54 protein-coding genes, 2 tRNA genes and 3 pseudogenes (2 of these 59 running past the window's edge) are annotated in these 57,175 nt (G+C 58.1%); 31 read left to right on the top strand and 28 right to left on the bottom strand.

The features are described from left to right. Together aguA and CD175_RS27550 are read left to right on the top strand one after the other, a co-directional pair. Positions 1-620, top strand: the 3' portion of a protein-coding gene (gene aguA, locus CD175_RS27555; protein WP_104451194.1) for an agmatine deiminase. Its footprint begins 487 nt before the window's first position; 620 of the gene's 1,107 nt are visible here — the last part of the coding sequence; its start codon lies beyond the left edge, outside the window; the stop codon is at positions 618-620. A gap of 235 nt (positions 621-855) precedes the next feature. Then, on the top strand, positions 856-1,068 hold the full coding sequence (locus CD175_RS27550; protein WP_007972820.1) for a hypothetical protein: 213 nt from the start codon (positions 856-858) through the stop codon (positions 1,066-1,068). 198 nt (positions 1,069-1,266) lie between these two features. Here the strand turns inward: CD175_RS27550 and CD175_RS27545 are convergent, their stop codons facing one another. Next, positions 1,267-3,360, bottom strand: a complete 2,094-nt coding sequence (locus tag CD175_RS27545; RefSeq protein ID WP_104451193.1) for a TonB-dependent receptor — start codon at positions 3,358-3,360, stop codon at positions 1,267-1,269. Between the two features lie 263 nt (positions 3,361-3,623). On the opposite strand from CD175_RS27545, the gene CD175_RS27540 reads away from it, so the two are divergent. Then, entirely contained in the window at positions 3,624-4,295 is a 672-nt protein-coding gene (locus tag CD175_RS27540; protein ID WP_104451192.1) for a DsbA family protein, read from the top strand. A gap of 259 nt (positions 4,296-4,554) precedes the next feature. Next, complete coding sequence (locus tag CD175_RS27535; protein WP_104451191.1) at positions 4,555-5,841, top strand: OprD family porin; 1,287 nt, start codon at positions 4,555-4,557, stop codon at positions 5,839-5,841. A gap of 578 nt (positions 5,842-6,419) precedes the next feature. On the opposite strand, the gene CD175_RS27530 is transcribed toward CD175_RS27535, so the two are convergent. Further along, positions 6,420-6,713 carry a DUF3077 domain-containing protein gene (locus tag CD175_RS27530; protein WP_104451190.1) on the bottom strand — a complete coding sequence of 98 codons (294 nt, stop codon included), beginning with the start codon at positions 6,711-6,713 and terminating at the stop codon, positions 6,420-6,422. A gap of 541 nt (positions 6,714-7,254) precedes the next feature. On the opposite strand from CD175_RS27530, the gene CD175_RS27520 reads away from it, so the two are divergent. From CD175_RS27520 to CD175_RS27435, 17 genes and pseudogenes are all read left to right on the top strand, one after another. Further along, entirely contained in the window at positions 7,255-7,476 is a 222-nt protein-coding gene (locus CD175_RS27520) for a tautomerase family protein (protein ID WP_104451189.1), read from the top strand. After that, entirely contained in the window at positions 7,473-8,129 is a 657-nt protein-coding gene (locus CD175_RS27515; protein WP_104451188.1) for a DsbA family oxidoreductase, read from the top strand. The genes CD175_RS27520 and CD175_RS27515 overlap by 4 nt, the downstream gene beginning before the upstream one ends. A gap of 44 nt (positions 8,130-8,173) precedes the next feature. After that, a complete protein-coding gene (locus CD175_RS27510; RefSeq protein WP_104451187.1) occupies positions 8,174-8,884 on the top strand; it encodes an SDR family NAD(P)-dependent oxidoreductase in 711 nt (236 codons plus the stop codon). Between the two features lie 397 nt (positions 8,885-9,281). Further along, positions 9,282-10,505, top strand: coding sequence for a hypothetical protein (locus tag CD175_RS27500; protein WP_146094610.1), 1,224 nt, complete (start codon positions 9,282-9,284; stop codon positions 10,503-10,505). Then, positions 10,502-11,194, top strand: coding sequence for a WbqC family protein (locus CD175_RS27495; RefSeq protein ID WP_104451184.1), 693 nt, complete (start codon positions 10,502-10,504; stop codon positions 11,192-11,194). Before CD175_RS27500 ends, CD175_RS27495 begins: the two co-directional genes overlap by 4 nt. Continuing rightward, a complete protein-coding gene (locus CD175_RS27490; protein ID WP_104451183.1) occupies positions 11,191-12,132 on the top strand; it encodes a glycosyltransferase family 2 protein in 942 nt (313 codons plus the stop codon). The genes CD175_RS27495 and CD175_RS27490 overlap by 4 nt, the downstream gene beginning before the upstream one ends. Beyond that, positions 12,129-12,791, top strand: a complete 663-nt coding sequence (locus tag CD175_RS27485; RefSeq protein WP_104451182.1) for an acetyltransferase — start codon at positions 12,129-12,131, stop codon at positions 12,789-12,791. Before CD175_RS27490 ends, CD175_RS27485 begins: the two co-directional genes overlap by 4 nt. Positions 12,792-12,821: 30 nt before the next feature. Continuing rightward, positions 12,822-13,742, top strand: coding sequence for a glycoside hydrolase family protein (locus tag CD175_RS27480; RefSeq protein WP_104451181.1), 921 nt, complete (start codon positions 12,822-12,824; stop codon positions 13,740-13,742). Between the two features lie 23 nt (positions 13,743-13,765). Further along, the gene (locus CD175_RS27475) at positions 13,766-14,158 is read left to right on the top strand and encodes a GtrA family protein (protein WP_240629032.1); all 393 of its coding nucleotides are present in this window, start codon (positions 13,766-13,768) and stop codon (positions 14,156-14,158) included. Between the two features lie 68 nt (positions 14,159-14,226). Continuing rightward, positions 14,227-15,021 (top strand): class I SAM-dependent methyltransferase, encoded by a 795-nt coding sequence (locus CD175_RS27470; RefSeq protein WP_240629031.1) that lies wholly within the window; start codon positions 14,227-14,229, stop codon positions 15,019-15,021. Between the two features lie 75 nt (positions 15,022-15,096). Beyond that, positions 15,097-16,242, top strand: a complete 1,146-nt coding sequence (rffA, locus tag CD175_RS27465; RefSeq protein WP_104451178.1) for a dTDP-4-amino-4,6-dideoxygalactose transaminase — start codon at positions 15,097-15,099, stop codon at positions 16,240-16,242. 832 nt (positions 16,243-17,074) lie between these two features. Further along, positions 17,075-17,359: a His-Xaa-Ser repeat protein HxsA2 gene (hxsA2, locus tag CD175_RS27460; RefSeq protein WP_104451177.1), complete on the top strand. Its 285-nt coding sequence runs from the start codon at positions 17,075-17,077 to the stop codon at positions 17,357-17,359. Then, the gene (gene hxsD / locus CD175_RS27455) at positions 17,359-17,661 is read left to right on the top strand and encodes a His-Xaa-Ser system protein HxsD (protein WP_104451176.1); all 303 of its coding nucleotides are present in this window, start codon (positions 17,359-17,361) and stop codon (positions 17,659-17,661) included. The genes hxsA2 and hxsD overlap by 1 nt, the downstream gene beginning before the upstream one ends. Further along, a complete protein-coding gene (hxsB, locus tag CD175_RS27450) occupies positions 17,654-19,111 on the top strand; it encodes a His-Xaa-Ser system radical SAM maturase HxsB (RefSeq protein WP_104451175.1) in 1,458 nt (485 codons plus the stop codon). Before hxsD ends, hxsB begins: the two co-directional genes overlap by 8 nt. Next, positions 19,105-20,280: a His-Xaa-Ser system radical SAM maturase HxsC gene (hxsC, locus tag CD175_RS27445; protein WP_104451174.1), complete on the top strand. Its 1,176-nt coding sequence runs from the start codon at positions 19,105-19,107 to the stop codon at positions 20,278-20,280. The genes hxsB and hxsC overlap by 7 nt, the downstream gene beginning before the upstream one ends. A 27-nt stretch (positions 20,281-20,307) precedes the next feature. Further along, positions 20,308-20,868 (top strand): class I SAM-dependent methyltransferase, encoded by a 561-nt coding sequence (locus CD175_RS27440; protein WP_104451173.1) that lies wholly within the window; start codon positions 20,308-20,310, stop codon positions 20,866-20,868. A 112-nt stretch (positions 20,869-20,980) separates the two neighbouring features. Continuing rightward, a pseudogene (locus tag CD175_RS27435) lies at positions 20,981-21,143 on the top strand (IS5/IS1182 family transposase); the annotation flags it as partial. 83 nt (positions 21,144-21,226) lie between these two features. Here the strand turns inward: CD175_RS27435 and CD175_RS27430 are convergent. The 10 genes and pseudogenes from CD175_RS27430 to CD175_RS27380 form a co-directional block, all read right to left on the bottom strand. Beyond that, on the bottom strand, positions 21,227-21,502 hold the full coding sequence (locus CD175_RS27430; RefSeq protein ID WP_104451172.1) for a hypothetical protein: 276 nt from the start codon (positions 21,500-21,502) through the stop codon (positions 21,227-21,229). After that, positions 21,499-22,479: pseudogene (locus CD175_RS27425) on the bottom strand (integrase domain-containing protein). Before CD175_RS27425 ends, CD175_RS27430 begins: the two are co-directional and overlap by 4 nt. A gap of 907 nt (positions 22,480-23,386) precedes the next feature. Continuing rightward, positions 23,387-24,715, bottom strand: a complete 1,329-nt coding sequence (locus CD175_RS27415; protein WP_104451171.1) for a tyrosine-type recombinase/integrase — start codon at positions 24,713-24,715, stop codon at positions 23,387-23,389. Between the two features lie 164 nt (positions 24,716-24,879). Then, positions 24,880-24,955 (bottom strand) — tRNA-Thr (locus CD175_RS27410). Positions 24,956-25,033: 78 nt separating this feature from the next. After that, positions 25,034-25,858: an FkbM family methyltransferase gene (locus CD175_RS27405; protein ID WP_104451170.1), complete on the bottom strand. Its 825-nt coding sequence runs from the start codon at positions 25,856-25,858 to the stop codon at positions 25,034-25,036. A 342-nt stretch (positions 25,859-26,200) separates the two neighbouring features. Further along, positions 26,201-27,430 (bottom strand): methyltransferase, encoded by a 1,230-nt coding sequence (locus CD175_RS27400; protein ID WP_104451169.1) that lies wholly within the window; start codon positions 27,428-27,430, stop codon positions 26,201-26,203. Then, the gene (locus tag CD175_RS27395; RefSeq protein WP_104451168.1) at positions 27,411-28,100 is read right to left on the bottom strand and encodes an ABC transporter permease; all 690 of its coding nucleotides are present in this window, start codon (positions 28,098-28,100) and stop codon (positions 27,411-27,413) included. Before CD175_RS27395 ends, CD175_RS27400 begins: the two co-directional genes overlap by 20 nt. Continuing rightward, the gene (locus tag CD175_RS27390; RefSeq protein WP_056725834.1) at positions 28,097-28,792 is read right to left on the bottom strand and encodes an ABC transporter permease; all 696 of its coding nucleotides are present in this window, start codon (positions 28,790-28,792) and stop codon (positions 28,097-28,099) included. The genes CD175_RS27395 and CD175_RS27390 overlap by 4 nt, the downstream gene beginning before the upstream one ends. Positions 28,793-28,864: 72 nt before the next feature. Then, positions 28,865-29,614: an ABC transporter substrate-binding protein gene (locus tag CD175_RS27385; protein ID WP_102700258.1), complete on the bottom strand. Its 750-nt coding sequence runs from the start codon at positions 29,612-29,614 to the stop codon at positions 28,865-28,867. Between the two features lie 13 nt (positions 29,615-29,627). Further along, a complete protein-coding gene (locus tag CD175_RS27380; protein WP_007972784.1) occupies positions 29,628-30,401 on the bottom strand; it encodes an ABC transporter ATP-binding protein in 774 nt (257 codons plus the stop codon). 564 nt (positions 30,402-30,965) lie between these two features. Between CD175_RS27380 and gabP the strand changes: the two genes are divergently transcribed. Continuing rightward, positions 30,966-32,357 carry a GABA permease gene (gene gabP, locus CD175_RS27375; protein WP_015093062.1) on the top strand — a complete coding sequence of 464 codons (1,392 nt, stop codon included), beginning with the start codon at positions 30,966-30,968 and terminating at the stop codon, positions 32,355-32,357. Positions 32,358-32,428: 71 nt separating this feature from the next. Here gabP and CD175_RS27370 read toward each other — a convergent pair whose 3' ends face one another. From CD175_RS27370 to CD175_RS27355, 4 genes are all read right to left on the bottom strand, one after another. Continuing rightward, entirely contained in the window at positions 32,429-32,884 is a 456-nt protein-coding gene (locus CD175_RS27370) for a hypothetical protein (RefSeq protein ID WP_104451167.1), read from the bottom strand. A 6-nt stretch (positions 32,885-32,890) separates the two neighbouring features. Continuing rightward, positions 32,891-33,307: a hypothetical protein gene (locus tag CD175_RS27365; protein ID WP_007972780.1), complete on the bottom strand. Its 417-nt coding sequence runs from the start codon at positions 33,305-33,307 to the stop codon at positions 32,891-32,893. Between the two features lie 96 nt (positions 33,308-33,403). After that, a complete protein-coding gene (locus CD175_RS27360) occupies positions 33,404-34,378 on the bottom strand; it encodes an alpha/beta hydrolase family protein (RefSeq protein WP_104451166.1) in 975 nt (324 codons plus the stop codon). 68 nt (positions 34,379-34,446) lie between these two features. Continuing rightward, the gene (locus CD175_RS27355) at positions 34,447-35,505 is read right to left on the bottom strand and encodes a PDDEXK nuclease domain-containing protein (RefSeq protein ID WP_104451165.1); all 1,059 of its coding nucleotides are present in this window, start codon (positions 35,503-35,505) and stop codon (positions 34,447-34,449) included. 254 nt (positions 35,506-35,759) lie between these two features. On the opposite strand from CD175_RS27355, the gene CD175_RS27350 reads away from it, so the two are divergent. Then, a complete protein-coding gene (locus CD175_RS27350) occupies positions 35,760-36,209 on the top strand; it encodes a hypothetical protein (RefSeq protein WP_104451164.1) in 450 nt (149 codons plus the stop codon). Positions 36,210-36,239: 30 nt separating this feature from the next. On the opposite strand, the gene CD175_RS27345 is transcribed toward CD175_RS27350, so the two are convergent. From CD175_RS27345 to CD175_RS27310, 8 genes and pseudogenes are all read right to left on the bottom strand, one after another. Further along, a complete protein-coding gene (locus CD175_RS27345) occupies positions 36,240-37,046 on the bottom strand; it encodes a TSUP family transporter (RefSeq protein ID WP_104451163.1) in 807 nt (268 codons plus the stop codon). Positions 37,047-37,118: 72 nt separating this feature from the next. Continuing rightward, positions 37,119-38,197, bottom strand: a pseudogene (locus CD175_RS27340) (hypothetical protein). Positions 38,198-38,579: 382 nt separating this feature from the next. Beyond that, a complete protein-coding gene (locus tag CD175_RS32210; RefSeq protein WP_476748388.1) occupies positions 38,580-40,307 on the bottom strand; it encodes a type I secretion C-terminal target domain-containing protein in 1,728 nt (575 codons plus the stop codon). A 1,118-nt stretch (positions 40,308-41,425) separates the two neighbouring features. Continuing rightward, positions 41,426-41,501: transfer RNA gene (locus CD175_RS27330), tRNA-Phe, on the bottom strand. A gap of 103 nt (positions 41,502-41,604) precedes the next feature. Beyond that, the gene (locus tag CD175_RS27325) at positions 41,605-41,877 is read right to left on the bottom strand and encodes an oxidative damage protection protein (RefSeq protein ID WP_104451161.1); all 273 of its coding nucleotides are present in this window, start codon (positions 41,875-41,877) and stop codon (positions 41,605-41,607) included. Beyond that, entirely contained in the window at positions 41,874-42,941 is a 1,068-nt protein-coding gene (mutY, locus tag CD175_RS27320; RefSeq protein ID WP_104451160.1) for an A/G-specific adenine glycosylase, read from the bottom strand. Before mutY ends, CD175_RS27325 begins: the two co-directional genes overlap by 4 nt. Next, the gene (locus CD175_RS27315; RefSeq protein WP_104451159.1) at positions 42,938-45,169 is read right to left on the bottom strand and encodes an AsmA family protein; all 2,232 of its coding nucleotides are present in this window, start codon (positions 45,167-45,169) and stop codon (positions 42,938-42,940) included. The genes mutY and CD175_RS27315 overlap by 4 nt, the downstream gene beginning before the upstream one ends. Positions 45,170-45,247: 78 nt before the next feature. Further along, positions 45,248-45,652: an acetyl-CoA sensor PanZ family protein gene (locus tag CD175_RS27310; RefSeq protein ID WP_104451158.1), complete on the bottom strand. Its 405-nt coding sequence runs from the start codon at positions 45,650-45,652 to the stop codon at positions 45,248-45,250. A gap of 225 nt (positions 45,653-45,877) precedes the next feature. Here CD175_RS27310 and CD175_RS27305 point away from each other — a divergent pair, with 225 nt between their 5' ends. From CD175_RS27305 to CD175_RS27275, 7 genes are all read left to right on the top strand, one after another. Then, complete coding sequence (locus tag CD175_RS27305) at positions 45,878-47,542, top strand: OFA family MFS transporter (RefSeq protein ID WP_104451157.1); 1,665 nt, start codon at positions 45,878-45,880, stop codon at positions 47,540-47,542. Between the two features lie 219 nt (positions 47,543-47,761). Beyond that, on the top strand, positions 47,762-48,355 hold the full coding sequence (gene hisB, locus CD175_RS27300; protein WP_003186751.1) for an imidazoleglycerol-phosphate dehydratase HisB: 594 nt from the start codon (positions 47,762-47,764) through the stop codon (positions 48,353-48,355). After that, positions 48,355-48,993, top strand: coding sequence for an imidazole glycerol phosphate synthase subunit HisH (gene hisH / locus CD175_RS27295; RefSeq protein ID WP_007972757.1), 639 nt, complete (start codon positions 48,355-48,357; stop codon positions 48,991-48,993). Before hisB ends, hisH begins: the two co-directional genes overlap by 1 nt. Then, on the top strand, positions 48,994-49,251 hold the full coding sequence (locus tag CD175_RS27290) for a DUF2164 domain-containing protein (RefSeq protein WP_007989200.1): 258 nt from the start codon (positions 48,994-48,996) through the stop codon (positions 49,249-49,251). Positions 49,252-49,293: 42 nt separating this feature from the next. Beyond that, the gene (gene hisA / locus CD175_RS27285) at positions 49,294-50,031 is read left to right on the top strand and encodes a 1-(5-phosphoribosyl)-5-[(5-phosphoribosylamino)methylideneamino]imidazole-4-carboxamide isomerase (RefSeq protein WP_007972753.1); all 738 of its coding nucleotides are present in this window, start codon (positions 49,294-49,296) and stop codon (positions 50,029-50,031) included. 9 nt (positions 50,032-50,040) lie between these two features. After that, entirely contained in the window at positions 50,041-50,811 is a 771-nt protein-coding gene (gene hisF / locus CD175_RS27280; RefSeq protein ID WP_007972752.1) for an imidazole glycerol phosphate synthase subunit HisF, read from the top strand. Positions 50,812-50,889: 78 nt separating this feature from the next. Continuing rightward, complete coding sequence (locus CD175_RS27275; protein WP_015093077.1) at positions 50,890-51,645, top strand: substrate-binding periplasmic protein; 756 nt, start codon at positions 50,890-50,892, stop codon at positions 51,643-51,645. Positions 51,646-51,784: 139 nt separating this feature from the next. Here CD175_RS27275 and CD175_RS27270 read toward each other — a convergent pair whose 3' ends face one another. The 4 genes from CD175_RS27270 to gpmI all read right to left on the bottom strand — a co-directional run bounded on the left by CD175_RS27270 (position 51,785) and on the right by gpmI (position 56,991). After that, complete coding sequence (locus tag CD175_RS27270) at positions 51,785-52,561, bottom strand: divergent polysaccharide deacetylase family protein (RefSeq protein WP_104451156.1); 777 nt, start codon at positions 52,559-52,561, stop codon at positions 51,785-51,787. Positions 52,562-52,563: 2 nt separating this feature from the next. Beyond that, complete coding sequence (locus CD175_RS27265) at positions 52,564-53,880, bottom strand: S41 family peptidase (protein ID WP_007972748.1); 1,317 nt, start codon at positions 53,878-53,880, stop codon at positions 52,564-52,566. Between the two features lie 34 nt (positions 53,881-53,914). Continuing rightward, positions 53,915-55,210 (bottom strand): murein hydrolase activator EnvC family protein, encoded by a 1,296-nt coding sequence (locus CD175_RS27260; RefSeq protein ID WP_104451155.1) that lies wholly within the window; start codon positions 55,208-55,210, stop codon positions 53,915-53,917. Positions 55,211-55,461: 251 nt separating this feature from the next. After that, on the bottom strand, positions 55,462-56,991 hold the full coding sequence (gene gpmI, locus CD175_RS27255) for a 2,3-bisphosphoglycerate-independent phosphoglycerate mutase (protein WP_104451154.1): 1,530 nt from the start codon (positions 56,989-56,991) through the stop codon (positions 55,462-55,464). 152 nt (positions 56,992-57,143) lie between these two features. On the opposite strand from gpmI, the gene CD175_RS27250 reads away from it, so the two are divergent. Further along, positions 57,144-57,175, top strand: the 5' portion of a protein-coding gene (locus tag CD175_RS27250) for a rhodanese-like domain-containing protein (protein WP_007972742.1). It continues 382 nt past the right edge of the window; the window shows 32 of its 414 coding nt (coding positions 1-32); it begins with the start codon at positions 57,144-57,146; its stop codon lies off the right edge, out of view.

The raw sequence follows: 57,175 nt of genomic DNA, 5'->3' as shown, positions 1-57,175 counted from the left end.
ACGGCGAAGGCACGCTGATCACCACCGAAGAATGCCTGCTCAACCGCAATCGCAACCCGCACATGAACCGCGAAGAAATCGAAGCGGTCCTGAGTGCGAACCTGGCTGTGGATAAAATCATCTGGCTACCGGATGGCTTGTTCAACGACGAAACCGACGGCCATGTGGATAACTTCTGCTGCTACGTGCGTCCGGGTGAAGTGTTGCTGGCCTGGACCGATGATCCGCAGGACCCGAACTACCCGCGCTGCCAGGCGGCGATGAACGTGCTGCAAAGCAGCACCGATGCCAAGGGTCGCCCGTTCACGGTGCACAAAATGCCGATCCCGGGCCCGCTGTTTGCGACCGAGGAGGAATGTGCCGGAGTCGATCCGGTGGACGGTACCCAGGAACGTAACCCGACTGTGCGTCTGGCCGGTTCCTACGTGAACTTCCTGATCGTCAACGGCGGCATCATTGCGCCGTGCTTTGACGACCCGCAGGATGGCCCGGCAAAGGAAATCCTGCAGAACCTGTTCCCACAGCATGAAGTGGTGATGGTGCCTGGTCGCGAACTGTTACTGGGGGGCGGCAATATTCACTGCCTTACCCAGCAGCAACCCGCGCCGCACAAGGAGTGAGTGAGGTTGTAACATCTTGAGTTGATTGCGAAATTTCTCAAGCGGCTCCCGCCATGCACAGAGCCCGCAGCCCTTCAGGGTTGCGGGCTTTTTTGTATCTGCCAGGCCACACTTCAGACACCTTGGCACAGCTCTTGTATCTCTGCTGCTGTAACTCGGGGAGGGGGAGGACTTCGATGTTCTGTCATAAACCTTGGATAAGTTAGCCGCTCACAAACCGGGAGAGAGCGCTGAAATGAACGCCGAAGTGAACGTAGTGAGCGACAAGGCGTTGCATCCCCTGGCCGTAAACAGCGAATCGCTCCAGATTCTGGCGCACTGGTTCAAGTCCAATGGAATGCGTCAGATCAGTGAAACTGATCCGCGCCGGACAATGATCGAGCGTTACCCTGCTGGTTTATTCAGCGAGGCGGAACTGGATGCGTTGTGGGATGTAATGGAAGGATAAGAAGAACAACAACGGATTGATCAAGAAAAAGCGCTGCCGGGATGGCAGCGCTTTTTTTTGTGCTCAGATTCATGTAATCACCACGATCCCCTGTGGGAGCGAGCCTGCTCGCGATGGCGCCCGATCAGTCCGTATTTATATCGACTGACCCACCGCTATCGCGAGCAGGCTCGCTCCCACAGTGTAGTGACGTCGTACTCAGAAGCTGTAGGTGCACGTCACCACCAGGCTACGCGGTGCCCCCGGCTGGATCTGGAATGCACTGGTCGCCGACGAGTAATACGTCTTGTCGCTGATGTTGTTCAGCGCCGCGCGCAAATCCCAATCTTTCTGACGGAAGCCCGCCAAGGCGTCCCAACGGCCATAACCCGGCAACACGACGGTGTTGAGGTTGTCGGCATAGCGGTCGCCAACCAGGGTCAAACCGGTTTCGGCGTACCAGCCCATTTCCGGTTTCCAGGTCAGGAACAGGCTGCCGTTATGCTTGGCCACGTTGTTGATGCGCTTGCCTTCCAGGCCGTTGTTGTCCTTTTCGATGGTTGCGTCCTGCAGGCCCACGCCACCGCGTACGTACCAGTTGCCGGTAATCCTGCCGGCAGCGGTCAGCTCGATGCCGCGTGAACGTTGTAGCCCGGAGAGCAGGGTAATGGTCGGGTTGTTCGGATCGCTGGTGCGGCGGTTGTAGAGTTCCAGCTCGTAGATGGCCAGCGTGGTGCTCAGGCGGTCATCGAGCCAGTCACTCTTTACCCCGATTTCCTTCTGCCTGGTCAGCTCGGGACTCAGGTCATTGCTGTTGCCCGCCGCGCCCGGAGTGATACCGATCAAGCCACCACCGACCGGCGAGAACGTCTTGCTCCAGGACGCGTAGAAGGAGTGATTTTGCAGTGGCGTCCAGACCACGCCAACGCGAGGGCTGGTGCTATGGCTGTCACGGTCTTCGGAAATGTTGCGCACCTTGTTGGTCGACTCGATATCGAACGTGTCGTAACGCAGGCCGGCGAGCAACTGCCATTGATCGTTCAGGCGCAGTTGATCCTGTACATACACCGCGCGGCTCTCGACCTCGGTATGGGTGTTGCTCGACACCACCATGCGCCCGGTATGACGCAAATTGCGGTCCGGGGCGTACAGGTCCAGCGCCGGCACCGGGGAGCTGCCCGGCCCGGAAGTGGCGGCGGTGTAGAGCAGCGGGTCGCGGCGCTGGCTGCCGATCTCGATGCCGGTGAGCAAGCGGTGCTCCAGGCCGAAGGTATCGAAACCACCTTCCAGCTCGACGTTGTTGTAGACGTTGCGGGTATTCAGGTCCTGCTGCCAGTGCTGGCGCGTGACCTTGTTGGTGGCCGGGACATAGCCGCTCAAGTAAGTATTGTCGAAATCGCTGTCGAGCTTGAACACACCCAGGGTCTGGCGTAGCTGCCAGTTGTCGCTCAGTTCATAGGTGAGTTTCGAACGCAGGGATTGCGCCTTGTCGTCGATGAAATCGTTTTCACTGCCGTAGGTGGTATCGCGTCCTACGTCGGCCGGGCGACCGTCTACACCGGGAATGCCCCGATCCGGCGTGCGGTTGTAGCGGCTGTATTCGTACTGCACCAACCAGTTCAGGTCGGGTGTCAGCTGCCAGCTCATCGAGGGCGCGAACAGCTGGCGATTGCCACTCACGCCATCGCGGAAGCTGTTCTCGTCCATGTTGCCCATGTTCAGGCGCAGGCTGATGTTCTCGGAAGGATCGGCACTGAGGTCGGCATACAGGCTGCGCAAGTCCTCGCTACCGCCCTGGGCTTCAAGGGTCGAGCGGCGACCGAACTCGGGCAGTTTGCTCACCCGGTTGACGATGCCGCCCTGGCTGCCACGGCCATACAACACGGCGGCAGGGCCTTTCAGGACGTCGATGCGTTCGATGTTGTGCAAGTCGCGCACGTACTGACTGTCGTCGCGGATGCCATCGAGATAGAAATCGTTGCTGGCGTCGAAACCGCGGATGCGCAGGCTGTCGAAGCGTGTGTCGGCGCCGCTGCTGACGTTGGGGATGCCACTGAGCGCCGTGCCCAGATCGTTGGTGCCGTAATCCATCACGTTCGAGGTTTTGATCGAGTCGATGGCTTGTGGCACGTAGCGCACCGGGGTAGCAGTCCGGGTCGCCGTGTTGGTCTGGGTTACCCGTGGGTCGTCGGCTTCAGCTTCGGCGCTGATCGATGTGGCAGGCAAGGTGGTCGGTGCAGCATAGGAAAAACCGGCAGACAACAAGGCAGAGAGCCCAAGGCTGTAGGGCGCAAGGCGGAAAGGGGCAGGCATTGAAGAGCGCATCCGTAGGATTTTTAGGTTGAAGCATGTGGAGGGCGCGAATAGTAATGCTTGTCATTTGCTGCTGTTAGTCGTTATTGAGAGCTTATCTCATTTGATTGTTTCGAATTGTTTCTTGGTTGATGCAAAGGGTTTACGCAGTCATTCGACCGATTCAAGCAACAGACTGAAAGCTGATCCGGCGTTTTTCCGGGTCTGCGGTGGCGCTAATCTGCCGACATCGAATTTTCCTGAATTTCTGTCGGAGTTTTCCCATGATCCTGCATTACATCTATGACCCGTTGTGCGGTTGGTGCTACGGCGCCAAACCGCTGGTGCAAGCCGCCCAGGCTGTGCTGCCCGTGCTTGCCCACGGCGGCGGCATGATGACGGGGGCCAATCGGCAAAAGGTTTCGCCACAACTGCGCAGTTACGTCATGCCCCATGACCGGCGCATTGCCGAATACAGCGGGCAGCCGTTCGGTGAAGCTTATTTCGAAGGTTTGCTGCGAGATCACAGCGCCGTGTTCGACTCGGCTCCACCCATCGCTGCAGTGCTGGCTGCCGAGCAAATGGCGGGTCGCGGGCTGGAGTTGCTGGGGCGTTTGCAAAGTGCTCACTACGTGGAAGGGCGCCGCATCGCCGACGAGTCGGTGCTGTTTGAACTGGCCCACGGTATGGGGTTGGACCCTCAAGCCTTCGAAAGAGCCTTCAAGGCAGCCGACACCGAAGGCCATATCAAGGACAGCCGGGCTTTGCTGGCCAAGGTGGGCGGGCAGGGCTTTCCGACCCTGGTGCTTGAACACAATGGCCAATTCACCCTGATCGATATCGGGCCATGGCTGGGCAAACCCCAGGCATTTGCGCAGTGGCTGGGTCAGTCGCTGCCGGAGCAGCACTCATCCCAATCCGTAGCCGCCTGTGGTCTCGAAGGCTGCGTCGATTGAATATTCCTGCCGCGTAAAGCAGTTTCTTAGACGTTTTCCGCCTATTTCTAGAAGATTCATGAAATTGACACGTCGTTAAGGGCGCAGCTACGATTCGGCCCAACGCCTGTGGCCGACCGCCACGACTCAAAAACAATAAAAGGCCCGCCGCGAGAAATCGTGTGCGGGCCTTTTTGTTTTCGCCTCGAAATAAGAGCGCAATAGCGCCGTTTCGGCCGTTCGACACAGCGCGTATCAACCGTATCAAGGAAAAAACAAAATGTTGAACAAGCGAATCAGCCTGATCGCTCTGGGGATGTTGAGCGCTACACAGGCCATGGCGAACGACCAGGCCGAATCCAAGGGTTTCGTTGAAGACAGCAGCCTCAAAGTGCTGCTGCGCAACGCCTACATCAATCGTGACTTCAAAGACGGCAACCCGGATAAATCCGAGTGGGGCCAGGCAGCCATCGGTACGTTCTCGTCCGGCTTCACCCAAGGCACCGTGGGTGTGGGCGTCGACGCTTTTGGCCTGTACGCATTGAACCTGGAGCGCAGCGAAGACCGTAGCGGCGCGCAAGGCATCGATTTCTTCAAAAAGGGCGACAGCGGCCAGCCGGCTGACGACCTGTCCAAGGGCGGCGCAGCGATCAAGTTCCGCCTGTCCAGCACCACCCTGACCTACGGCGACCAGATGCCGGCCCTGCCGGTGCTGAACTACGACAATTCGCGCCTGCTGCCGGAAAGCTACACCGGCACCCTGATCACTTCCAAAGAGATCAAAGGCCTGCAACTGGACGCCGGTCGCTTCACCGCCGAATCGCGGAAAAGCGCTGAAGGCCGTGACAGCGGTGGCTTGAAGTCGATCAACGTATTGGGCGGTAGCTACCAGTTCACCGAACAATTCAAGGCCGCGCTGTACGCTTCCGACGTCGAAGACGTGCTGAAGAAACAATACGTGAACGCCAACTACGTGTTCCCGATCGACAAGGATCAGTCCCTGACCCTGGACTTCAACGGTTACCGCACCAAGCTGGACGATTCCTACGTCCGCGAAAATGGTATCACCGGCGACGACAACAAAATCTGGAGCCTGGCGGCCACCTTCATCACCGGCCCGCACTCGTTCACCCTCGCGCACCAGCGCAGCACCGGTGACAGCAACCTGGGCTACGCCTATGGCGGCTACCAGAAAGACCAGGGTCGCGTCGGCGACGGTGGCAACACCATCTACCTGGCAAACTCCTACTGGTCCGACTTCAACGCCGAAGACGAGCGCAGCTGGCAGCTGGGCTACGGCCTGGACTTCAGCACCTTCGGTGTACCGGGCCTGAGCTACAACTTCGCCTACGTACGCGGTGACAACATCACCACCTCCACCAGCGAAGGCGGCACCGAGCGCGAGATCTTCAACCAGATCAAATACGTCGTCCAAAGCGGCCCGGCCAAAGACCTCAGCGTGAAACTGCGCAGCTCGGTCCTGCGCGTGTCGCAGAAGTCCAGCGAGTACAACGTGAGCGGCAACGAAGTGCGTGTGTTTGTGGATTACCCGATCAACATTTTTTGATGAGTGGTTGCGATATCGAGGCCTGATCAGAGGCTGAGAAAGAAAAAGCCCCGACTGGTTCGGGGCTTTTTTGTGGGCATAAAAAAAAGCAACCAATAAGGCTGCTTTTTAAAAGAGGTCTCACCCGGGCGCTGATTTTCAGGTCATCAACGGAGTTCCTAACGCCGGCTATCGCCACCTGATGGCAGTCGGTTTCGCGCTCTTGGTTCGATTCTCTGACAGCAGTGGCGCTTACGTCAATCCGTATGGCAACCCACTTGTTATGTGTGGACTGCCAGCGTTTAGACTTTTTTCGCTTTGCGTTTGGAGTCCCTGAAGCTTGATCGAAAAACAAAAAGGCTCCGCTGATTCATAACGCTGTTCACTTAAGCGCGGTGCTTCAGGCACACCTACTTTTGTGGCGAGGGAGCTTGCTCCCGCTGGGCTGCGTAGCGGCCCCAGAAATGTGACAACAATGCCATTTTTTGTGAGTGCTACGCACTCAAGCGGGAGCAAGCTCCCTCGCCACGGGTTCAGTGTCGGCCGTAAGTGAACAGCATTACCGCTGATTCGGGGCTTTTTTAAACTTGCAGCTCAGATCATGGCGCGACATTGCTGACTCGGTTGTTGCATGGAGCATCAAGCACTTTCACAACATCATCGATGATCGCCTTACTCATATCCTGCAAAAAATGCGACGCCCAAGCGTGCCGATCAGTATCTCGAACCATGGCCGCGTCTGTTGCGAGCAGCTTGGCAACGTGGAGTAGATCGGAAGCATGGTAGAGAGCCTGGATAACCGGAACGCCTGCATTGACGCGAAACAGCGGTTCGTTGGCGTGGAAGGAGAAGTGGGTGAGGCCGATGGTTTTCAGATCTTGGGGATTGGTCATTGAACACCTCCGCTGGTTGGGAGGAGTTGAGTATTTGCATGCCTTCGAAGAAGGGCCAGCGTGGTTACAAAGAACGTGAAAATACAGATTTTGGACGAATCAATTTTATACATGGTCTAGCTCCTATCGTTGAGGAACTGCCACGAACCGTCGCCAAACGATTATGGGTGGCAGCTGTGCGCAGGTTGGCGAACCGGGACAATAGGAACCCGGCAGACCCGAAGGTCTCCCGCGCACAGCCGCCATAACGGAAAAATACGAGCGAAAAAAAACGCCAGCAATCGTTATGGTGGCGCCTGTGCGCCTATTGTTTGGGTCGGGTCGCCAAACCCGGTCGCTGATTTTGCAGCGATGTGGGCAGCCTAGCGTGGGGCAGGGCGATTCGCAACCTGCGATCCTGGTCAACGGGGCTTATTCATTCATTACACTGAGTAACGAATGAAGTTCCCGTCCCCACCTTTATCCCTTCCCGCCAACCCCATACATTCACCTCCAACGCCTCTCCCATCATCCCGACGGGAAGGTCACTGGAGTTGCCCTCATGCCTTTCGTAACCGTACGCATCACTCGCGATGGCGTTACCACTGAGCAGAAAGCTCAGGTGATCGCCGAAATCACTGAAACACTGGAACGTGTCCTCAACAAGCGCCCTGACCTGACCCACATCGTGATCGAGGAAGTCGACACCGATAACTGGGGTTACGCCGGTATCACCACCACCCAGTACCGCAAGCAACTGGCCGAGGCGGAGGAGCAGTCATGAGGTCCTCCGTCACCCTCGATTTCATCTCCGATGTGGTGTGCCCCTGGTGCGCGCTGGGGGCGACGGCGCTGGAGCAGGCGATCGAGAACGTGGCCGGGGAAGTCTCGGTCGAGCTGACCTACAAGCCGTTCGAGCTGAACCCGACCATGCCGGCCGAAGGTGAGCCAGCGGTCGAGCACTTGATGCGCAAATACGGGCGCACTGCTGAAGACGTCGCCGCCGGCAAGGCCATGCAGATCGCTCGCGGTGAGGCCATCGGCTTCAAGTTCGATCTGGAGAAGCGCACGCACTTCTACAACACCTTTGATGCACACCGTTTGTTGCTGTGGGCGTTGCAGGAAGGGCGGCAAGTCGAGCTGAAGAAGGTGCTGCTGCGGGGCTATTTCAGCGAAGGCCAGAACCCGAGCGATCACCAGGCACTGGTGAGTCTGGCGACTGAAGCGGGGCTGGACGGGGCCACTGCACAAGAGGTGCTGGCGTCCGGTGCGTTCGCCGCTGAGGTGCGGGAGCTTGAAGCGTACTACCAGCAGCGCGGCATCAACTCGGTGCCGGCCATGGTGCTGAACGGTCGTCACTTGGTATCCGGCTCGCAATCGGTCGAGTACTACGAACAGATGTTGAGAGAAATGGCCAAGGCATCGGCTGAAGCCTGATTACAGATTTTTACCCCCACTTTTAATTGTCAGAGGTCTTCATCATGAGCATTTCGAAAAAAGTCATCGTAATCACCGGCGCATCCCAAGGTCTCGGCGACGGTATGGTCAAAGCCTTTCGTGAACTCGGTTACCGGATCGTCGCCACTTCGCGCTCGATCAAGCCATCCACCGATCCGGACATTCTCACCGTGGCCGGTGACATCGGCGAACCGGAAACCGCCCGGCACGTCATCCGTGAAGCGATTTCCCGTTTCGGTCGCATCGATACCCTGGTCAACAACGCCGGGATCTTCATCGCCAAGCCGTTCACCGCGTACACCGCAGAAGACTACGCCAATGTGTTGTCGGTGAACGTCAATGGCTTCTTCTATATCACCCAACTCGCCATCGCCGAGATGGAAAAGCAAGGCAGCGGCCACGTCGTCAACATCACCACCAGCCTGGTGGACCACGCCATCGACGGCGTGCCATCGGTCTTGGCTTCGCTGACCAAGGGCGGCCTCAACGCGGCAACCAAATCCCTGGCCATCGAATACGCCAAGCGCGGGATTCGGGTGAACGCGGTCAGCCCGGGCATCATCAAGACCCCGATGCACGGCGCAGAAACCCATGAAGCACTGGGCAATCTGCACCCGGTCGGGCACATGGGCGAGATAGACGATATTGCGCAGGCGGTCGTGTATCTGGACAGCGCCAAGTTTGTTACTGGCGAAATTCTGCACGTGGATGGTGGGCAGAGTGCAGGTCACTGAGACCTGATTTCCTGGACGACAGAAACAACAAAGCCCTCGTATTTCTACGAGGGCTTTGTTTTGTAGGGTGCCGGCATCAGGAATCGAACCCTGGAACTACTGATTACAAGTGGCTTGTCCCGGCGTTTTTCCATGATTCACAACACGATGAATCAATTCGCCATTCTCCAGGAGGAGCGCTTCACCAGACCGTACATCTAGATTATGATCGCGCTGCCGCCTGACCGTAATCCTCTATAACTACGGGCCATTCCCCCGATCGCTACCCGATTCTACCTCGTTTGGCAGCAAATGCCGCGTTGGGCCTCCCGCACTGGCACCAATTATCCCAAGCGTATTGCGAATATTAGAAAAGATGATCTTTATAAAAAATAATAAGCTTTTCTCCTGTTTATACTTGTTGGCAATCGTCATAACCATCGGCGTGGTGTACTCACTGGGCTTCCGGGAAGCGGCAAGCCAGATTGCGATGGCGCCCGAGCGCCTGAGAAACTTCACGTTCCCCATCTGGGAGCAACACGCTTTTTCGCAGCACGGTTTCCTCGTCTTCTATTCGATGGAGGACTACGCAAAAAAGATCGCGTATTCCAACCACTCCACGGCTTATCTGTTCTACATGTACGCCCTTTATAAAGTGGAAATGTATGTGTCGGCATTACCGATGAGAGTGACAGGGGCTTTCCTGAACATTATTTCGCTGGCAGGCGTTACGTTCTTTTTTCTGTCCCGTCTGGTGGAAAAGCGCCTGACATTCGGTCAGGGGCTGCTGATTCTGTTATCGGTCGTATTCATGGTGTCGATGCCGGGATTCTGGATTTCTTCGGCCAGATTCAACGTCGACAATACGTTCCCGTTGATATTTGCGTTTCAGGCGCTGGCTGCGTTCTTGATCTGGAAAAACCCGGAACGGTCCGCAGCGGTCATGACAGTGATCGTATTGTTTGCAGTGTTTTCTCCGATCTCGGCAGCGTTGCTGGGCCTCGCCCTGATGGTTTGGGCATGCCGCAGCGACGGTCTCGACAGACGGATGTGTCGCCTGGCATTGGTGGCCCTCGTTGCGGCCGTTGCCTTCTATCTGCCGTCCCCACTGATATCGAAGGCACTGGGTTTCACCTCGTCCAACAGCGGCTGGCTGTTTCGCGCTGGCCTGGATGGCGACACCACTTATTTCACCAATATCCTGAAGTCGGTACTTGTTCCGCAGTTCCCGCGGCCATTTGCGACCATTGCCGTGCCGATCTTGTTCCTGGTAGCACAGTTGGCCTGTTTGCGCATGATCAAACGGCGTGAACCTGCCGGCGTTGCGGCACCGACGGGGACCTCCCCGTTGGCCGGCATCGGCATGTTCTACTTCCTGCTTTTTTCGCAATACGTGATGACCAGCCTGCTGTGGCCGCAGGCCGTTGCCATTCATCCGTACCTGTATGACTACCTGCTGATGGCACCGGTTTTCGTCGCGATTGTTCTGAATTTTGCGTTCAAACCTTCACCGGCTGCGTTGCGTTTCTGGGCGCTGGCGCTGTTGTTCTGCATTTCCTTCCATCTCCAGCAGGTCGCGCAGGCAAAATGCCAAGGGTGTTACTTCCCGGGCGCCTGGGACGCGAGCGTCAAGCAGCCATGAAGACCGTCGCCATTCTTCAGTCGAACTACATACCCTGGAAGGGCTATTTCGACATGATCGCTGCGGTCGATGAGTTCATCCTCTACGACGACATGCAGTTCACCAAGAACGACTGGCGCAATCGCAACCAGATCAAGACGCCGCAAGGCGTCCAGTGGCTCAGCGTGCCTGTCGGGCAAGGCATCAGCCGCCGCATTCGCGATGTCGAGCTGGCCCCTGCCTGGCAGGTCAAGCACTGGAAAACGCTGCAGAGCAACTATCGGCGCGCGCCTTTCTTCGATGAGGTCGCCCAGTGGCTCGAGCCGCTCTATCTGGCGGAGACCCACACGGGCCTGTCGTCGATGAACCGCAAGTTCATGGAAGCGATTTGCCGATACATCGGTATTGAAACCCGCATTACCAATTGCTGGGACTATATGTCTGCCGGCGACAAAACCCGGACCGCCCGCCTGGTGGACCTTTGTCAGCAGGCCGGTGCGACGCAATACCTGTCGGGGCCGGCGGCAAAGGACTACATCGAGGCGCCGCTGTTCGACGACGCCGGCATTGCGCTGCAATGGTTCGATTACGCCGGCTTCCCCGAGTATCCGCAACTCTGGGGGGAATTCACCCATGGCGTCACCGTCCTGGATCTGCTGTTCAATTGCGGCAAGGACGCGCGCCGTTACATGAGGCATGTCAAAGCATGAAGCTGTCCATCGTCGCCACGCTTTACCGCTCGGCCAAGTTCATCGAGGAGTTTCATCTCCGTGCAAGCCAGGCGGCACAACAACTGGTCGGAGACGATTACGAGATCGTACTGGTCAACGACGGCTCGCCCGATTCAAGCCTGGAACTGGCCGTCCAGTTGAGCGAAGCCGATCACCACGTGGTGGTCGTCGATCTCTCGCGCAACTTCGGCCATCACAAGGCCATGATGACGGGCTTGCGACATGCCCGCGGTGAACGTGTCTTCCTGCTCGATAGCGACCTGGAGGAAGATCCGGCATGGTTGCTCTCGTTCAGCGAGCAGATGGAGCGCGAAAAGGTCGATGTGGTCTACGGTGTCCAGCAGCAGCGAAAAGGCAGGCACTTCGAGCGCTGGACCGGGCAGGTGTTCTACAAACTCTTCCGTTTCCTCAGCGGGCTGGATATGCCCGACAATATCGTCGTCGCCAGGCTGATGTCGCGCCGCTATGTGGACGCGCTGATTCAGCACGACGAACGCGAGTTGTTCATGGCGGGTCTGTGGGTCATCACCGGCTTCGATCAGCGTGCGCAGACCATCGACAAGCGCAGTCGTGACGAGACGACCTACACGCTGGGCAAGAAAGTGGCGCAACTGGTCAATTCGATTACTGCCTTCAGCAGTGCACCGCTGGTGGGAATCTTCGTGGTGGGCTGCGCGATTTTCCTGCTGTCGGCCGCCTACACGAGCTTTCTCGTCGTCAATTGGCTGCTCCTGGCGAACCCACCCAGCGGCTATACGTCGCTGATGGCTTCGATCTGGCTGCTCGGCGGCCTGATCATCGCATTCGTCGGCGTGGTCGGGATATATCTCGCCAAGATCTATTCCGAAGTCAAACAGAGACCCTACACTATCGTCCGGAACGTCTACCGTCAGGCTGAGACGCGGAGCATCGAATGAAAAAACTCATTATTTTTGGTCTCACCGACGCCGCCGAGCTCGCACTCTATTATTTTTCCAACGACTCCGACTATCAGGTCGAGGCGTTTGCCGTCGATCCCGCCTACATGCCGGCCGACAAGAGCTTCATGGGATTTCCGGTGGTGGCATTCGATGAAGTCACCCAGATCTACCCGCCAGACCGGTATGTCTTTTTCGTCGCGCTCGGCTATTCCAAGCTCAACCAGATCCGCAAGGAAAAATATCTGGCAGTCAAGGCGCTGGGCTACGAAATGGTCAGCTACATCAGTTCGCGAGCCTCGGTGCTGACACAGGACATCGGCGAGAACTGCTTCATCCTGGAAGACAATACCGTTCAGCCCTTCGTGCGCATCGGCAACAACGTTACCCTGTGGAGCGGCAATCACGTCGGACATCATTCGCGTATTGAGGACCACTGTTTCCTGGCCTCGCACATCGTCGTATCTGGCCGTGTGACGATCGGGGAAAGCTGTTTTCTCGGCGTCAACGCAACCCTTCGCGATCACGTCACCATCGGCGAGAAATGCATCATCGGCGCCGGCGCCCTGATTCTTGGAGATGCCGCTGCCGAAGGCGTGTACGTTGGACAAGCCACCGAACGGTCGCGCGTGCCGAGTACCCGCGTCAGGAACATCTGAAGACCCTCATCATTGGCGTGAAGACATCCCATGTGGAAAAAACTAGGTAAGATATTCTGCGCAGAAGGGCAGAGCGATTGGTTGCATTCTCACGCGATGATTCCCATTGCTGAGCAAGTGGACGGCGACCTGTATCGCATCTATTTCTCATCGCGTGACAAGCATAATCGCGGACACGGCGGCTTCCTCGAGATCGACATGCAGGACCCGACCAAGGTCTTGCGCGTCCATTCGGATCCGGTTCTCGAACCGGGCGACCTCGGATGTTTCGACGACAGTGGCGCCCTGCCCAATTCGATCGTCAACGTCGGTGGCCGCAAGCTGCTGTACTACACCGGGATCAACCTGGGCGTAACGGTGAAGATCCGCAACTCCATCGGCCTGGCCGAATGGAACGAGGCCACCCAGCGCTTCGAGAGGCTGTTCCGCGGCCCCGTCATCGACCGCACCCGTGATCTTCCTCACTTCGTCGCCACCCCCGAGGTGCAGTTCGAGGCCGGACGATTCAGGGCCTGGTTCACCTCCTGTGTGCGATGGGAGCAAGGTCCTTCGGAAGCGAAGCACTTCTATCATCTCGAGTATGCCGAGTCCGCCGACGGGATCGAGTGGGAGCGCGACGGTACGGTTGCCATCGAGTTCCGTGACGAACACGAGTACGCCCTGGGTGTGCCGCGCGTGCTCAAGGATGCGGACATGTATCGGATGTGGTTCTGCTCCCGGGCCACGCAGGACTGCCCCACCTACCGGATCCGCTACGCGACCTCGTCCGATGGCGTGCAATGGACGCGACACGATGAGCAGGTGGGAATCGACGTATCGGAATCGGGTTGGGATTCGGAGATGATCTGTTACCCGTTCGTCTTCGATCATGCCGGTCGACGCTACATGCTTTATAACGGCAACGGCTATGGCAAGACGGGTTTCGGGATTGCCGTCTGGGGAGATGAGTGATTCTCATGCAGCGCTGGCGGCCCATGATCAGGCCCATTCTGCGTTACGCAGTCGTCGGCGTCGCCTGCAATGCCATCGGTTATGCGGCCTACCTGGCATTGACGTGGCTGGGCATCCCCTTCAAGCTGGCCATGAGCTTCCTGTACGTGCTTGGCATCTGCATCAGCTTCCTGGGCAACCGCAACTGGGCGTTCGAGCATCGCGGCAACGTCGTGGGGACGGCATGGCGCTTCGGCCTGGCGCACGCAGCCGGCTATGTGCTCAACCTGGCCTTGCTGACGGTGTTCGTCGACAAGCTGGGATATCCTCATCAGTGGGTCCAGGCCGCTGCCATTTTCGTTGTAGGAGGTTTCTTGTTCGTCCTCTTCAAGCTATTCGTCTTTCGTCATAACCAACCGGATGGGAACCAGGCGTGAAGATCTGTTCTGAATGCGAGACGCCGTACGCCTCGGAGCAATGGACATGCGTCCAGTGTGGACATCAGGTGGCTCGAAAGAACGGTTTTGCCGCGTTTGCGCCAGAACTCGAGGACAAGCAGGAGGGCTTCAAGGCCGACTTCTACGGGACCTACGCGCATCTTGAAAGCGACCATTTCTGGTTCCGGGCGCGTGGCAGGTTGATTACATGGGCGCTGACGAAATATGCGCCGCGCATGCGTTCATTTCTGGAAATCGGGTGCGGTACCGGCTTCATTCTGAGTCGGGTCGCCGTGGCGTTTCCGAAGGCCAGGTTGCTTGGCAGCGAGATGTTCTCGACCGGGCTGAAGTTTGCCTCCTCTCGCTTGCCCGGTGCGGAGTTCGTGCAGATGGATGCGCGCGATATCCCTTACATCGACGAGTTCGAAGCGATTGGCGCGTTCGATGTCATCGAGCACATCGAGGCGGATACCGTGGTGCTCCAGCAGATGTACCGTGCCCTGAAGCCCGGGGGAATCATGCTCTTGACCGTGCCCCAGCATCAGTGGCTGTGGAGCCAGGTAGATGAATATTCCTGCCACGTGCGGCGCTACGATGCCGCCGACCTGCATCGCAAGGTAGAGGCGGCGGGGTTTTCCGTCGTGCGCAGCACATCGTTCGTCTCGTTACTGCTGCCGGCAATGATGATTTCACGCGGTGCCAAGAAGCAACAGCGGGGCGATACGAGCGAGACCGCCGAATTAGCGGTACCCAAGGCGCTCAATGTGCTGTTTGGTTTTGTGATGTGGCTGGAGTGTTTGCTCATCAAGGTGGGAGTTAGTTTTCCGGTTGGTGCTTCCAGGCTGCTTGTCGTCCGGAAATAGAGTGGATGCCCCCCACTTTGCATAACGACGTGATGTCTAGTTCGACCCGACTAAAATCTGCGTGCGAAGGCCCAAATGGTGGAAGACAAAAAGATCCAGTTCAATCGCCCCTACATGACGGGGAAAGAACTTTATTACATCGCTGAAGCCAAGTTCGGCAATATCCTCGCCGGCGATGGCCCGTTTACCAAGCGGTGCCATGAGTGGTTGACCGAACGTACCGGTTCGAGCAAGGCCTTGCTGACCCACTCGTGCACGGCGGCGCTGGAAATGTCCGCGTTGTTGTTGGACATCGAGCCGGGCGACGAGGTCATCATGCCCTCGTTCACGTTCGTTTCCACGGCCAATGCCTTCGTTTTGCGCGGCGGCGTTCCCGTGTTCGTCGATATCCGTCCGGATACCCTGAACCTGGATGAGACGCTGATCGAGGCGGCCATCACGCCGCGCACCAAGGCAATCGTGCCGGTTCATTATGCGGGCGTGAGTTGCGAGATGGATACGATCATGGAGATCGCCCAGCGTCACAACCTGAAGGTGGTCGAGGATGCGGCGCAGGGGGTCATGGCCGCTTACAAGGGCCGGCCTCTGGGCAGTATCGGGGACTTCGGCGCCTTCAGCTTCCATGAGACCAAGAACGTCATTTCGGGCGAGGGCGGCGCATTGCTCGTCAATGATCCTGCGTATGTGTTGCGCGCAGAAATCATCCGCGAAAAAGGCACTGACCGCAGTCGTTTCTTCCGCGGCGAGGTCGACAAATACACTTGGCAGGAAGTCGGGTCGTCATTCCTTCCAGGGGACGTGACTGCCGCGTTTCTCTGGGCGCAGCTGGAAGAGGCCGAACACATCACGCAGTCGCGGCTTGCCATCTGGCAGCGGTATCACGACTTGCTGGCGCCGCTGGAAACCAGCGGGGCACTGCGCCGCCCTATCGTGCCGGCCGACTGTCAGCACAACGCACACATGTACTACGTGCTGCTGCCCGCAGACGTGGCGCGACAACCGGTGCTCGATGGCCTCAAGCGAGAGGGAATCAATTCGGTCTTCCATTACGTGCCCCTGCACTCCTCGCCGGCTGGCCAGCGTTACGGCCGTGTCCATGGCGCCATGGACAACACGGTAAGCCTCTCGGAACGCTTGCTGCGACTGCCGCTGTGGGTAGGCATGTCGGACGAGCAGCAGGAACGTGTGGTGGACGTCTTGCGGGACCAACTGTGTCGCTGATTCGACAAGCACTCTTGCCGGAGCTCGGAACGATCCCGAGCTCGAGTTTTATACAAGTCGCTTTCGGCTCGGCGCGTTCTTTGTAGCCCAGGAAGGCCAAGTACTCCGCCAGTGTGCGTGGTCTGAAGCGAGTTTCGGCTTCATTGCGCTATATGTGGAGTCCTTTCGGCGTAAAACCAGCACGGGAGCCCAACCGGCAGTGCAGCGAGGTGTCAGTCAAAAAGGCTGCCTCCAGCTCCAATCAACTGAGAAGCTGTGACCCAATCGGGTATGAAACCCCAGAAACGAAAAAGGCCCACCGTAAGGTGAGCCTAAGTCGTTGTTCTGTACGGTGCGGCACCAGACAAACGGTATGTTTCGGGGAGGCCAGGTTTTCCGGGCGTCTGGATTTCGGTGGAAAATTCGGCGTACCCCAACTAGTAACTATAAATAAATCAGCTAGTTATGGCGTTCGGTGGAATCGAATCCGGGATTTTTGAGATGTCAGCACATTGTCGGATGGCAAGTAAACCATTCAGAGCCGCATACGGAATGGTAAACCTCCCCCGAAAATAAGTGGTCTGTCCCAATTCCTTGTTTCCAATTCCTCGCCCAATGTCGCGTGTCCCCAATGTCGCCTGGAATTTATGGCTCTGCATTACCTGTCGGGAAGTTCGCTGAAGAACTCAAGGAGGTGCTTAAGGCATAAATCCAGCGGGAGAAGCCATACGCTGCTAGTCTTCGAGAATGCCCGCCATCGGGAAAAGGCGCCAAAAATCGATTGCATATTGACATCACAGAGGCGCGCGCCGAAACTTAAAAATAACCCCAACAGTGATAGGGACATCTCATCATGAAAAAGCGTTCTTTTCTGGTACCTCTGGCTACTCTGGCCGCAGCCATGGTCACGGAACAAGCTTCAGCGATAGCTACCCACGAGGGTGTCGAGCCCAGTACCGACGCCACGAACACGCTCCAGGCCGATGCCCAAGGTGAAAACCTTTCGGTACGCAGTGGCAATGATCAATTCGCCTTTGTTCTCAAACGCGGGGACCAAGGTCAGATGATGGCTTACCACAGTTCTCACAGCTCTCACGCCTCTCACGTTTCTCATGCCTCCCATACCTCGGGCTCCTAATGGCACTCTCGGATACGCTGATCTTTGACGAGCGGCTTTATGACGCGCAGGTTCTGCAAAAAGCCGCTTATCGCTCAATCAATTCGCTGACGGTTGATATCACCTCAACAGGGGGGCAATTTTTCTGTGCCTTATCCTCGAACATTGGTGTTGACGAGACTTCCTTTCTGACTGCCGTTCAAGAGTTCAAGAAGGACGTACTTGACTACCAGTTGCGCCACCGGCTGAACGCTGAGACGCAGCCGATCAAGAACCTGATCCTTGGGCTGGCTTTTTCAAAAACCGGGCTGACTAGTGAGTAAATTCCAGAAGCTGGAGTTCTACGCGCAGCAAAACACCTACGAATTGCTGCCCTTCAAGTTTGACCGCCTGAATGACGACGAGTACGTCATCACCAACATGGCTGGCGAATTTCACGTCATACCGGCGTCGATGCTTGAGCCGATCATAAGCAAGACGCTTGCGCTCTCATCAGAACTGATCGCTACGCTACGGTCCAAACAGTTCATTCGCTTTACCAACGAGCAGGCGCCACTTCAACTTCTGGCACTCAAAATTCGCACGCGGTTGTCCAGGCTGGCCCAGTTCACCAGTCTGCATATCTTTGTGGTGACCCTTCGCTGCGACCATAGCTGCCCATATTGTCAAGTATCGAGACAGTCGGAGAACAAAGGCGAATTCGACATGACCACGGAGATGGCAGACAAGTCGTTAGATTTCGTTTTCAGATCTCCGAATCCGGCCATCAAAATTGAATTTCAGGGGGGCGAACCGCTGCTGAACTTCGAGATGGTGAAGTACGTCGTTCTTGAGGCAAAAAAACGTAACCTCAAGGAAGGACGTGACCTGCGGTTCGTCATTGCGACTACGCTATCGTTACTGACGGATGACATGCTCGATTTCTGTAAGCAACACAACATTGTGCTTTCATCTTCTCTCGATGGGCCAATGGATCTGCATAATGCAAATCGCCCACGGCCAGGTCGAGATAGTCACCAGCGTTTCGAGGAAGGCTTGAAGAAAGCCCGTGCGGCCCTCGGCTATGACCAAGTGTCAGCCCTGATGACAACCACAGATAAGAGCCTGCCACGAGCACGTGAGATCATTGATGAATACTTGCGCCTGGGCTTTGATGGCATCTTCCTGCGCACGCTTTCCCCTTACGGCTTTGCTATCAAGACCAAGAAATTCATGTCGTATGACACGGAGCGCTGGCTGGAATTTTACAAGGAAGGTCTTGAGTACATCATTGAGCTAAACAAGTCGGGCATACGATTTGTTGAGCAGTATTCCGCGATTGTGCTGACAAAAATGCTGACATCAGGGGACCCCGGGTTTGTTGATTTAATGAACCCCGCCGGTGCTGGTATCGCAGCCATTGTGTTCAACTACGACGGATCGGTCTACGCCTCAGATGAAAGCCGTATGCTTGCCGAAATGGGTGATCATACGTTCCGGTTGGGGAGCATTCTTGAGCATTCATATGAGGAGATCATCCTCTCGGATCAGCTTCTGGATGCACTGGAAAACTCCTTCACTTTAAGTGCCCCCATGTGTTCTGACTGTGCATTCGAACCTTACTGTGGCGCTGAACCTGTCTACCATCACGCAATACATAAGGATGTGATGGCAAGAAAGCCTGAGTCCGCTTTCTGCAAGCGGAATATGTCGATCTTCAAGCACCTCATAGAACTGATGGGAAGCGATGAGCAAACGAAACGGATTTTTATGGGGTGGGCCAACCGATGCTGAAACTCGGCGGAAAGATTATCCGAATACATGCGGTTGATGTTGATAAGACCATCACATTGGCCAAAGTATCAACCAGTCGGAATCTGCCTGAAGTTTTGCGACGAGAAATGGCCTACCTGGTTTCCGATAATCAGATCCCCCAAGGATTCGCGCACTATCTGCTGGTTGAGAAACATCGGTATCTGGTTGATGCGCTCCCTTTGGACTCTGATTTTTCAATTCTGCCGGATGACTATAGCTATATCGGTGATGGCGATGTTGTCCGGCTTTCAGCGGATCGTCAGAGCATCCGAGTGTTGTTTCGAGCATCGTCGCCGCACAACAGTATCCTGGTCACAGAGCAGTGTAATCATTACTGCCTCATGTGTTCCCAGCCGCCGAAAGCCGCTGATGACTCATGGATACTCGACGAGATCGAAAACCTGATTCCGCTGATTCCAAAAGACACCCACGAATTGGTATTTACTGGGGGAGAGCCAACGACCAACCGGGAGCGCTTCCTTAAGATCATCAGGCTGACAAAAAGTTATCTGCCAAGAACCGCCATCCACATTCTCTCGAATGGACGTAGTTTCAAAGACCCTGTGTTCGCTGAACAGTATGCGCAGATTGAATTGCCTGACGCGATGATCGGAATCCCTGTCTATTCAGATGATCCGACACTGCATGACTACATTGTCCAGGCCCGGGGCGCATTCGATGAAACCATTCAAGGCATTCTCAATCTGAAGCGCTTGGGACAGAAGGTTGAGATCCGAGTCGTCATTCACAAACTCTCAGTAAAGCGCCTTCCTGAACTGTGTGAGTTCATCGCACGCAATCTTCTGTTTGTTGACCATGTAGCGCTGATGGGCCTTGAGATGATGGGTTTTACCAGGGCCAATCTCGATGAGCTGTGGATCGATCCATTCGAGTACAAAGATACACTCAGCAAATCGGTTTGCATCCTCGCCAAATACGGAATGAATATCTCGGTCTACAATCATCAACTCTGCCTAGTGAACTCAGATATTAATCCCTATTACCGAAAGTCAATCAGTGACTGGAAAAATGAATACGCCACCGAGTGCGAGGCATGCACTCGAAAATCGGACTGCGGAGGATTTTTTTCGTCAGGGATCAAGCATGGCTATAGTAAGAGCCTAATACCTTTTGTTGATCTACGTTAAAGGTCGGCATCAAGATTATTTTGTGATTTGTTGCGCGGCGGAGTAAGTTTAATTATAGAAAAATACAGTCGACATAAAAAGCCAATATCCAATGAACCATCAAGTTTTTTGGCGAGAGAGATATCAGGGCTGAATTTACCTAAAGGGTCTCTTGCTCTTGATTTGGGGTGCGGCTATGGTCGTAATTCCGTACTATTATCAAGGCATTTTGCGAATGTAATAGCCGCTGATTTTTCTTATAAGAGTTTCAGCGATTTATGGCATTTAAATTGCAAAAATATACACCCAGTAATCCTCGATTGTAGGCAAACACTCCCATTCTTAAATAATGCATTCTCAGCTGTCATAGTTATTCATTTGTATCATGAAAATTTGATTGTTAACTTGATTGATGCAATTCAGCCGGAAGGTTTTTTTATTTATGAAAGCATTGCTGGCAATGGTGAAAACTGGCGAGATCTGAGTCTTTCTGGAGAAGTAAAAAGGCTTTTAGAAAAGCAGTTCATTATCAAGTATTACTTAGAGCGACCTGTAGGTCCTCATAAAAAAAATGCTACCGTAAAAGTGGTTGCCCAGAAAAAAACCTGAATCACTCGCAGCTTTATAGGCGCATCTGATCGTCGGCTTCGGGGTCAGGCTGTGTGAAACGCCGAGGATTGTCTAACCTTCTGATCGTCGAGATTGTATCGGGGGGACGATCATGAAGCGATTCATTGAAGGTGAGGCTCAGATGCAAGTCCTTGCTTTCGGAGTGCTTGGACGATTACGTAGCCAAAGAAAATCCGATACGAGTGGTCGACGTTTTCATCGATGAACTCGACTTGGGTGCGCTTGGGTTTGAAGGGGGCGATCCTGCTGCAACGGTAGCCGGACAAACAAATTTCCCTGTCCGATCCTGACGCACGCTCAATGGCTACAAGAGGCCGTTTTCTGACCATACATTCGTTTAGCGGTTGAACTGCCAGGGTTTTCCTAAGCGATGAGTGAGTAATTGCATGGTCAGCAAATAGTAGTAGTGCGTCGATTCAGTGTGCTGGTTTAGGTGGCGACTCAAAAACCACGCAAGGTGTTTTCTCCGCCAAGTCCATGGATTATCGCGTTGCCAGCGCTCAGCAATTGCTGCTTGGATAGTTTTCGCCTGACGAAGGTGGCGTTGGCGTGTGGTATGCGACCCGGCCAGGACGCCTGACAGGAACAACTCCATATCGAATGCCGTGCTCATGCTCGACCACCAATGTAAGCCGACACCACGTCGATACGGCCATGCCCCAGCTCATAGCTGATTTGTACTCGGGCATCCTGATCTAGGCGTCGGCCGAGTTGATAGCAATGGCCACCGTTGATGGGGGCGGGATGGTGAGTGATTTGCTCATAGCGTTCGCACGCATAGGCTGCCCGAAATTCGTGGAAGCCTTTGAGGTCGTGCTTATGGATGATGTCCCGTGCGGGGCGGACAATTTCCTGCAGGAAATCGAGGTAGCGTTCGTTCGGTGCAAGCAGGTTGCGGCTACCGTCGGGCGAGACCTTTTCGGCAAACCTCAGTGCGTCACGAATATGATCATCTATCGTAATCCAACGAGGTGCCGACGCGCCTGAGCGACCACCTTTGGTGCCATCCTGGATGTTGATCTTCCCGTATTGTTCGGACTCACGCTTCAGGCGCGGAAGGTCGGCCAAAATGGCCTCGCGCAAGCGCATGCCGGTGGCTCGCGCTAACTGAGCGATGGCCGCCGCACGCGGCATTTGGTGTTCGCAGAGCTCGTCGACGATCCGCTTCACGTGTTCGCGGTCTTGGCCTTGTGGCACCGAATGACGAACACTGGTGCGCCGCATTCCCAACGCCTTGCTCGGACTCGGCACTTTCACATATTGATCACCACGAAGCGCAGCCATGGTCCGATTCACGCTGGACAATCGGTTTTGCGCGGTGGCGATGCCGATAGCGCCTAGTTCAACTTGCTGCCGCAGATGCCCGGCGTAGTCCAGCAAGGTCTGCCGATCAATCTGCCGCGCATCATTAAACCCTGGTCCATCCTCCGAGCGACACCAGCGCACAAATGACTGCCAGCGATCACTGTACGCTTTGACCGTGCCGTAATGCCCGCCGCCAAACAGATCTTTTAGCGCTTGCGGCCCGGCATAGCTGAGTTACCGACCATAGCCAAAATTGCGCCCATCCCGTCTACCGACCAACGCCATGATCAAACTCCTCTCGAAGCCAAACCGTTTGAAGTCTTTCCCCACGTCATCCCGCCACGAATGTTGAGTGTTATCAGGGATCAAGGCCCCTGCGACCTGTGAGGGTTGTCCACTAGCGCGGGACTGGCGGCTCCTTACGACCGGGAGCTTGGGCATCTCATGATCTGGCCCCCTGAGCACTTCCGAGGAAGTGGGCGGGTGGAGGCTGTGCTGGCTGACGAGACCAACGCCGCGAGATCCTGAGTCGGGTGAAGGCAGTGAGGTGATGACCGGGGCATGCCTGACTGTCAGTCAGGTGCAATCCATTCCTTGGGCTGCGGCACCATCATCTGCATCGCTGTTGCTGGTGACTTTTCGGTGTTTGTCACGCCGATTGTCACGAGGGGGAATGCCGCAACGCCTTGTACGAGATGGGCTGCAGCAGCGGTAGGAGCGCCCGTCTCTTTCCGGAAGAAAGAGACGGGCGCAGGTTGGCGCAATGAAATGGCCAAGCGGATAGGTTGCTGCAGGCAGCTGGGTAGGGGGATGTATTTGCCGCAATGGCAATGATCTGAAGTAGGCATCCATCACTCGGTGAGTGACCGTGCGAGCTGCCGGACGCTAATCGCACTTTGGGTGAACCACCACGGCGTGGCGTAGCCTTAGAGGTTCTGGCTACCTGGGTTGCTGTCAACGACAGCGCTTTGCCCGATCTTTTCTACGCCTGTGGATAATTCAGGTCAAGGCTCGAATTTTTGGGAGCTCCGCGGCTGTGGATGAAATTATCCACCGGTGGAAATCTGTGGTTTTCCACAGACAATTGCGTGGGCTTTAGATTTTTTAAGTGAGGTCCATCCAAGCAGGGCGGCTTTGCAGCCCCGCTTGGATGGACCCGCGTGGAAGGGCGGACTGTGGTGATCTCATTGGCTTACCCACGTTTGGATGCGCCACGGCTATTTTGTAGGGCGGTGATGTTGTCGCCGACTGGATGAGCGAATTCGTGGGGCGTCACATGCCCATGGCGGTTAGCATCGATGTAGTTGCTCCACCACGCCATGATCAGCCGACGCTGTTCCAGAAATTCAGCTTTGTGGATATACGCGGCACGCACACGGTTGCGTTCCTTGTGGCTCATTTGTCTTTCGATGGCTGCGTCGGTCCATAACCCGGACTCCAGCAGAGCGCTACAGGCCATGGTCCTGAAGCCGTGGCCGCACACGTCCTTGCTGGTGTCATAGCCGACGTTGCGGAGCATGGTGTTCACCGTATTCTCGGACATGGGCTTCCAGTACTTGTGGTCGCCCGGTAGCACCAACTCTGAAAAGCGACTGAGGCTGCGCAGGCGCTCCAGTATTTCGATCACTTGGGGCGATAGCGGAACCATTTGAATGTCGCCGTTCATCTTGGTCCCACGTGTGGAGTTGCGTACCCCTTCAATCGGTGCGCGCGTATCGGGGATTTCCCACATGGCGCGTTGGAGGTCGAACTCACTCCATCGAGCGAAGCGCAGTTCACTGGAGCGGACGAATACATGCAACGTCAATAGGACGGCGAGTCGCGTCAGCTCGCGGCCGTTGTAGTTGTCGATACGGTGTAGCAGTTCGGGTAGGCGGTTGAGGGAGAGGGCCGGACGATGGACTGTGCGCGGCGCGTGAATCGAGCCTGCCAGATCCAGTGCAGGATTCATGGTGATCTGCCGGGCTCTTTTGGCCCCGCGCATGATGGTGGACAAGTAGTTCTGCACCCTGAGCGCCACATCCATGGTGCCGCGTTCCTTGATGCGCTGGGTGATCTCTAGCAAGTCGTGGGTATCAAGCTCGGCGATGGGGCGTTGGCCGATCAGCGGAAAGGCGTGGGTGCGCAGTCGGCTCATTACGGTTTTTGCGTGGCCTTCGGTCCAGCGGCGGGACATATCAGCGTGCCACTCCAGAGCAACGGTTTCGAAAAGCAGTGTCGCACGCTGGGCCACGATCTTGGCCTTCTTCTTTTCTTCCGTTGGGTCGAGATTGTCGAGCAGCAATGCCTTGGCTTCGTCTCGCTTACGCCGTGCGACGGAAAGGGTAACGATGGGGTAATTGCCGATAATGAGCGTACCTTCCTTGCCGTTGGGCTTGGTGTACTTCAAGCGCCAGGTCTTCACGCCATTGGGTTTGACGAAAAGGTACATGCCGCCGCCGTCGAACAGTTTGTAGGCGCGTTCGCGGGTTTTGGCCGTGCGGCATTGCAGGTCGCTGAGAGGGATCGCTAGACGTGGCATAGGGGTACGCGCTCCTGACCGGAAAATCGCAGTACCCCTAACATACCCTCGGGGAAGGGGGATTTTGTTGGATCCCGACAGAGGGTCCTGGAACGAAAAAACCCGCCAAAGGGCGGGTTTTCGGGGCTTCCAGAGCATTCGGTGGAATGCAATGGAGCCTAATGTGGTGCCGGCACCAGGAATCGAACCCGGGACCTACTGATTACAAGTCAGTTGCTCTACCATCTGAGCTATACCGGCGTGTCAGGGCGACGATTATAGCGATTGGATAGGTTCTGTAAACCCCTGAATTCTGACTATTTTTACGCGGGCTTCGGGTCAGGCGCGCAGTAGGGTTTTCTTGAGTTTCTGAATGGCTTTCCAGGTTCGACTGTTTTGCATCGCGCGCAGCTGTGCTTCGGCCTGTTCGGCGCGGTGCAGGGCGGCGGCGAGCTGGTTTTCGGTGTCGCTCACCGGGTGACTGAAGTTGTGGCCTTTGCAGAACTGGAATTCGTCCAGGTTGCACGGCGGGATGTCGAAGGCGGGTTTGAGGTTCAGGTGTTCTTCGGCGAGGTAGTAGGTGTTGATGCCGTCGAACAGGATGGATTGGTAGCCGGCGCCGGTGACGAGGGTTTCCCAGGTCTGGTCGCGCTCCCACGGGGTTTCGATGAGGATGACCCACGGCCGCCACTGGGTGAAGTCCATGCCGCGCAGGACGGTCTCTTCGTGGCCTTCGACGTCGATCTTCAGGAAGTGGATCGCGCGGCCCTGGGCGTGTTCTTCGCAGATCGACGTGAGGGTGCGCGATTGGACGGTTTGGCTGCGCACGTCCATGCCGGCGTCTTTGTGCATCTGCGCCATGGCAGGGTCGACGGTCGAGAGGCCGGTGCCGGCGATGCCGTAGAAGGTCAGGGTGTCGGCGCTTTCGCCGGCCACGCATTGCAGGTTGGTGTCCTTGGGGCGTTGCTGGCACAAGGCTTCGTGGTAGTTGGGCATCGGCTCGACGTTGATACCGGTCCAGCCGTTGTCGTAGAACGCCTTGGTGACCGAGTCATGGGTGGGATCGTTTGCCCCGACGTCGATGTAGAAGCCGTTCTCGACGGTTTTGAGGGCGCGCCACAGGCGTATGTCTTCGAAATTCTGTGCGTAAGAAATGAACGTCACGGGCGCATCCTGTCGAAAGAATTTTCTTGTTCGTGGCCGCGCTACTGGCTGCCTTGCGTGTGTGTATATCAAGAGAAGGGAAAGGGTGCAATTTCCCCTGTCTGCGGTCCGGGATTAGGCGTTTATGTCGTTTTGATTAAATGCTTATGCACAATGGCATTGGCAGCGCACCGGGTTTAGGCCAAATTTGTGGATCTGTTCTCGTTTGTCCGCAAATACCTGTTTTTTCGATTTTTTATGCAGATGTACAAAAAATGAACAGAAGGTTTCAGCCCTAAAACAGGCGTGGATATTGGATCCACGATTATTTCATCAACAGAGTTATCCACAGGTTGAGTGTGTTTAAGCGCGTTCGGCCAGGAGCAGGAAATTTCGCGGCGTGAGCGGTGTTTCGCAGAACGTACCGACGCGGACGCTGTAGCCCTGTTCGGCGAGGAAAAGTGCCCGGTCGAGAACCAGCCAAAGCTCCAGCGGACGTCGGAAAAGTCCGCGTAGCAGCTCAAGGTTGCGCACCTCGGCCAAGCGCTGCCAACCGGCGGCTTCAAGCGCTGGCCAATCTTGCGGGCCGATTGTGGATAACTCTTTGAGTGCGGCCAGGTGATGGCAGTAATCGGCGAAGGGTTTGTCCAGCCAGGCGCTGGGCAGGGAAGGGGTTGGTAGATACTCGTCCATGCCGCGCAGTTGCCGTTGCAGCAAGTCGAAACCCAGGCGCCGGGCCATGGAGGTGTCGCGCTGACGGCGCACGCGGGCGCCAGCGGTGACGGTTTCGCTCATGGGCAACGCGAGGTCGTCGAGGGAAAGCTGTAGGCCGGAGCCTTGGGCGGCCGAGGAAATCGACGAGTATTGGGCAAGACTGATCCGGTTGTAGCAGCACGGCGCAATGGCGAGCTGTTTGCAGCCTGTGGCGCTGGCGAGTTGAATCAGCCGCACATGCAAATCACCGCAGGCGTGAAGCGCGACGGGCGTGTGGTGCGCACTCAGTAAAGTAGCGGCGTCTGCCGCGAGCACATCCTGTTCAATATGCAGCGCATGCAGGTGATGGCGCTGGCTGAGTGTCTGGCCGCTGGATACCAGTGCCGGGTCATATTCCAGGCAAGTCAGTTGTTGCCCCGGTTGCAGCAGGCGGCGCCCCAAGTGTCCCTTGCCCGAGCACCAGTCCAGCCAATGCTTCGGTGTTTCGGAAAACTGCAATCGACTGGCGAAGGCTTCGATCTGCTGCCATTTGCGCCCCGGTACATCGACGTTCAGTCGATGGCCGGCCGCTTCGAGTGCGTGCGCAGGCAATTCATCCACGGCACTCAAGGCAACGGACATCGATGCCAAGGAAGCAAAGGGTTCCGGCGCATTCAGGAGGGCAGGTTGATTGTGGGCGTTTTCCGCGTCTTCCAACGACCGCTCGCGTAGCCATTCGGCCAGAGCTGGGTAGGACGCTTCCCAGGGAAGCTGCAGATGAGTGAATGGCCGAGGTTTCCACAGTGCCTGATGCTCTGTCAGAAAAGCATCCAGAGCGGTGAAGCGGGCGAGCAAGGCCTCGCCCGTCAACACGCAGCTATCAACGCCCTTGGCAGGCATCGACGCGCAACCAGCGCTCCAGCAGCTTGAAGCCGCGCACCAGCACATAAGCCATCACCAGGTAGAACATGCCCGCGGCGAAGAAGATCTCCACCGGCAGGTAGGTCCGGGCAATGATGGTGCGGGCCATGCCGGTCAGTTCCAGCAAGGTCACGGTACTGGCCAGTGCACTGGCCTTGAGCATCAGGATCACTTCGTTGCTGTAGGCCGGCAGGCCGATGCGCGCCGCGCGTGGCAGCATGATGAAGAACAGCGCTTTTGGCCTGGACATGCCCAGTGCCCGTGCCGCTTCGATCTCGCCCGGTGGAATCGCCTGAATGGCGCCGCGCAGGATTTCTGCAATGTAGGCCGCCGTGTGCAGGGTCATGGTCGCCGTGGCGCACCAGAACGGATCGCGCAGGTACGGCCACATCGAACTGTTACGGATCGCGTCGAACTGCGCCAGGCCGTAGTAGACCAGGAACAGCTGAACCAGCAGCGGCGTGCCGCGGAAAAAGAAGATGTAGCCGTAGGGAAAGGCCCGCACCCACCACAGGCGCGACGAGCGGGCGATGCCCAGCGGAATGGCCAGCAGCAAACCGGCGATCACGGCGATGGCCACCAGTTCCAGGGTCAGGGTCGCGCCCTGGGCCAGTTTCGGCAGCCACTTGATGATGACTTCCCAGTTCATTGGGTGCTCCTCGCGAAGCCGCGGGCGGCGCGTTTTTCCAGGAGGTGCATGCCGGTCATCGCCAGCACCGTCAGGCTCAGGTACATGAACGCGGCGACCATATAGAAGGTGAACGGCTGTTTGGATACGGTCACGCCGATTTGCGCGTGACGCATGATTTCTTCCAGGCCGATCACCGACACCAGCGCGGTGTCTTTCATCAGGATCATGAACAGGTTGCCCAGGCCGGGTAGGGCGATGCGCCACATCTGCGGCATGATCAGTTTGGTGAAGATGCGCCACTTCGACAGGCCCAGGGCCACGCCGGCTTCACGATGGCCTTTGGGGATGGCGAGGATTGCGCCGCGAAACACTTCCGTGGCGTAGGCGCCGAAGCACAGGCCCAGCGCAATCACGCCAGCGGCGAAGGCGTTGAGTTCAAGGTCGGGGTTGCCGAAGAACTCGCCCAGGGCACGCATCAGGTTGACCGTGCCGAAGTAGATCAGCAGCACCCAGAGCAATTCCGGGATGCCGCGAACCAGGGTCGAATAAGTGCCGCCAAGCCATTGCAGCGGCTTGTACGGGGAAGTCTTGGCCAAGGCGCCGAGCAGACCGAGCACCAGCCCCAGGCACAGGGCCGAGAGTGCCAGTTTCACAGTCATCAGCGCGCCAGCGGCGAGCGCCGGGCCGAATCCGTAGAGGTCGATAATCATGGATTTCTTTTCAAATCGCGGCAGGCAAGGCCGAGAACCGGCGCCATCAGGCGCCGGTCAGGCAGGTCAGAATCAATAGATGCTGAACGGGAAGTACTTGTCGTTGATTTTCTTGTAGGTGCCGTCAGCGACGATTTCTTTCAGCGCGGTGTTCAGCTTCGCGCGGATTGGATCGTTTTTACGCACGGCAATACCGATCTTGTCGCTTTCTTCCACCGGGTCGCCCTTGAACTCGTAGCTACGGCCAGCGTCGCTTTTCAGCCATTCGTAGTTGACGTACTTGTCGGCCAGGATGCCGTCCAGACGGCCGGAAGTCAGGTCGAGGTAAGCGTTTTCCTGGGTGTCGTAGAGCTTGATGGTGATGTCGTCACCATAGTTGTCTTCCAGGAAGGTGCCGGCCAGGGTCGCGCGCTGGGCGCCGATGATCTTGCCTTTGACCGAGGCCTTGTCGGTTTTGAAGTCGACGTCTTTCTTGGCGATGAACTGCAGCTTGTTGGAGTAGTACGGGTCGGTGAAGTCCACCGCTTGCTTGCGCTCGTCGGTGATCGACATCGAGGAGATCAGGAAGTCGAACTTCTTGGCGTTCAGGGCCGGGATGATGCCGTCCCAGTCGGAGGTCACGACGGTGCACTCGACTTTCATCTTGGCGCACAGGGCGTCGCCGATCTCTTTGTCGAAGCCGACGACATTGCCACTGGCATCTTTATTGTTGAACGGCGGGTAAGCCGCTTCGATGCCCATCTTCAGGGTTTCGGCCATGGCACCGGCGCTGAACGCCAGGGTGACGGCGGCTGCCAGGAAGACCTTTTTGTAGTTCTGCATGTGGGTAGCTCCGTTAGCGGTTGCTGGACATGAATTGTTTGCAGCGCGCCGAAAGCGGGTTTTCAAACACCTGCTGTGGCGATCCTTGCTCTTCTACCAGGCCCTGGTGGAGGAACACCACTTCGCTGGAGACCTGACGGGCGAAGCCCATTTCGTGGGTCACGAGCAGCATGGTGCGGCCTTCTTCGGCCAGCGCGCGGATGACATTAAGTACTTCCTGGACCATTTCCGGGTCAAGCGCGGAGGTGGGCTCGTCGAACAGGATGACCTTGGGCTGCATGGCCAGGGTGCGGGCGATGGCCGCGCGTTGTTGCTGGCCGCCGGACAATTGCGCCGGGTAGGCGTGGCGCTTGTCGGCGATGCCGACCTTGGCCAGCAGGGCTTCGGCGACTTCGATGGCTTCGGCCTTGCTCTGGCCGAGCACGCGGCGCGGGGCTTCGATGATGTTGTCGAGCACGCTCATGTGCGGCCACAGGTTAAAGTTTTGAAACACAAAACCGATTTCGCTGCGCAGGCGATTGATCTGCTTGCCGTCGGCGGCGACCAACTCGCCGTTCTTCGCAGCCTTGAGCTTGAGTTCTTCGCCGGCGACCAGGATCTGGCCCTGGTGCGGGTTCTCCAGCAGGTTGATGCAGCGCAGGAACGTGGACTTGCCGGAGCCGGAGGAACCCAGGATCGAGATCACATCGCCGTCGCGGGCGGTCAGCGAGATGCCTTTGAGCACCTCCAGCGAACCGTAGCGTTTGTGCAAGTTGCGGATTTCAAGCGCGGGCGTGGCCTCAGCCATGTGCGTTCCTCATATATGTTGCGCTCCTGCTGTTGGCGGCCTTCCTGGCGAGGCGGCCAACCTAGCATAGCGTTTCAATGGCAGCCAACAGCGCTACGGACGGTAAACGGCTGGCGTGTGGCAGGTTGTCGCATCGGCGCAGCAGACTGTCGCCCCATCAACAACCGAACAGCCGTTTGAACCTTGCCTGTCGACAAAAAGCGCGGTGGCTGTCGCAAAAAAAGGCGCGATGTTGCCAGCTTTGACGGGGTGTTGGAAGCGCTATCCGGCCAAATGCAGCGGTTGTGCACTTTTAATGTGCGCCGGGCCATTTTCAGGTGTGTTTCCGGTGCGCGGATTTGCCCCGCAAAGTGGGTCGCAGGGTAACGCTCTGGCAAAGTGCCATTAAATTCAATGGGTTGCGATGACCGTCCGGTCGAAGTGAGATCACCGGGCTAGAGGGATTTGAAACATTTTGGCGCAATTATTGCGTGCAGAATCCAGAACGCCCCGTTGGCTTCTTTTTACGAGAAGGATCGCTGAACGGGATGCACGCATTCGCTTTTCCTTACAAAGGTAGTTTCAATGAGCAGTACCCAAAGCTCTAACGGCCTCGAACAGGGGCTCAAACCGCGTCATGTGACCATGCTGTCGATTGCCGGGGTTATCGGCGCCGGCTTGTTCGTCGGCTCGGGTCACGCCATCGCCGCTGCAGGTCCGGCTGTTCTGTTGGCTTACGCCGCCGCCGGCATGTTGGTGGTGTTGGTGATGCGCATGCTCGGCGAAATGGCCGTTGCCTCGCCGGACACCGGTTCGTTCTCGACTTACGCCGACCGCGCGATTGGTCACTGGGCCGGCTTCACCATCGGCTGGTTGTACTGGTGGTTCTGGGTTCTGGTGATCCCGTTGGAAGCCAACGCTGCCGCGACCATCCTGCACGCCTGGTTCCCAGGCGTGGACATCTGGGCCTTCGCCCTGGTCATCACGATGCTGTTGACCGTGACCAACCTGTTCAGCGTGAAGAACTACGGTGAATTCGAGTTCTGGTTTGCCCTGATCAAAGTGTTGGCCATCATCGGTTTCATCATTCTCGGCGTAGCGGCGATCTTCGGCTTCCTGCCGAACAGCCAGGTCAGCGGCGTTTCGCACTTGTTCGACACTCAGGGCTTCCTGCCAAACGGCATGGGCGCGGTACTGGGCGCGATCCTGACCACCATGTTCTCCTTCATGGGCACCGAGATCGTGACCATCGCGGCCGCGGAATCGAAGAACCCCGGCAAGCAAATCTCCAAGGCCACCAACTCGGTGATCTGGCGGATCGGCTTGTTCTACCTCGTGTCGATCTTCATCGTTGTGGCCCTGGTGCCTTGGAACGATCCGGTACTGGCAAGCCTCGGCTCCTACCAGACCGTGCTTGAGCGCATGGGCATCCCGAACGCCAAGATGATTGTCGACATCGTGGTGCTGGTTGCTGTGACCAGCTGCCTGAACTCGGCGCTCTACACCTCGTCGCGGATGCTGTTCTCCCTGGGCAAGCGCGGTGATGCACCGGCCATGTCCACGCGCACCAACAAAAGTGGCACGCCTTACTGGGCGGTGATGTTGTCCACCGGCGCTGCGTTCCTGGCAACATTCGCCAACTACGTGGCCCCGGCTGCCGTGTTCGAATTCCTGCTGGCCAGCTCCGGCGCCATCGCGTTGCTGGTGTACCTGGTGATCGCGATTTCGCAACTGCGCATGCGCAAGCAGCGTATGGCCCGCGGTGAGAAAATCGTCTTCAGCATGTGGCTGTTCCCGGGCCTGACCTACGCGGTGATCGTCTTCATCGTTGCGGCCCTGACCATCATGCTGTTCCAGGATGCCCATCGTGTGGAAATCCTCGCGACCGGCTTGCTCAGTGCCCTGGTAGTAGCGGCCGGCTTGCTGGTGGCTCGCCGTCGCAAACTGGAAAAGCGTGGCGCGGTAGTGCTGAACTGATCCATATCGCGTAATGCAAAACGGCCGCTGTCAGTGATGACAAGCGGCCGTTTTTGTTTGCGCCGTAACCCTTACTCGGCTTTTTCTTCCGGCATTTCCTGCGACTCGCGGTAGGCGTCCAGCGCAGTGCCGAAGTCAGTAATGAACTGTGGCTCGCTCAGCCATGCCTGGGCGGCGTCGCGGTCCATGCCGTCGGCCCACATGCGGTAGTCGATCAGCATGTCGGCGGCCAGGTGGGTGGCGGCCATGCCTTCGTCGTCGGCGTTTTCCATGTCCAGCAGTTCTGGGTGGTCGACGATGATAAAGGCGAGGTTCGTCAGCAAGACCGAGAGCATTTCGCTGCGGCTGACGGCTTCGGCGTCGCGCATTTTGCTGAACATCGCCAGGGTGTATTCCGGGATCGGCTCGGCGAGGTGGCCGAGTTCATCATCGTCCAGAGCAGCGGGTTTCCTGCCGTGGATATTGATCTGTTTGGCTTTGGCTTTTGCACGCTTGGCGCGTTTCTGTTGCTTGTTCAGGGAGGCCATGGGAACTCAGTTCGGTTTCTGTTGGGTTTGCGCGGCAATGGCGTCGGACGCCGCCACATAGTCGGCCTGGAAGGCCGGAGATTCGATCCACGCCAGGGCGCCGGCTTCGTCTGTTTCGGCCGACCATTGGCGATATTCGATCAGCGCGGCGAGGATGAAGTCCATCGCGCCTTCTTCGCCTTCCTGCTCGTACACCAGTTCCAGCAACGGGTCTTCGAGGAAGGCCGTGCACATGGCTTGCTGGCTGATCTTTTCGGCGTCGATCATTTTCTTGAACAGTTCGGTCAGGTCCACCGATTCGAAGTCGATGCGATCGTCGTTCGGGTCCAGTTCGACCGGCGCGGCGGCCCGCTGGGTGCGGTTCTGCTTGGCCTTGGCCTTGGCGCGGGAGGCGCGTTTGTGCTGCTTGTTGGCGGAGGCCATGGGCGTCGTTCCGTATTCGTTGAAAGGGCAAGAGGCCTAGGGGGCGTTCTCAGTTAGTTTTCCCGTCGCGGCGTGAAAACTAATTGAGAACGCCCCCTAGCCGCGTGGCACTCGCCGCCCGGGGGTATCGGGGGCCAGTTCGCCGTTTTGCAGCCAGGCCAATGCAATGGGCCATAGTGTGGCTTGGTATGGGCTGCGAAAAAAGGCGAAATGTCCGACTTCTTCTTCGCCGATGTCTTCAGGGTGGATACGCAGGTGAGCGTTTGTACTGCCGGTGAAGTAGCTGAGCAGGCGTTCGATGGCCGGGACCGTGCCGTAAGGATCATCGCTGATGCTGATGGCCAGGGTTTGTGCGGTGACATCGGCAAAGGGCAGTTGCCCGCTTGTTGTGCTGATCGCGCGGCCGCTGGAGCGTTTTTCGTAACGGGCAGTAGAGAGGCTCCAGTCACGGACCACGCCGGCGGGTGTGTCCTCCAGCCATCCGAGGCGTTTGCCCGGAAAGTAGCCGTAGATCATCGTCACCAGTGGCATCAGCACATGCCACTTGCCAAACATCCGCCAGCGATGGGCGGGCGCATAGTCGCGCCAGTAGGCAAATTGCGCTCCGACCGTCACCAAGCGCCGGATCAGGTGCCCGGACGCCCCCAGGCCCGCTGCACAGCCGCCAAAGCTGTGGCCGACCACATCGATAGGCTGCCCGGGGAACTCACGCTGTGCGCGCTTGAGCATCGCCTCGAAATCCAGCGCCCCCCAATCGGTCCATGAAGCCTTCAGACCTTTGAGCGATGCCGGCCGCGACTCGCCGATGCCGCGGTAGTCATAGGTGATGACATCGAAGCCATGATCGAACAGATAGTCGGCGAAGCGCGAGTAATGACGACAACGAACCGAGGTGGCGGCGTTGATGATCACGATCGGACGAGCGGTATCCCGAGAGGGGTGTCGCCAGGTGAAGCCACCGAGGACGAAGCCGTCTGCAGCGGTTTCCTTGAATGGTTCGCCGGACTCGGCGCATTGCAATGGCAACTCGATTTGAGTTGGAGCGAGTGAAGGCATGTCCTGCAAATTCATCGGCGTCGGACCTTTGCGGGTAGCTGCCAACGATAGTCTTGATGCCGTTGATGAACAATCCATTGGCCTCAACGCAGTGATTGATCGAGTAGTCGTTCTTCAAGAGCCGCCCGTTCCCGATCCAGTTCGTTACGGAGTTCCTCTTCGCTCGGCAGGACGAGCTTGTACTTGCTGGCGAACAGTTGTTCGTTTCCTTCAAGCACCGAGTAACGCACCACGGACTCATCCTTTTGCGCGCAGAGAATGATGCCGACAGTGGGGCCGTCTTCCGCGCCGCGTTTCAGGTCGTCGTACATGCGCACGTACATGTCCATCTGCCCCACATCCTGATGGGTCAGTTCACCGCGCTTGATATCGAGGATGACGAAGCACTTGAGCAAGTAGTTGTAGAACACCAGGTCGATGTAGAAGTCTTTGCTGTCGGTACTGATGCGTTGCTGGCGGGCAATGAACGCGAAGCCCTTGCCCAGCTCCAGCAAGAAGCCTTGCAGTTGTTCGATCAACGCCTGTTCGATCTCGCTTTCCTGAAGCTTGCCGGCATTCGGTAAACCCAGAAACTCCAGGACCACCGGATCACGGATGAAATCCCGAGGGCTGGCCTTCATGTTTTGAATGTTGGTGGCGGCCTCCTGCTTCACACTGCCGCGATCGCGGCTCGCCAGCAGGCGTTCGTAGTACAGCGTATTGATCTGGCGTTCCAGGGCGCGACTTGACCAGTTTTGGGTGGCTGATTCGTTCATGTACCAGAGACGGGCGCTGTCGTTGTCGACCCGAAGCAGGCGGCGGTAGTGGGTCCAGCTCAATTCGTGACGCAGTGCGTCACGAATTGGAAAGGCCTGATAAAACTGGCGCATTTTTCGCAGATTGGTTTCGTCAAAGCCTTTCCCGAATTCTGAAGTAAGCCTGTTTGCCAGGGTCGACAGTAATTCTTTGCCATACCTCACCCGCCGAGCGCCTTCCTGCTCGAACTCGACGATATGTCGCCCGATTTGCCAACAGGTTTGCACCTGAACGGTATCGACCGCCCGAAGCACTTTCTGGCGTGCCTGATGGATCGATTTGCCAAGGTTTCCAAGTAGTGAAGCCAGATAGGGATCGTGAGTGTCGTTGGGTGTGAGGGCCGTCATGAGGTCTTCCGCAGCAGATTGGACAGGGAAAGAGCATGACCAGTGAGCCCCCTTCGAAGCTGCCGGGAGTGACTGAAAAACAGGCAGGAAAAACCGGATTCGCTGGCAGGACGTATCGGAGGGCGGGCGAGGGATGAGGCGAAAATGGCGTAGTACGTTTCGTACTCAGGCCAAATCGATCTAAAACCCCTCCCTCCAACAGGAAATCCAAAGAGTGTAACGATTGGGTTCTGCAGAACCCGGGAGTCGTCATCATGAAATATCTCCATTCACTCCTGTTGCCACTCACCGCCGTCGGCGTGCTGATGTTTCCATCGATGTCACCCGCCGCCAGCCTTGATCCAGTCGACAGCACTGGCGTACAGGTGCAGAGCCAGGAGCAAAACGGCATCGCCTACCTGTCCGGCGGTATCGGCGAGGATGAATCCAGGGCCATCCAGCAGACCACCGGCTATAACCTGCACATGACGTTCTCTGTCGGGACGGGAAATGAATACATTCCTGACGTGAGCGTGGTCATTCAGAAAGCCCCGGGGCAAACCGTGCTGACGCTCAATAACGCCGGTCCGCTGGTTTATGTGAAGCTGCCTGCCGGTAAATACACGGTCATTGCGACGCGCAACGGCGAAACCCGGCAGGACGTTGCCGATGTTGGCAGTGGTGCAGCCCGTAACCTGGTTTTTCACTGGAATGATGCGAGTTAACGGGAAGCTCTAAGCCCTGAGTCCTGCGACTCAGGGTTTTTCGTTATTGATGCCCGCATACGCTTGGATGAGTGCAACGCGTAAGGGGTTGGTTTCTACGCTCAGCAGCTTGATGGCCAAGGCGCAGCAGACCACGATCAACATGGGTTTGATCAGCCGTGGTCCGACCCGGACAGCGGCCCGTGCACCCAATTGAGCGCCGATGAAGGCCGCCAAAGCCATGGCTATGGCTACCGGCCAGATAATCACACCTTTGGTGATAAAGACCGACAGAGAGCCGAGGTTGCAAGAGGCGTTGGCAAGCTTGGTAAAACTCATGGCCCGCATCATGCCCAGACCGGATAGCAGTACAAATCCGACAATGAAGAAAGAGCCCACGCCGGGGCCAAATATACCGTCGTAAAAACCCAGGATCGGCGCCACGGTAAAGGAAAAGAGCAGAATACTGATCCTCTTACGTCGATCTTCATTGGCCAGCTTTGGAGAAAACGCAAAGTAGATGGCTACCAGGATCAGCATTATAGGCACGCAAACTTCCAGGTAGTGCTTATCAATAGAGCTGACCAGCAAGGCACCACTGGCGCCACCAATAAATCCGCAGATAATCAGGAAACGGCCTTCGCGCCACTCGATCATTCCTTTGCGAGCAAAGGTCACCGTTGCCGAAACAGTGGCCGAAGCGGCCTGGAACTTGTTCGTTGCAATTGCACTGATCGGATCTACACCTGCCAGAAACAATGCAGGCAGGGTGATCAAACCGCCCCCACCGGCAATCGCATCAAAAAAGCCGGCGCAAAAAGCGACAAGCGCCAACATGCCAATTACATCCAAGGACATTGCATTCTCTCTTTATGGTTATTGGCCAGTCATCACATGACTGGTCGTTCAACAGCCTGATCACATAAGGAATCAGCCCTGCAGCACTAACGGGTCCTCTGAAACAACGATGGGGGTAGAAAATTTTGAAAGTCCGAAAATACGAACCAAGACCCGTCTGTTGTCTTTGATGACATCGCGACAGTGCAGAGCCCGAATGTTATTGATGACCATGGCCGATTCCTGGGTCAGCGTGCATTCGACCGGAGTTGCTTCATCCACACCCTGGCAAAGGGCGGTGTAAGCCGTCTTCACAAAGGTTGAGACGTTGTCATTGACCGAAAAACGATACGAATTAAAGCGGGCTGCGAACCCTGTCTTGTCGTCAAACTCCAGAATCGAAACGTTGCGGCCATCTTCCCCTTTGCCGCTGACAAAGGAGTCACTACGAGTGAACTGGAAGTTATCCGTGGTCGTGCGAGGCAGTTGGTGACGCCAATTTTTTCGAGTATGGGAGGTAGTGGAATGACTCGCGTAGGCTCCAGGCTCGGGTTCCACAAGGCGGAAAGTATGAGCGACGATGGAGAGGGAGAGTGCTCGTCTTTCGCGTTCACGGCGCACCAGTACGGTGCCTCCGTATGCGGGCCAAGCGCGAGGCCGGAATGGGAACTCAGTTCTTTGATTTCCGGCTCGGCATTGATTTTGATGAGTCCGCCACCTTTGAAGTTGGCCACCAGTCGAACAAGTTTTCCTTCGTTGTCCATGTCATAGGCAAAGGCACTGTTATCCACCAGTTTCAACAGGATCTGATTACGGGCGGCCAGGCAAAGTACATCGTAACGATTTTCCAGGGATGCCAGGTCTGGCAGTTCATTTGGAGGGCTGACATCGGTGATTTTTTGCAGACCTTCAAAAATCAAAACCGAAACAAAGCCATCGGAATAGGCACTCAGCAGTTCGCATTGGTTTTTCGAAAACGAGAACTTTAATTCGGTGGCTGCCAGAGACGCTTTGGACTTGGCTCCTGGTGCCTGCGGCCCGCCGATTGCGGCCAGTTCTTTGGCGAATTTGTGAAGCAGTGTTGATTGCTGGGTATCGAAGCTGAAAGTTCTGATTTCTTGTTCAGTAAAAAACTCAGCGGTTTCGACGTCTGGTTTGATGGCGTCAGTCATTGTCTACATCTCTGTTGTGTATCTGCTTCCGGTAATGCGGCAGCTCCTCTTTCGATTTTGCTCAATTCCATGATCAGCGTATGTCGTCCGTTTCCTTTAAAGCATACGGAGCGTTCTGACAGACCCAAGAGACTGCCAGGAATGGCCGATCACAAACACCTGACACATGTGGACCTCAACCCCGGCAAGCGTTACAGGCGCTTGCTGGCATGGCGATAGGGCGATAGGGCGATAGGGCGGAGGGGGAATTGATGCTTCGCCCGGAGTTTCGATGGTATCTGGAGCGGTGCCTCATCAAATCCCGGGCATAAAAAACCCTGAATCCAGCGATTCAGGGTTTTCGGTATTGGGTGCCGGAGTTATGCCGGTACGACCACCTCTATCAGGCAATCAGATCGGCAGTTTGCAGGTTGCTTACCCCCAGCAACTGAATTTCGAACTCCGCGGCGGTGTCGGCGTCGGTGCTGCCGTAGAGAATGCCGTCGGCGAACCGTACCTGCCCCGTGGCATTGCTGCTGAACGTGCTGGAACCGATGAAGTTGAACGCATCGTTGGCCGCCGTCGCCAGGTTGGCGTCCAGGGTCGACAGGTCGATCTTGTCGCCTTCGCTGGTCTTGAAGTCGCCGATGACATCGCGCAGGGCGGCGCCCAGGCCCATTTCACTCAGGGCATTGAAGTCGAACTTGTCGGCCCCGGCACCGCCATAAAGCTTGTCCAGGCCCGTGCCGCCGATCAACAGGTCGTTGCCGGCTCCACCGGTGAGCGTGTCGTTGCCGGCACCGCCGGTGAGGGTGTTGGCAAGCGCATTGCCGGTCAGCGTGTCGTGATAGGCGCTGCCCGTGAGGTTTTCGAAGTTCAACTGGGTGTCTGTACCAGAGCCACCGGTGGCTTGTGCAGTGGTCAGCCCCAGGTTCGCCGTCACCGCCGCCGTGGCGTAGGCATAGGACAAGGTATCGATGCCAGCGCCACCATTGAGGACGTTGTTGCCGGCCCCGGCGTCGATGATGTTGTTGAGGCTGTTCCCGGTGCCATTGGCATTGCCGGTCGCCAGCAGGCGCAGGTTCTCGACATTGTCAGTCAGGGTGTAGGCGCCGAGGAAACTGTAGACGCTATCGGTGCCGCCGGTGCTGGCCGTGGCATTGGTTTCGCTGACGATGTCGCCGGCGTTGTCGACGTAGTAGAGGTCGGAGCCGTCGCCGCCGATCAGGCGGTCGGCACCGGCGGCGCCGTTGAGGCTGTCGTTGCCCAGGCCGCCGTTGAGGACGTTGGCGGCTGCGTTACCGGTCAGCGTGTCGTGAAAGTTGCTGCCCGTGAGGTTTTCGAAGTTCAGCAGGGTGTCTGAACCGGAACCACCGGTGGCTTGTGCAGTGGTCAGCCCCAGATTGGCCGTGACCGCCGCCGTGGCGTAGGCATAGGACGCGGTATCGATGCTGGCGCCACCATCGAGGACGTTGTTGCCAGCCCCGGCGTCGATGACGTTGTTGAGGCTGTTACCGGTACCGTTGGCAGCGCTGGTCGAAAGCAGGCGCAGGTTCTCGACGTTATCACCCAGAGTGTAGGCGCCGAGGAAGCTATAGACGCTATCGGTGCCGCCGGTGCTGGCTGTGGCATTGGTTTCGCTGACGATGTCGCCGGCGTTGTCGACGTAGTAGAGGTCGGAGCCGTCGCCGCCGATGAGGCGGTCGGCACCGGCGGCGCCATTGAGCGAGTCATTGCCTGCTCCGCCGTTCAGATGGTCGTTGGCACGGCCGCCTGTAAGCGTGTCATTGCCCGCGCCGCCGTCGATGATCACGCTGCCAGCGTCGCTCCAGGTCAGGGTGTTGGCCAGGGCATCGCCTGTCAGGCTGGAAACCTTGTTGCCGTTCGCGTCAAAGCGCTGGGTATAAACGTCAACTTGCCCGCTTGCCTTCGAGGACTCCCAGGCAACCACGTAGCCGCCATCGGCCAATGCCGTCACCTGGGAGAACAATTGATTGTCGGCGGTCGTGGTATTGATGCGGGTTTCTGTGCCCACCTTGACGCCGCTGGCATTGAAGCGTTGGCAGAAGATGCCATTGACATCACCGGTGCCCTGGCCTGCCCAGGTCACCAGATAACCGCCATCCGTCATGGCGGTGACATTAGGCTCTTCCTGATTGCCTGCGGTGGTGGTGTTGACCCGGGTTTCCACGCCCACTTTTACGCCAGCGGCATTGAAAAGCTGGGAATAGACGTCGGCAGGGGCATCGGTCTCGTCGTCGCCATCACCATCGTCGGGAGCCGATTGCCAGGTGACGACGTAGTTACCGTTACTCAGGACCTTCACGACAGGGTCTGTCTGATCGTCGGCAACCCTGGTGCTGATGCGAACTTCTGAGCCCGATTTGCTGCCGTCGGCCTTGAACCGCTGACCGAAGATGCCAGCTGTATCGTCTTTTCCGTTGCCCTCCCAGACCACCATCATGCCGCCATCGGCAAGGTCCGTGACAGTAGGGCCATCCTGGTCGGACAGAGTGGTGGTAGCGACGCGAGTCTCCACCCCGACCTTCGCCCCGCTGGCGTCATAGCGCTGCAGGTAACCGCCCCAACCGCTGCCGTCCTGGCCGAACGAAGCCCAGGTCACCACGAAACCGCCGTCCTTCAGCGAGGTGATCTCCGGGCTGTCCTGCGTGCCGATTCTGGTTGTGTTGACGATGAACTCGCTTCCAACCTTGACGCCATTGGCGTTGTAGACCTGGGCGGCGATGTCGGCCATGTCGTCGAAGGTATCCGACTTCCAGGCGACCACGTAGCCGCCGTTGGCCAATGCGGTGATGGTGGGATCTTCCTGTGCGCTGTTGGTCACTTTGTTGACGAGGGCCGGCCCGCCTACCTTCACACCACTGGCGTTATAGCGCTGGGTGTAGATGTAATCGGTAAAGCTTGTTCCCTGATCGCTCCACGCCACGATGTAACCACCGTCCTTCAGAGCCGTAAGGGAGGGCTCGGAGTTTTTGCCAGTCGTAGTGTTGACGCGGATTTCGCCCAGGGTTGGCATTGCAAATTCCTTTTACGCAAAGAAAGCGGAAGTGGCTGGCAGTTTACAGGGCAAAACGATGACGTCAAATTGCCATCATTCGTCGGGCGTATCGGGTGGGGGGTTAAGGCGGGGTGGAGAGTGACTTGGTCTGGAGGTGGTCCAGCGGCCATCAAATCGCAGGCAATAAAAAACCCCAAGGAATCATCTTCGCTTGGGGTTTTTCGGTATTTTGGTGCCCAGAGACGGAATCGAACCGCCGACACGGGGATTTTCAATCCCCTGCTCTACCGACTGAGCTATCTGGGCAACGGGGCGCATTAAACGGGTTTTTCAGGGGGTCGTCAAGCAAGTTTTCAAAAAAATTTTAATTATTACCGTCGCTTACGTTCCGACCCCCGATAAATCGGGGTTATTCCGATGGCGGTACGTAGCCTTCGGCCTTGGCGTAATCCTCGCCGGAGAAGTACTTGTCCATTTCGCCCTGAAGATATTTGCGATCTTCGGCGTTCATCATGTTCAGGCGTTTTTCATTGATCAGCAGGGTCTGGTGTTTTTGCCAGTCGGCCCAGGCCTTGGCCGAGACGTGCTCAAAAATGTCTTGGCCTTTGGCGCCCGGGAAGGGAGCGCGCTCCAGGCCTGGCAATTCTTCTTTGTACTTGCGGCACATGATGGTGCGGGTCATGACGACTCTCCTGCGTTCAATACGGCGGCCGCGCGTTCGAGCAAGGTCTTGACCGGGGCGGCAAGGCCCAGGCGCGGCGGGGTGGCGAGGTTATACCAGAGCCAGTCGGCCTCGGCCACGTGATGGCCGGTCTCCTGGACCTGAACCAGCCAGGGTTCGATGGATAACTGAAAATGGCTGAAGGTGTGCACCAGGCTCGGCAATGCCTGTTGGGTGCCCAGTTCCAGCGAGTGCTGCGCGGCCAGGTGTGACAGGTCGTCGAGGTCGTCGAGTTCCGGCAGGCTCCACAAGCCGCCCCAGAGGCCCGTAGAGGGGCGACGGTAAAGCAGGATGGCGCCTTCGACGTTGGCCAGCATCGGCATCAGCGTACGCTTCTGTGGGATGGCCTTGCGCGGCTTGGGGATCGGGTAACGGGTTTCCAGGCCGAGCATGTGCGCCTCGCAGCCTTTTTCCAGCGGACACAGCAGGCAGCTCGGTTTGCTGCGGGTGCAGAGCGTGGCACCGAGGTCCATCATCGCCTGGGTGTAGGCGTTGACCCGGTCGTGCGGCGTAAAGCGCTCAGCGTTGGCCCAGAGCTGTTTGGCGACCTTTGGTTCGCCCGGGTAGCCCTCTTGCGCGGTAAAGCGCGCCAGGACGCGTTTGACGTTGCCGTCGAGGATCGGCGCGCGCAGGCCCATGCTGATGCTGGCAATGGCGCCGGCGGTGGACAGGCCGATCCCCGGCAGATCCGTGAGCTTTTCCACGTCCCGGGGAAATTCGCCGCCGTACTGCTCGACGACGATCTTCGCGGTCTTCTGCAAATTGCGCGCGCGGGTGTAGTAACCCAGGCCGGTCCACAGGTGCAGCACTTCGTCTTCAGGTGCCGCGGCCAGGGCTTCGACCGTTGGCAACGAGGCCATGAAGCGGTCGAAGTAGTTCAGCACAGTGCTGACCTGGGTCTGCTGCAACATGATTTCCGAGACCCATACCCGATACGGGTTGATGTCCTGCTGCCAGGGCAAATCGTGACGGCCGTGGCGGTCGAACCAGTCCAGCACCGCCGTTGAAAACTGTTCGGCTCTCATCGCTTGAACAGCCCCTTGAGCGCGTCCTTGAGTTGCGGGTTGACCTTGTCGCCCAGTTTCTCGTCGATCTTCTCGCTGATTCTCTCGCCGGCCAGTTTGGCCGCGACCTGGCTCATGCGCTCGTTATCCACACGGCAGGCCTTGGCACCCAGCTCCAGCGGGCCACGGCAGCGCAGTGGCCACTCGATGCCGACAAACTTGTCGCCGACCTGACAGGCCGGGTCCGGCATGGCGCTGGTATCGCCTTCGACGATGATGCCGACGCGGTAGTCCATGCCCAGCACGCGCAGATCAATGTCACCGTCACCGTTGACGGCCATGCCCGGGATGCGCACTTTCAGGTCCGGGTTGCTGGCTACTCCGTTACGCAAGGTCAGGTTGCCCTTGAGCTCCTGGAACGGAGTGTCCTTGCCGCGCGGTTCGCCGCTGAGGGTTTTGCGGTTGAGCGTAGCGATGCCTTTGCACAGCTGTTGCTCAAGGTTGGCGTTGAGCAGCACGCCATTGTTGATGACGAAACTGGCGTTGCCGTTGAGGGTTTCGATCAGCGCCTTCTGGCTGTTGCCGTTGCCGGTCAGGTTGCTGTTGAGCGTGACCAGGCCCTTGACCGGCGGATTCTTGCCCTGGCTTTCGAGGATTTTTTCCGCCGGTACCCGGCTGATCTTCGTCTGCAGGTTCAGCGCCGGCACTGGCTGGCGCACATCGAGCGTGCCGGTGGTTTCGAAGTTGCCCTCGTACAGGTCGCCGCGCAGGTTGGCCAGCGTCAACAGGCCGCCCTGGCCAGTGGCCTTGAGCGCAGCGTTATGGATCGGCAGTTTTTGCAGGGTCAACTGGCCAAAGGTCAGGTCGGCGTCCACATCGAGCTTGCTCAAGCGTTCCACTGGCAACAGGCGCTCGCTGCTCCACGCGTCCTTGGTCGGCGCGGGCGGCAATGGAGTGCTGCCGGCGCCGGCCAAGGCATCGGCTTCGGTGCTGGCGACTTCGGCCTGACGCACTTGTGTCGCGCTATTGGCCTCGGCGGATTTCGGCGGCAGGTAACGGTCGACGTTGAAGGTGTCGGCCTTGAGCACGGCGCGCAGCGATTGCTTGGCGAAGTCTTCGACGGCGATGCGGCCGCTGAAGGTGCTGTCGTCGACTTTCAGGTTGAGGTCGTCGAGCGCCAGGCTGGTCGGTGTCGCGGCCAATCGGCTGACCAACTCGACTTTGCTCAGGCTGCCTTCGGCCATGGCCGGGAGTTTCTGGCCGATGCTGTCGACGAATTTCGCCAGGTCGAACTGGGCAATCGAGATGCCGCCGCTGACCTGTGGTGTCTTGTCCAGATCGTTGACCTTCAGTTCTCCCAGTGCCCGCAACTGGTTGGCGGAGACCTTGATGCCGGTCCACTCGGCAACGTTGGCGGCCTTGTCCAGTACCAACTGGCCCTGGGCGGAGAACGTCACGGCCTTGCCTTGCAAGGGGTCGCCGGTCACTTCACCGGACAGCCTCATGTCTTCGAACTGATAGCGCTGCAGCGCGCGTGCGATGCGCAACTCACCGTTGAGTTCGGTACGCACCCGCAGTGCCGGCTGGTTGGCTGACAGGAAAGCCGTGAGTTTGAGCGGGATGTTGACGGAGTCGTGGACCGCGCCGGTGCTCAACTGAATGCTTTCGGCACTGAAGCTCTTGCCGGTTCGTTCGTCGGTGTATTCGACCCGTGCGTTGTTCACGGTCAGGCTGTCGATGTCCAGGCGGATCGGCTGAGGCGGTTTTTCCGCTGCGGCGCCGGTTTCGGGCGCAGGTTCGGTCGCGGCTGGCGGGGTGCCGGTCGCGTCGGTGCCGGCCGTTGCAGGCAGCTTGCCGATGTCCTCCCAGTTGCCATGGCCCTCCTTGTCGCGGGTCAGGCGCAGGTTCAGGCCTTCGACGCGCACGTCGCTCATCTGCACTTCGCGGCGCAACAGCGGCAGCACGCGCACCGACAGGCCGAGCATCTGCAAGGCGGCGTACGGTTCGGTCGGTTTGACCATGGTCGCGACACTGGCGTCGTGCAGTTCCAGGCCCAGCCACGGGAACAGGCTCCAGCCGATATCGCCATTGAGCGTCAGCTCGATGTGGGCTTTGTCGCGGGCAATCTGGCGAATCTCGTCTTTGTAGTCGTTGGGATCGAAGAGGTGGGTCAGGGCAAAGCCCAGCGCCACAATGATCAGCAACAGCCCGAGAAGTACCAGACCCAGGATTTTGCCGAACGCTTTCATGGGCGAGTCCTTGTAATTAGTCGAATTCAAAATTTAGCCGGGGAGTATAGCGCCCCGGAACGGACGACCGGTCAGCGATCACTCAGGTACTACATCCAGCGGCAGTTTCAGCTTGGCGGCCAGTGCCTGCGCTTCCAGGTGCCCGGCAGGTGCCAGCAGGCGTAGCGTCATGCCCGATTGAGCGGCCATTTTTTGCGCTTCGGCCACCAGTCGCTCGGCAACACCACGGCGACGGGTAATTTTTCGCACACATATTTGTGACAAATGCCAGGCGTCTGGGTGCCTTTGCAAGCGGGCCGCGCCCAGCAGGCGATCGTTGAAGCGTCCGGCGATCAGTGTGCCGTCGCGCAAGCAGTCCTCGATCAACTGCGCCTCGCCGGAAAACGGGGCGAACAGCCAGTGTGGAGCGTCGTGGTAGATCTTCTGCAGATCCTGCCGATCCTGGGACGTGGCTTGGTTCAGCGGCTCGACAATGATCGGCATGGTGATTCCTGTGAGGTCATTAAGCGATGGAGATCAGACGACGTACAAAAGGTGATGTCAGTTTGGTTTTTCTGTCACTGGCAGATGGTAACCTTTGCCCGTTCGCCCGTCCTTCTGCGACCTGTTGTCGCACAACAAGGCGCTCCAGCAAAAAACGGTCATGTCTGCGTGCATAAAGGCCGGGAGTGTGGCTGGCGAACCCTACTAATAATTGGGGGAAATACAATGACCACGAGCACCACGGCGGACGGCTTCAGCGCCGACCAGCCCGCGTTCCTGTCCAAGGAGCGGATCATCGCCAAGCCCGGTTTCAACCGATGGCTGGTACCGCCGGCCGCGCTGGCCATCCACTTGTGCATCGGCATGGCCTACGGCTTTTCGGTGTTCTGGTTGCCGCTGTCCAAGGCGCTGGGCATCACGGCGCCAGTGGCCTGCGCAGCGGACACGGGTTTTATCGCACAGGTCTTTTCGTCCCAGTGTGACTGGCCGATTTCGATGCTCGGCTGGATCTACACCCTGTTCTTCATCTTCCTGGGTTGCTCGGCCGCCATCTGGGGTGGCTGGCTGGAACATGCCGGGCCACGCAAGGCAGGGGTTGTATCGGCGCTGTGCTGGTGCGGCGGCCTGCTGATTTCGGCGCTGGGCGTGTATACCCACCAGATCTGGCTGATGTGGATCGGCTCCGGGGTCATTGGTGGTATCGGCCTGGGCCTGGGCTACATTTCTCCGGTCTCGACCCTGATCAAGTGGTTCCCGGACAAGCGCGGCATGGCCACCGGCATGGCGATCATGGGCTTCGGAGGTGGCGCGATGGTCGGTGCTCCGCTGGCGGCAGCGCTGATGGGGCATTTCGCTTCGCCAACCAGCGTCGGCGTGTGGCAGAGCTTCCTGGTCATGGCCGCGATCTACTTCGTGTTCATGATCGGTGGTGCATTGTCCTACCGCGTCCCGCCAACGGGCTGGAAGCCTGAAGGCTGGACCGCCCCGGCGAAAAAAGCCTCGAACGCGATGATTACTCATCGTCATGTTCACGTGAATGTGGCCTGGAAGACCCCGCAGTTCCGTCTGGTGTGGCTGGTGCTGTGCCTGAACGTATCGGCCGGTATCGGCATCCTCGGCATGGCGTCGCCGCTGTTGCAGGAAGTGTTCGGTGGCAAGTTGTTGGGCAATGACCTGGCGTTCGGCCAACTCGACGCTTCGCAGCTGGCTTCGATCGCCGCCATCGCGGCCGGTTTCACCGGTTTGCTGAGCCTGTTCAACATCGGCGGGCGCTTCTTCTGGGCTTCGTTCTCGGATTACCTGGGTCGCAAAAACACCTACTTCGTGTTCTTCGCCTTGGGCTTTGCCCTGTACGGACTGATTCCGAACCTCGGTCACCTGGGCAGCATAGCGCTGTTCGTGGCGGCGTTCTGCGTCATCCTGTCGATGTACGGCGGTGGTTTCGCGACTGTTCCGGCGTATCTGGCGGACCTGTTCGGTACGCAAATGGTCGGTGCGATTCACGGTCGACTGCTGACGGCGTGGGCGGCTGCCGGCGTGCTCGGTCCAGTGCTGGTGAACTACCTGCGTGAATATCAGCTGAGCATCGGCGTCGAGCGTGCAGCAGCGTACGACATCACGCTGTACATCCTCGCCGGCCTGCTGGTGCTGGGTTTCCTGTGCAACCTGCTGGTGCGTCCGGTGGCGGACAAGTACTTCATGACCGACGCCGAACTGGCCGCCGAGCAGGCGCTGGGCCATGACAAAGGCGCTGACAGCAGTACCGTGCTGGAGTGGAAAGCTGCGCCTGGCACCAAGCCGCTGGCGGTGGCGGCATGGCTGGTGGTGGGTATTCCGTTGGCGTGGGGTGTGTGGGTGACCTTGCAGAAGACGGCGGTACTCTTTCACTAACGCCAACCCCCTGTAGGAGCCGGCTTGGCGGCGATCAGTGCAACGCGGTGTGCCAGACACACCGCATCGCTGGCAAGCCAGCTCCTACATGTCATTACAGGTATAGCTTCGAGGTTGATGAATTCACTCCGTCAGCCATATCACCTCGCGTGTTTCTGTTTGGCGCCCGCACGCCTATAATGGCTGCCTTTTTCGCCCAATGATTTTGCGGAGCTGGTGATGGCCGAACGTAAGGCGTCTGTCGAGCGCGACACTCTGGAAACCCAGATCAAAGCCTCGATCAACCTCGATGGCACCGGAAAGGCCCGATTCGATATCGGTGTACCTTTTCTTGAGCACATGCTGGACCAGATCGCCCGTCACGGGCTGATCGACCTGGATATTGTCAGCAAGGGCGACCTGCATATCGATGACCACCACACTGTGGAAGACGTCGGTATCACCCTCGGCCAGGCCTTCACCAAAGCCATCGGCGACAAGAAAGGCATCCGTCGCTACGGTCACGCCTACGTGCCGCTCGATGAAGCGCTGTCGCGCGTGGTGATCGATTTCTCCGGCCGTCCAGGCCTGCAGATGCATGTTCCCTACACCCGTGCCACCGTCGGTGGCTTCGACGTTGACCTGTTCCAGGAATTCTTCCAGGGCTTCGTCAACCACGCCAACGTCACCTTGCACATCGACAATCTGCGTGGGCACAACACCCACCACCAGATCGAAACCGTGTTCAAGGCTTTCGGTCGCGCCCTGCGCATGGCCGTCGAGCTCGATGACCGCATGGCCGGGCAAATGCCTTCGACCAAGGGCGTCCTGTAATGCAGACAGTCGCGGTTATCGATTACGGCATGGGCAACCTGCACTCGGTGGCCAAGGCCCTCGAGCACGTCGGTGCCGGCAAGGTGCTGATCACCAGCGATGCCAACGTGATTCGCGAAGCCGACCGGGTGGTTTTCCCCGGCGTCGGCGCCATTCGCGATTGCATGGCGGAGATCCGTCGCCTCGGCTTCGATTCGCTGGTGCGTGAAGTCAGCCAAGACCGTCCGTTCCTCGGCATCTGTGTGGGCATGCAAGCCTTGCTCGACACCAGCGAAGAGAACGATGGCGTCGACTGCATCGGCCTGTTCCCGGGCGCGGTGAAGTTCTTCGGCAAGGATCTGGTCGAGGACGGCGAGCACCTGAAAGTCCCGCACATGGGCTGGAACGAAGTGAAGCAGAAGGTCAGTCACCCGCTGTGGCACGACATTCCTGACCTGGCGCGTTTCTATTTCGTGCACAGCTACTACATCGCCGCCGCCAATGCGCGTCAGGTAGTGGGTGGCGGTCACTACGGTGTCGATTTCGCCGCGGCGCTGGCCGAAGGCTCGCGTTTCGCCGTGCAGTTCCACCCGGAGAAAAGCCATACCCATGGCCTGCAGTTGCTGCAGAACTTCGCTGCGTGGGACGGTCGCTGGTAAATGGCCGTCAAGAAGAAACCGCCGATTCTGACCCTCACTCCCGAGCAGGAGAGCGAGGCCAATCGCAAGATCAAGCGTTTCATGGAAGACCGCTTTGAACTCGACCTCGGCTCTTTCGAGGCGGCGGAGATTCTTGAGCTGTTTACCCGTGAAATTGCTCCGCACTATTACAACAGGGCGATTTTCGATGTGCAGGCGCACCTCAAAGAGAGGTTCGAAAGCATAGAAAGCGACCTGTGGGCGCTCGAGAAAAACTGATTTCCGAGCCAAGCTGAACATTCAAATTTGAAGGTTTGCCAGATGCTGATTATTCCCGCTATCGATCTTAAAGACGGTGCCTGTGTTCGTCTGCGCCAGGGCCGCATGGAAGATTCCACAGTGTTCTCCGATGACCCGGTGAGCATGGCTGCCAAGTGGGTGGAGGGCGGTTGCCGCCGTCTGCATCTGGTCGACCTGAACGGCGCATTCGAAGGCCAGCCGGTCAACGGCGAAGTGGTCACCGCCATCGCCAAACGCTACCCGAACCTGCCGATCCAGATCGGCGGCGGTATCCGCTCCCTGGAAACCATCGAGCACTACGTGAAAGCGGGCGTTAGCTACGTGATCATCGGCACCAAGGCCGTGAAAGATCCGGCTTTCGTTGCCGAAGCCTGCCGTGCGTTCCCGGGCAAGGTGATCGTCGGCCTGGACGCCAAGGACGGTTTCGTCGCCACCGACGGCTGGGCTGAAATCAGCACCATCCAGGTGATCGACCTGGCCAAGCAGTTCGAAGCCGACGGCGTTTCCGCCATCGTTTATACCGACATCGCCAAAGACGGCATGATGCAGGGCTGCAACGTCCCGTTCACCGCGGCGCTGGCTGCTGCAACGAAGATCCCGGTGATCGCTTCCGGCGGGATCCACAACCTGGGCGACATCAAGACCCTGCTCGACGCCAAGGCGCCGGGCATCATCGGCGCAATCACCGGCCGTGCGATTTACGAAGGCACCCTCGATGTCGCCGAAGCGCAAGCTTTCTGCGATTCGTACAAAGGCTGAGGACTGATCATGGCGCTGGCCAAACGCATCATCCCTTGCCTGGACGTGGACAACGGCCGGGTGGTCAAGGGTGTGAAATTCGAAAACATCCGCGACGCCGGCGACCCGGTGGAAATCGCCCGTCGCTATGACGAGCAGGGCGCCGACGAGATTACCTTTCTCGACATCACTGCCAGCGTCGATGGCCGCGACACCACGCTGCACACCGTCGAGCGCATGGCCAGCCAGGTGTTCATCCCGCTGACCGTGGGCGGTGGCGTGCGTACCGTGCAGGACATCCGCAACCTGCTCAATGCCGGCGCGGACAAGGTTTCGATCAACACCGCAGCGGTGTTCAACCCTGAGTTCGTCGGCGAAGCCGCGCAGCATTTCGGTTCGCAGTGCATCGTGGTCGCGATCGACGCGAAGAAGGTTTCCGGGCCGGGCGAAACCCCGCGCTGGGAAATCTTCACCCACGGTGGGCGCAAGCCAACCGGTCTCGACGCTGTCGAATGGGCGAAGAAAATGGAAGGCCTGGGTGCCGGCGAGATCCTGCTGACCAGCATGGACCAGGACGGCATGAAAAACGGTTTCGACCTGGGCGTCACCCGCGCCATCAGCGATGCGCTGGGCATTCCGGTGATCGCTTCCGGTGGCGTCGGCAACCTGCAACACCTGGCCGACGGCATTATCGAAGGTCACGCCAGCGCGGTTCTGGCGGCGAGTATTTTCCACTTCGGCGAATACACCGTGCAGGAAGCCAAGGCTTATATGGCCCATCGCGGAATTGTGATGCGCTGAATAAACCAATGCAGGCCAGTGGACATCATGGCGTGCCCAAGGCACTCTTGGGCACGCCATGGATTTCGGTAGCCAGACATGCTTAAACGCTTTCTTCTCGTCCTTGCCAGCGCTTCTCTGTTGTTCATCAACGGAGCACACGCAAAAGACAGCCCCGACACCGACATGGTGTTGCTGACTGAAAACTTCCCGCCCTACAACATGGCGAAGAATGGCAAGAACTTCGCTCAGGACGAGAACATCGATGGCATCGCCACCGATATCGTCCGCGAGATATTCAAGCGCGCCAACATTACCTACAGCCTGACCCTGCGTTTCCCTTGGGAGCGAATCTACAAACTCACCCTGGAAAAACCCGGCTATGGCGTGTTCGTCATGGCGCGGTTACCGGATCGCGAGAAGCTGTTCAAATGGGTCGGCCCAATCGGCCCGGACGACTGGATCATGCTGGCCAAGGCTGACAGCAAGATCACCCTCGAAACCTTGAATGATGCGCGCAAGTACAAGATCGGCGCCTACAAGGGCGACGCGATTGCCGAGACGCTGGCCAAGCAGGGGCTCAATCCGATTGTTGTACTGCGCGATCAGGACAACGCGAAAAAACTGGTCAACGGGCAGATTGACCTGTGGGCCACCGGTGACCCGGCCGGGCGCTACCTGGCGCGTCAGGAAGGGGTCAACGGGTTGAAAACCGTACTGCGTTTCAACAGTGCCGAACTGTACCTGGCACTGAACAAGGACGTGCCGGACGAGACGGTGGCCAAGCTCCAGGCGGCGCTGGACCAGATGCGCAAGGAAGGCAAGGTCGACGAGATCATGGCGCGGTATCTCTAAATCCAATCGCCAAGTCCTGTGCCCGGCACAATTCAATGTGGGAGCGAGCCTGCTCGCGAAAGCGGTTTGAAAGTCAACATAAGCATCGACTGTTATGGCCCCTTCGCGAGCAGGCTCGCTCCCACAGTGGTGTAGCGAGTTAGCGGTAAACGCCATCCTTGCCATGCGCCGCAGTCGCCCGATTACCGCGCACACTGATCATCTGCCGGATATCAATCCACTCGATGCCCTGAGCCTTCAGCTTCGGCAACTCCCGCTCCAGCACCGCGAGCGTCTGTGGATACGGATGCCCGATCATCACCGCCGAACCCTGCTTGCGCGCGAGGCTGATCGCTGTCTGCAACTGGCTGAAGATCGCTGCTTCGGTTCGTTCATCGTCGAGAAACACATCCCGTGAAACGCTGGCCAGGCCGATCTTCTGCGCTTCGGCCGCGGCCACGGTCTGGGCGCTGGTGCGGCTGTCGACGAAGAATTTGTGCCGTTGTTGCAAGTCTGCCATCAACCAGGCCATGGCCGCGGGTTGTGCGGTCATGCGGCTGCCCATGTGATTGTTGATGCCGCTGGTGTACGGGACCATTTTGAAGGCGGCGTTCAGGCGCTTTTCCAGCTCATCGATAGGCAATTCGGGATGCCAGGCGAACGGTCCGGTGGCCGGATCCATGGGCATGTGCAGAATGACGATTTTTCCGGCGCGATGGGCTTCGCGGGCGAATTCGGTGGCGTGAGGCGTGTCGGGCATGATCGCCGTGGTCACCGGGCCGGGCAGGGCCAACACGCGGCGATCCCTAGGCAGGTTCTGCCCCAGGTCATCGATGATCAGGGTCAGGTAGGCTTTTTGCGGGGTGGTCGAGGCGGGCGTTGCGTGAACAACACCCGCCAAACAGCAAAGCAGACCGAGAATGTACCGCAGGCGCATCCTCAACGGCCGGACGTGATGCTCAGCCCTTTGAGCAGGCTCAGGGCCTGGGCCAGTTGGTAATCATCGTCCTGTGGCATCGGCTTGGCCTTGCTGGAGCCGGTCGGTTTGTCCGCACCGCCGTTGCCGTTGCCCAGGTGACCCTGCAAGTCGGCTTCCTTGAAGTAGTCGTTGTCCTGCTCGCTGGTGATCTTGGCCTTGCGCACTTCGATGTCCGGGACGATGCCCTGGGCCTGAATGGAGCGGCCGTTCGGCGTGTAATACAGCGCCGTGGTGATCTTCAATGCGCGATCATTGTTCAGCGGCAGCACGGTTTGCACCGAGCCCTTGCCGAAACTGGTGGTGCCCATCACCACGGCGCGCTTCTGGTCCTGCAGGGCGCCGGCGACAATTTCCGATGCCGAGGCGCTGCCGCCGTTGATCAGCACGACCATTGGCACGGCTTCGCTTTCGTCCTTGCCGGTGGCAGAGAAACGCAGCTCGGAGTTGGCGATGCGGCCCTTGGTGTAGACGATCAGGCCCTTGGTGATGAAGTGGTCGACCACTTCCACCGCCGCCTGCAACACCCCGCCCGGGTTGTTGCGCAGGTCAAGGATGATGCCTTTGAGCTTCTTGCCGTTCTCCTTGCGCAGCTTGGCCAGCGCCTTGGAAACCTCTTCACCGGTCTTGACCTGGAACTGGGTGATGCGGATGTAGCCGTAGCCCGATTCCAGCAGCTGGCTCTTCACGCTCTTCACCTGGATGACGGCGCGGGACAGGGTCACGTCGAACGGCGTGCCGCCGTCGCGCACCAGGGTCAGGGTGATTTTCTGGCCGATCTTGCCGCGCATCTTGTCGACGGCTTCGGTCATGCTCTGGCCGCGGGTGGGCTGGCCGTTGATCTTGACGATGAAGTCGCCGGCCTGAATGCCGGCCTTGGAAGCTGGGGTGTCGTCAATCGGCGACACCACCTTGATGAAGCCGTCTTCGGCGCCGACTTCAATGCCCAGGCCACCGAATTCACCGCTGGTGCTTTCCTGCAACTCGGCGAAATCTTCAGGGCCGAGGTAAGCCGAATGCGGGTCGAGGTTACTGAGCATGCCCTTGATGGCGTTTTCCAGCAGGGTCTTGTCGTCCACCGGTTCGACATAAGCGGCCTTGATCCGGTCCATCACCTCGGCAAAGGTGCGCAACTCATCCAGCGGCAGTGGCGCCTTGGTGGTCGCAGCAGTGCCCGCCGGCGCAACCGCCGGGGCCGGTTGAGCGGCAAACGCCAGAGGCGCGCCGATCACCAGGGCGATCGTCAGGGCCAGCGAGGTAAGGCGGGACAAATGCAGCATGTCGAACGAACTCCTAATGTTGGTGACTCAACGCCTATCCTTGCGCGTGGCACCATTGCGCAGGGTCACTCGGGTGACCCTGCTGACGAATTGCGAAATACAGCGCTGGTGTGTCCTGCCCGCCACTGTTACCGACAGTGGAAATAGGCTCACCGGCTTTTACAACGTCACCCGCAGACTTGAGCAGCGTCTGGTTGTGACCGTACAGACTCAAATAACCATTGCCGTGGTCGAGAATCACCAGCAGCCCGGCGCCGCGCAACCAGTCGGCGAACACCACGCGACCACCGTGTACGGCACGCACCGCACTGCCGGCAGAAGCGCCGATCATCACGCCATCCCACTTGGTCCGGGCATCGTCGCCACGGCTTTCACCGTAGCGCGCCAGCAGTCGACCATCGACAGGCCAGGGAAGTTTGCCGCGGGTTGACGCAAACGGACCACCAAAGGTCTCGCCGGAACTGGAAACCAGTGCGCCAGGTGTCGATCTGACCGGTTTGCGTGGGGCGTCGTCGCTGGCATCTGCCTGCGCCTGGGCCTCACGTAAACGCTTTTTTTCGGCTTCCTGCTGGGCAATCAGCGCTTTTTGTCGCGCTTCTTCTGCCTCACGGGCCTGGCGGGCCAGGGTTTCTTCAATGGTTTTAAGGACTTTAGACAGGTCTGCCTGATCCTGCTCGCGCGCCGCCAGTTTCTGATCGCGAGCCTTTACGTCGTCATTGAGCTTGGCCAGGACTTGCTGGCGCTCCTTGCGGACTTTCTCGAGCTCGTCACGCTGGGTGTCGAGGCTGCTTTGCTGCACCAGCAGTTGCGCCTGCTGCATGGCGATGTCTTTCTCGACATTGGACAGTTGGCGCAGGGTTTCGTTGAAATTCTTCAACTGCTCCAGGCGAGCCTGGCTCAGGTAGTCGTAATAGGTGAGGGTGCGGGCGAATCTTTCCGGATTCTGCTGGTTGAGCAGCAGCTTGAGGTATTCCTGACGACCGTTCTGGTAGGCCGCTCGGGCCTGAATGGCGATCAGTCGTTGCTGTTCAATGCGCGCGCTCTGGAGTTTTTTTTTCTCCGCATCGAGTCGCTGCAGCTCGGCTTCGCTTTTCTTCAGCTCTTTTTGCAGGGCGTCGACCTGCTTCTCGAGCTTGCCCATTTCGGTTTCGGTGCCCTTGAGCTCTTTCTGCACGCCGGATTTTTCTTCCTGCAGCTTGCCCAGCAGCTTCTTCAGCTCGGCAATGTCCTGACGCGTGGCGTCCAACTGTTGTTGGGTGTCTGCGCGCTCGTCAGCAAAGGCCGGTTGGAGCAGGCAAGTCAGAGCTAGGGCTATCAGGACGCGAAGCATAGGGGCGGGCGGCACCAGGGAAAGGGACGGCCTAGTATGCCCGCCATGGGCGGCAAAAAAAATGCCCATTTCTGACTGTGTGATGACTGGAGCAAGCGACAGACTGAATTCCATTTCAAAAACTCCAAAAACCACTGTGGGAGCGAGCTTGCTCGCGATGGCGTCCGATCATTCAACATAGATGTTGGCTGTCAGATTGCTATCGCGAGCAAGCTCGCTCCCACAGATTTTGTTGCGTTTTGGAAATCCGATCAGACCAGAATCGAAGTCCCGGTCATTTCCGCCGGTTGCTCAAGGCCCAACAGCTTCAGCATGGTTGGCGCCACGTCCGCCAGCACGCCGCCTTCGCGGACCTTCAGGTCGCGCTTGCCGACATAGATGAACGGCACCGGCTCGGTGGTGTGTGCAGTGTGCGCCTGGCCGGTGGTTGCATCGGACATTTGCTCGACGTTGCCATGGTCGGCGGTGATCAAGGCTTCGCCGCCGACTTTTTCCAGGGCATCGACGATGCGGCCCACGCACAGGTCAAGGCATTCGACGGCCTTGACCGCCGCTTCGAACACGCCGCTGTGGCCGACCATGTCGCCGTTGGCGTAGTTGACCACGATCACGTCGTAACGCTGGTTTTCGATGGCGTCGACGATGCGGTCGGTGACTTCCGGTGCGCTCATTTCCGGCTGCAAGTCATAGGTGGCGACTTTTGGCGACGGAATCAGGATGCGTTCTTCTCCCGGGAACGGTTCTTCGCGGCCGCCGGAGAAGAAGAAGGTCACGTGGGCGTATTTTTCGGTTTCGGCGATGCGCAGCTGGGTCTTGCCGTTTTTCGCCAGGTAGTCGCCCAGCACGTTTTCCAGGCTGCCGGCAGCGAAAGCCGACGGCGCAGGGATGCTCGCGGCGTATTGGGTCAGCATGACGAAACCGGCCAGTTTCGGCTGGCGGGCACGCTCGAACTCACTGAAGTTGTCTTCGACGAACACGCGAGTCAGCTCGCGGGCGCGGTCGGCGCGGAAGTTCATGAACACCACGGCATCGCCGTCTTCGACTTTTACCGGCTCACCGATGGAGGTGGCTTTGACGAATTCGTCGCTCTCGCCGCGCTCGTAGGCTGCTTGCAGGCCTTCCTGGGCGGTGGCGGCGTTGAACTCGCCCTGGCCATCGACAATCAGGTTGTAGGCCTGGGAGACACGGTCCCAACGGTTGTCGCGGTCCATGGCGTAGTAACGGCCGATCAGGCTGGCGATCCGGCCTTTGCCCAGGGCCTGGAAGGTCGCGTCGAGCAGTTCGATGGAGGACTCAGCGCTTTTCGGCGGAGTGTCGCGGCCATCGAGGAAAGCGTGCAGGTAGATTTTTTCGGCGCCGCGCTTGAAGGCCAGTTCGGCCATTGCGATCAAGTGATCCTGGTGGCTGTGCACGCCGCCATCGGACAGCAGGCCCATGAAATGCACGGCTTTGCCGGCGGCGACGGCTTTGTCCACGGCGGCGCAGATGGTCGGGTTCTCGAAGAACTCGCCGTCGCGGATCGATTTGGTGACGCGAGTGAAGTCCTGGTACACCACGCGACCGGCGCCGAGGTTCATGTGACCGACTTCGGAGTTGCCCATCTGGCCGTCCGGAAGACCGACGTCCATGCCGCTGCCCGAGATCAGGCCGTTCGGCACGGTGGCCCACAGGCGGTCCAGTACAGGCTTCTTCGCCGCGAAAATGGCGTTGGATTCGGGGTTGTCGCTGTGACCGAAGCCGTCGAGAATCATCAGGACCAAAGGTTTAGGCGTGGTAGTCATGGAATTCGCTCTGGCTTAAGTAAAAAGGGGCGATGGAAAAGGGAGTCGCAGTTTAAAGCGAAGTTCCGGCCACGTCACCGCCGGACGGGGTTTGGCCCACCATAGTGGCTGTGTATACTGGCCGACATTTTAACGCCCTGGAACCTCCTTCGATGGTTGCTCACCTGATTGAATTCGCCACTAA

This window comes from Pseudomonas laurylsulfatiphila (assembly GCF_002934665.1).
GTDB classification, from domain to species: Bacteria; Pseudomonadota; Gammaproteobacteria; order Pseudomonadales; family Pseudomonadaceae; genus Aquipseudomonas; species Aquipseudomonas laurylsulfatiphila.
Note: the sequence above shows the minus strand (reverse complement) of the source record. Positions and strands in the feature narration are given on the sequence as shown.

Coding starts and splice junctions, on each gene's coding strand:
- CD175_RS27550 (WP_007972820.1), top strand. CDS start 856: ATGAACGCCGAAGTGAACGTAGTGAGCGACAAGGCGTTGCATCCCCTG.
- CD175_RS27545 (WP_104451193.1), bottom strand. CDS start 3,360: ATGCCTGCCCCTTTCCGCCTTGCGCCCTACAGCCTTGGGCTCTCTGCC.
- CD175_RS27540 (WP_104451192.1), top strand. CDS start 3,624: ATGATCCTGCATTACATCTATGACCCGTTGTGCGGTTGGTGCTACGGC.
- CD175_RS27535 (WP_104451191.1), top strand. CDS start 4,555: ATGTTGAACAAGCGAATCAGCCTGATCGCTCTGGGGATGTTGAGCGCT.
- CD175_RS27530 (WP_104451190.1), bottom strand. CDS start 6,713: ATGACCAATCCCCAAGATCTGAAAACCATCGGCCTCACCCACTTCTCC.
- CD175_RS27520 (WP_104451189.1), top strand. CDS start 7,255: ATGCCTTTCGTAACCGTACGCATCACTCGCGATGGCGTTACCACTGAG.
- CD175_RS27515 (WP_104451188.1), top strand. CDS start 7,473: ATGAGGTCCTCCGTCACCCTCGATTTCATCTCCGATGTGGTGTGCCCC.
- CD175_RS27510 (WP_104451187.1), top strand. CDS start 8,174: ATGAGCATTTCGAAAAAAGTCATCGTAATCACCGGCGCATCCCAAGGT.
- CD175_RS27495 (WP_104451184.1), top strand. CDS start 10,502: ATGAAGACCGTCGCCATTCTTCAGTCGAACTACATACCCTGGAAGGGC.
- CD175_RS27490 (WP_104451183.1), top strand. CDS start 11,191: ATGAAGCTGTCCATCGTCGCCACGCTTTACCGCTCGGCCAAGTTCATC.
- CD175_RS27485 (WP_104451182.1), top strand. CDS start 12,129: ATGAAAAAACTCATTATTTTTGGTCTCACCGACGCCGCCGAGCTCGCA.
- CD175_RS27480 (WP_104451181.1), top strand. CDS start 12,822: ATGTGGAAAAAACTAGGTAAGATATTCTGCGCAGAAGGGCAGAGCGAT.
- CD175_RS27475 (WP_240629032.1), top strand. CDS start 13,766: ATGATCAGGCCCATTCTGCGTTACGCAGTCGTCGGCGTCGCCTGCAAT.
- rffA (WP_104451178.1), top strand. CDS start 15,097: ATGGTGGAAGACAAAAAGATCCAGTTCAATCGCCCCTACATGACGGGG.
- hxsA2 (WP_104451177.1), top strand. CDS start 17,075: ATGAAAAAGCGTTCTTTTCTGGTACCTCTGGCTACTCTGGCCGCAGCC.
- hxsD (WP_104451176.1), top strand. CDS start 17,359: ATGGCACTCTCGGATACGCTGATCTTTGACGAGCGGCTTTATGACGCG.
- hxsC (WP_104451174.1), top strand. CDS start 19,105: ATGCTGAAACTCGGCGGAAAGATTATCCGAATACATGCGGTTGATGTT.
- CD175_RS27430 (WP_104451172.1), bottom strand. CDS start 21,502: ATGAGCACGGCATTCGATATGGAGTTGTTCCTGTCAGGCGTCCTGGCC.
- CD175_RS27415 (WP_104451171.1), bottom strand. CDS start 24,715: ATGCCACGTCTAGCGATCCCTCTCAGCGACCTGCAATGCCGCACGGCC.
- CD175_RS27400 (WP_104451169.1), bottom strand. CDS start 27,430: ATGCCTGCCAAGGGCGTTGATAGCTGCGTGTTGACGGGCGAGGCCTTG.
- CD175_RS27395 (WP_104451168.1), bottom strand. CDS start 28,100: ATGAACTGGGAAGTCATCATCAAGTGGCTGCCGAAACTGGCCCAGGGC.
- CD175_RS27390 (WP_056725834.1), bottom strand. CDS start 28,792: ATGATTATCGACCTCTACGGATTCGGCCCGGCGCTCGCCGCTGGCGCG.
- CD175_RS27385 (WP_102700258.1), bottom strand. CDS start 29,614: ATGCAGAACTACAAAAAGGTCTTCCTGGCAGCCGCCGTCACCCTGGCG.
- CD175_RS27380 (WP_007972784.1), bottom strand. CDS start 30,401: ATGGCTGAGGCCACGCCCGCGCTTGAAATCCGCAACTTGCACAAACGC.
- gabP (WP_015093062.1), top strand. CDS start 30,966: ATGAGCAGTACCCAAAGCTCTAACGGCCTCGAACAGGGGCTCAAACCG.
- CD175_RS27370 (WP_104451167.1), bottom strand. CDS start 32,884: ATGGCCTCCCTGAACAAGCAACAGAAACGCGCCAAGCGTGCAAAAGCC.
- CD175_RS27365 (WP_007972780.1), bottom strand. CDS start 33,307: ATGGCCTCCGCCAACAAGCAGCACAAACGCGCCTCCCGCGCCAAGGCC.
- CD175_RS27360 (WP_104451166.1), bottom strand. CDS start 34,378: ATGAATTTGCAGGACATGCCTTCACTCGCTCCAACTCAAATCGAGTTG.
- CD175_RS27355 (WP_104451165.1), bottom strand. CDS start 35,505: ATGACGGCCCTCACACCCAACGACACTCACGATCCCTATCTGGCTTCA.
- CD175_RS27350 (WP_104451164.1), top strand. CDS start 35,760: ATGAAATATCTCCATTCACTCCTGTTGCCACTCACCGCCGTCGGCGTG.
- CD175_RS27345 (WP_104451163.1), bottom strand. CDS start 37,046: ATGTCCTTGGATGTAATTGGCATGTTGGCGCTTGTCGCTTTTTGCGCC.
- CD175_RS32210 (WP_476748388.1), bottom strand. CDS start 40,307: ATGACGGATGGCGGTTATCTGGTGACCTGGGCAGGCCAGGGCACCGGT.
- CD175_RS27325 (WP_104451161.1), bottom strand. CDS start 41,877: ATGACCCGCACCATCATGTGCCGCAAGTACAAAGAAGAATTGCCAGGC.
- mutY (WP_104451160.1), bottom strand. CDS start 42,941: ATGAGAGCCGAACAGTTTTCAACGGCGGTGCTGGACTGGTTCGACCGC.
- CD175_RS27315 (WP_104451159.1), bottom strand. CDS start 45,169: ATGAAAGCGTTCGGCAAAATCCTGGGTCTGGTACTTCTCGGGCTGTTG.
- CD175_RS27310 (WP_104451158.1), bottom strand. CDS start 45,652: ATGCCGATCATTGTCGAGCCGCTGAACCAAGCCACGTCCCAGGATCGG.
- CD175_RS27305 (WP_104451157.1), top strand. CDS start 45,878: ATGACCACGAGCACCACGGCGGACGGCTTCAGCGCCGACCAGCCCGCG.
- hisB (WP_003186751.1), top strand. CDS start 47,762: ATGGCCGAACGTAAGGCGTCTGTCGAGCGCGACACTCTGGAAACCCAG.
- hisH (WP_007972757.1), top strand. CDS start 48,355: ATGCAGACAGTCGCGGTTATCGATTACGGCATGGGCAACCTGCACTCG.
- CD175_RS27290 (WP_007989200.1), top strand. CDS start 48,994: ATGGCCGTCAAGAAGAAACCGCCGATTCTGACCCTCACTCCCGAGCAG.
- hisA (WP_007972753.1), top strand. CDS start 49,294: ATGCTGATTATTCCCGCTATCGATCTTAAAGACGGTGCCTGTGTTCGT.
- hisF (WP_007972752.1), top strand. CDS start 50,041: ATGGCGCTGGCCAAACGCATCATCCCTTGCCTGGACGTGGACAACGGC.
- CD175_RS27275 (WP_015093077.1), top strand. CDS start 50,890: ATGCTTAAACGCTTTCTTCTCGTCCTTGCCAGCGCTTCTCTGTTGTTC.
- CD175_RS27270 (WP_104451156.1), bottom strand. CDS start 52,561: ATGCGCCTGCGGTACATTCTCGGTCTGCTTTGCTGTTTGGCGGGTGTT.
- CD175_RS27265 (WP_007972748.1), bottom strand. CDS start 53,880: ATGCTGCATTTGTCCCGCCTTACCTCGCTGGCCCTGACGATCGCCCTG.
- CD175_RS27260 (WP_104451155.1), bottom strand. CDS start 55,210: ATGCTTCGCGTCCTGATAGCCCTAGCTCTGACTTGCCTGCTCCAACCG.
- gpmI (WP_104451154.1), bottom strand. CDS start 56,991: ATGACTACCACGCCTAAACCTTTGGTCCTGATGATTCTCGACGGCTTC.